This is a genomic window from Bacillus sp. 11C (genome assembly GCF_055486375.1).
On the sequence record NZ_JBUPVZ010000014.1, the window covers coordinates 57,672 to 105,469 of the forward strand.

The following is a 47,798-nucleotide window of genomic DNA, read 5'->3' on the forward strand; positions in this document are numbered from 1 at the left end:
GGACAACAAGTCGAGCAAGCAGATCATGGCGCTCTTGAACTAGACATCAAGAATTTCCATATGGAAGAACATTCCCATTACGATTTTAATCTGGTTGTCATCCCTGGCGAACAACTGGCCGTTCATTTTGGTTTTAATCAAAACGAATATGAACAATCAGAAGTGGAGCGGGTTTGCGGGCATTTTGAACAGCTCACGCATCAAGTATTGCAGCATCCGGACATCAAAATAGAAGAATTGGAACTTTTGAGTCTGCAAGAAAAAGAACACCTGCTCAACTGTTTCCAGTCTAACGACATGCATTACTCACATGAACAAACGATTCATCAGTGGTTCGAGGAACAAGCGAGCCGTACACCGGACCGTTTAGCCGTTGTATTCGAGGGAGCGCAGTTAACCTATGGGGAACTGAACCGGCGTGCCAATCAGCTTGCGCGAACCTTGAGAGCCGAAGGAGTGCAAGCGGAGCAACTCGTCGGCATTATGGTTGAACGTTCTCTTGAGATGATTGTAGGGATCTTGGCGATTTTAAAAGCAGGCGGGGCGTATTTGCCAATAGACCCTTATTCTCCTTCGGAACGCATCCATTATATTGTAAGAGATTCGGGCATTAACGTATTGCTTTTACGCGGGAAACTTCCAGATAACATCGTCTTTTCCGAGACATGTATCGATATACTGGAGGAACATGCCTATCATGAAACAGATGCCAACCTGGCGCTGACATGCCGATCCAATCAACTGGCCTATGCCATTTATACTTCCGGGACGACGGGTACGCCCAAAGGCACGTTGATTGAACATCGCCAGGTGATTCACCTTATCGAAGGGCTGCGCCGTCAGGTTTACTCTGCCTATGAAGCGGGTTTGCATGTGGCGATGCTCGCTCCATATTATTTCGATGCTTCGGTCCAGCAAATGTATGCTTCCTTGTTGTTAGGACATACCTTGTTTATCGTTCCCAAAGAGGCGGTGTCCGATGGTGCAGCATTATGCGATTACTATCGACAGCACCGCATTGACATAACCGACGGAACGCCTGCTCACTTAAAGCTGCTGATAGCTGCAGATGATAGACAAGGAGTACCGCTTCGTCATCTCTTAATCGGCGGAGAGGCGCTTTCCAAAACGACGGTAACCAAGTTCATGCACTTATTTACCGTTCATGGCGCAGCACCTGTCATCACCAATGTATATGGCCCTACCGAGACTTGCGTAGATGCGTCCCTGTTCAACATCGACGTTTCTGCCGATGATTGGACTCGCAGTCAAATTCACGCCCCTATAGGCAAGCCGCTAGGCAACAATCGCATGTACATTCTCGATTCGCTGCAACGATTACAGCCAGTGGGCGTTCAGGGCGAGTTGTACATTGCCGGGGACGGCGTAGGGCGCGGATACTTGAACTTGCCGGAATTGACGAATGAAAAATTCGTTGACGATCCGTTTGTCCCATCAAGCCGAATGTATAGAACCGGCGATCTGGCCCGCCTTCTGCCGGATGGAAATATAGAATTTATTGGGCGAATCGATCATCAGGTGAAAATTCATGGTTTTAGGATTGAACTCGGTGAAATCGAATCGGTAATGCTGAACGTACCGGAGATTCAAGAAGCCGTCGTTACTGCCTTTGAAGATGCAGAGGGTGAGCATTACTTGTGCGGGTATTATATGGCGGATGAGCCATTCCCGATTAGCGAACTTCGGGATGGTCTAACCCGACATTTACCCGGATATATGATGCCGGCTTATTTTGTACAACTGGATCAGATGCCGTTAACGCCGAACGGAAAGTTGAATCGTCAGTTATTACCGGCGCCGGACGGAAAGCGATACGTAGGCACGGAATACGTGTCACCGCAAACGTCGACAGAAATTCAGCTGGCGAAGATTTGGCAGGATGTTCTCGGATTAGAGCAGGTGGGGATTCGAGATAACTTTTTTGATGTCGGGGGGCACTCCCTGCGAGCGACGACGCTAGTTGCAAAGATTCAAAAGCAATTGCATGTTCAAATCCCTTTGCGAAACGTGTTCCAGTTCCCAACCATTGAACAGCTCGCTCAGGCGGTCACGATGATGGAGCAAACCGGGTATGCTTGTATTCCAGCGATCGAAAAGAGGCCCTATTATCCGGTATCGTCTGCACAAAAAAGATTGTACATTCTCAACCATTTGGAAGGCGGAGAGCTTAGTTACAACATGCTGGGCCTTATGTCTGTCGAAGGGGAGCTGGATCGGGATAAGTTACAGCAATCCTTTGCCGAACTAATACAGCGCCATGAATCTTTGCGTACCGGCTTTAAAATAGTGGACGGAGAACCTGTTCAGTATGTCTTGGATCACGTTGAATTTTCAGTAGAGTCCTATCAGGCCAGAGAAGATGAAGTGGATCTTTGCATTCGTCAATTTGTTCGCCCATTTCAACTGGATGAGCCTCCACTGCTTCGCGTCGGGCTGATAGAGATTCAACCGAATCGCGGAATTCTGTTATTTGATATGCATCATATCATCTCTGACGGAACCTCCATGAGCATACTGATTAAAGAATTTGTGCGAACATATGAAGGAGAAGCATTGCCGCTTCTAAGAATCCAGTACAAAGACTACGCAGTCTGGCAAACGGGAGAAGCGCGACTACAAGAAGTGCAAAAGCAAAAAAACTATTGGTTAGAGCTGTACGGCGATGATATTCCCATCCTTCATCTGCCAACCGATTTTACACGTCCTGCCACACGGGATTTCACGGGCGCCACGCTGCATTTTACGATTGATGAGCAAAGAAGTGCCGGATTAAAGCAACTGGCATCCAAAACCGAATCCACATTATATATGGTACTTCTTGCGTCCTATACCTTATTGCTGTCGAAATACAGCGGCCAAGAAGACATTATTGTGGGCAGTCCTATAGCAGGGAGACCGCATGCGGATTTGGATTCCATCATCGGTATGTTCGTCAACACACTGGCGATGCGTAATTACCCTGCCAAAGAAAAGACGTTCTCTCAGTATTTGACCGAAGTGAAGGAGAATGCATTAAAAGCTTACGAGCATCAAGATTATCCGTTTGAAGCGCTGGTCGACCAGTTGGACATCGCCAGAGATTTAAGCCGCAATCCGTTGTTTGACACGATGTTTGTGCTGCAGAATACAGAGCAAGAACAACTTGCGATAAACGATTTGACATTTAGCCCTTATCCTAGTGAACATACAATGGCTAAATTCGACTTAACCTTAACAGCCGTGGAAGAAGAGACGTGCATTCATTGCACGATGGAATACTTGACGACACTGTTCAAGCCGGAAACGATCGAGCGCATGATGCAGCATTTTGGGCACCTGATCGATGCAATCATCGAACATCCTGGGGCCAGACTGGCTTCTTTGGATATGATGACACCGCAAGAGAAACATGAAATTTGCGATCTTTTTAACAATACAAAAGGAAACGGCGAACATATCCCAACAACGATTCACCAGCGATTCGAGCAGCAGGCAGAGCATACCCCTGACCATGTTGCCGTTATGTTTGAAAATCAATCCTTAACCTATCGTCAGTTGAATGAACGCTCCAACCAACTGGCGCGTGAGCTTAGGAAACAAGGTGTAGGCCCCGATCAGGCGGTTGCCATTCTCACGGAGCGCTCGGCAAATATGATCATCGGCATCCTAGCGATATTAAAGGCCGGCGGGGCATTTCTTCCCATAGATCCGGAGCTTCCTGATGAAAGACGTTCATTTTTAATGGTAGACAGCGGCGCCGATGTCCTTGTGACTTGTGCCCGGCATACCGTTCCGTCTTCTTTTGAAGGTGTTGTGGTTCTGCTTGACGATCCGTTGGTATATCAAGGTGCGGCAAGCAATCTAAACCTTTCACATGCGGAAAATCACTTATTGTACGTCATTTACACATCAGGTACAACAGGAAAGCCTAAAGGGGTTCAGTTAGAGCATAAAACGATGTTGAATCTGCTCGATTTTGAATGGGAACATACGCAGCTACGTTTTGACAGAGTCTTGCAATTTGCCGCGATGAGTTTCGATGCTTGCTATCAAGAGATATTTTCTACGATCTTAAGCGGCGGGACGCTTTATATCATCGATAATGAGATGAAACGGGAAATTCGTCAGCTCAACGATTTTGTCAAGACAAACAGGATTCAAACGGCATTTCTCCCTACAGCGTTCCTTAAGCTCCTTGCATCGGAGAAACAATATTTCGAACCGTTTGCCGAATGCGTGGATCATATAGTTGCTGCTGGAGAACAGCTGATCATGACGAATATACTGTGCGACATGCTGGCGCGGCACCAATGTACACTGCACAATCATTACGGTCCGTCGGAAACGCATGTCGTGACCACGTATACCGTTGAACCGGACATTCATCAAGAGATGCCGCCAATCGGTAAACCGATTTCGAATACGGAAATTTTAATCTTGAATGAAGCCGGGACGCTTCAGCCTATCGGTATCGTTGGCGAGCTTTGCATTGCGGGAGTCAGCTTGGCCAGAGGCTATCACAACCGGGAAGCCTTGACACGCGAAAAATTTGTTCCGCATCCCTATGATCCAAGTCAACGGATATATAAAACAGGCGACCTTGCCCGTTACCTTCCTGACGGAAACATTGAATATGTTGGGAGAATGGACGATCAAGTCAAAATTCGCGGCTACCGGATCGAACTTGGCGAGGTTGAAGCCGCTCTTCTCAACATCGAGTCTGTACAAGAAGCCGTTGTCCTAGCCAAAGATCATGCAGAGGGGCAAAGCGATTTGTATGCCTATTTTGTAGCGGAGCAAGCACTGCCGATCAGTCAACTCAAAGAAAAGCTAGCTAAACAAATACCAGGCTACATGATTCCTTCATACATGATACAACTGAAGCAAATGCCGCTTACATCCAATGGAAAAGTAAATCGCGGCGCATTGCCGCTACCCGAAGCAGGCTTGCAAACCGGAATCGAATACGTTGCCCCCCGGACGAGACTGGAAGAACAGTTAGTTCACATCTGGAAAGAAGTATTGAAGTTAGAACAAGTAGGCGTGAAAGACAACTTTTTCGATCTGGGCGGACATTCGTTGCGGGGGATGACGCTCGTCGCCAAAATCCATAAGCAATTAAACAAAAGTATTTCGTTAAGAGAAGTTTTTCAAGCACAGACGATTGAAGAAATGGCGAAGGTCATTGCAGGCGCGGAAACCTGCGGACCTGATGATATCCCTGTTGCAGAAGTCAAAGATGTTTATCCTGTATCTTCCGTACAAAAGATGGTTTACCTGTCTACACAAATTGAAGGCGGAGAACTAAGTTACAACATGCCGGGAATTTTGACGTTGGAGGGAAGGATCGACATGGATCGTTTACAAGCCGCGTTCCATAGACTGATTCAACGTCACGAATCGCTGCGCACCGGATTTGACATGATCCGCGGAGAACCGATGCAGGTGATCAAGCCCCAGGTGGAGTTCTCTATAGAAAGGTACAAGGCAGCGGCTGAGGAGGTAGAGGAGCTGTTCCGTGCCTTCGTGCGAAGGTTCGATCTCAGCCAGGCCCCATTGCTTCGAGTCGGACTCATTGAATTGGAACAAGACAAGCATGTCTTCATATATGACATGCACCATATCATTACGGACGGCGCTTCCATGAATATTTTTGTCGAAGAACTGATTCAACTGTATGACGGCAAAGAATTAGCCCCGCTCCGGATTCAATACAAAGACTTCGCTGCATGGCAGCAGCAGGCGGGGCAGAGGGAACGAATCATGAAGCAGGAAGACTATTGGCTGGATGTATTTCAAGAGAAACTTCCGCCGCTTGAATTGCCGAGAGATTTCGCCAGACCGCCTGTTCGAAGCTTTGATGGAAAGCGATACAATTTTGTACTTGATGAACCTGTGGTCCAAGGTATAAAAGAGATGGAAGAATTGACCGGATCGACCACTTATATGATCTTGTTCGCAGCCTATACCATACTGCTGTCCAAATATAGCGGTCAAGAAGATATTGTCGTCGGTACGCCCATTGCGGGAAGGATGCATGAAGATTTACAACATATCATCGGGATGTTTGTGAATACGTTAGCCATTCGTACCGCTCCGGTTGGAGAAAAAACTTTTATGGATTATATAACGGAAATCAAAGAAACGATGCTAAAAGCTTATGAAAACCAAGAGTATCCTTTTGAAGAGTTGGTTGAGAAGCTCGGAGTGAAACGAGATTTAAGCCGCAATCCGTTGTTCGATACGATGTTCGTGCTGCAAAATACGGAAAAAACGGATATTGAGGTGGATTCTCTCGCCGTCAGACCTTATGAACAAACGAATACGGTGGCCAAATTTGATCTGCAGTTGACCTTTGTGATGAATCAACACGAGATTCAAGGCAGCTTTGACTACTGCACGAAGCTATTTAAAAAGAAAACCATCGCTACATTGGCCAAGGATTACGTTTTGATCCTGTCGGCGATGATACAAAACCCATCGATTCCTTTAAAAGATATCCAATTAAGCGAGAAAGTAAACAAAAGTAAACACTTCACAAGCGCAATCGAATTAGATTTCTAAAAACGGTTGATATCGGCTGTCCCCGGCATGATTTTCATCTGGGGACAGCCGTCAGCCGCCTTCGAAGCAGAAAGTTAAACTTACTGGAGGGATATCAATGTCAGAATTTAGACAACAGGAGTTGTTCTGGAGCAGCATGTTCGATGCGGAAGATCGCCCCATTGCATTCCCTGCGTTTCAAATGTCAGACTCAACATTAGAGCATGATGCGTCTAGTGCTCCTCATTGTATTCACAGTTCATTGAGATCTGATGTATCCCTGCGCATCATGACCATGACGAATCAATCGCCAATGGCCGTCTATCTGGTTCTTTTGATCGGAATCGAGTGCCTTCTGTACAAATATACGGGGGAAGAAGGCGTTATTGTAGGTGTGCCAACCTTTGAAGACGAAACCGATGAGGACCTTCGTTTGGATCAACTCATGTTAATTAAACAACATATCAATGCGAACAGTACGTTTAAATCCATCTTTCATGAATTGAAACATACGCTGGGCGAAGCGATCTTGAATCAGCATGTTCCCTTCGATAAGATGGTCGGGCAGCTGCGTCTGAACTACGATGCGAATCATTTGCCAATGATTCATACGATCGTATCATTAGATCAAATTCACCCCGATCGTTTCAAAGAAACAGTTGCTTCGGATGCTTTATTTCAATTTGACATGGGGGATGACTCTATTCATTTAAAGCTAATTTATAATGAACAAGCTTATGATCGTCAGTATATGATGCAAGTGATCGAACATTTAAATCGTCTTTTCTCGATCATGTTATTTCAACCCGACCTCACCCTCCGCCAGATTGATATTTTGTCCGACGCGGAAACAAATCAACTCCTCGTTGACTATAATCATACGGTAGCTGAATATTCGAGGAATAAGACGATTCATCAGTTATTTGAAGAACAGACAGAACGAACACCTGATCAAGTTGCCATCATCTATGGGGATAAGCAGTTTACGTATCGGCAGCTCAATGAACGGGCCAATCAATTGGCTCGAACGTTAAGGGCCAAGGGCGTGCGGGCGGATCGGCTCACAGCCATCATCAGCGAACATAACATCGAGCTGGTACTAGGAATACTGGCCGTATTAAAAGCCGGCGGCGCCTACGTGCCAATTGATCCGGATTATCCGGGGGATCGCATACAGTATATATTAGACGACTCCAACGCGGAGATCGTCCTGACGCAGAGCCATCTTCAGCAGCGGTTGACCCATGCAGGCACGATCGTGCTATTGGATGAGGAAAGTTCTTATCACGAAGAGCACTCTAATCTTGAGCGGAACAGCGATACGAAGGATTTAGCGTATGTGATCTATACATCGGGCTCCACAGGCAAGCCCAAAGGCGTACTCATTGAGCATCAAGGCTTAACCAATTATATTTGCTGGGCTGTCAGGGTATATGTGAAAGGGGAGAAAACCACCTTTCCACTATATTCGTCCATCGCTTTCGACTTAACGGTAACGTCTATTTTTACGCCGCTCATCAGCGGTAATACCATCATTGTCTATGGAGGAGAAAACAAGGCGACATTGGTTTCATCCATTGTACAGGATTCCAGGGTCGATATTATCAAGCTGACTCCGGCTCATTTGCAGTTATTGAAAGAAATGAACATTTCCCATGAGTGCACGGTCCGGAAAATGATTGTAGGCGGGGACAAGTTAAGCACACGCCTGGCCCGGGGCATCAGCGAGCAATTTCAAGATCAAATTGAAATTTTTAACGAGTACGGGCCGACGGAAACCGTTGTCGGATGCATGCTTTATCGTTACAATGCCGCCAAAGACAGACGCGAATCGGTGCCAATCGGTACGGCCGCGGCCAATATGAACATTTATCTGCTGGATACGGATAGGAAGCCGGTGCCGATCGGCGTTCCCGGAGAAATGTATATCAGCGGGACCGGCGTAGCCAGAGGATATTTGAACCGCTCTGAATTAACGGCAGAGAAGTTCGTCAAGCATCCCTTCGTGCCCGGAACGAAAATGTACAGAACGGGGGATTTGGCCAGGTGGCTGCCGGATGGGAACATCGAGTATCTCGGAAGAATCGATCATCAGGTGAAAATCCGAGGCTATCGCATTGAAATTGGCGAAGTCGAAGCCGCCTTTTTCCATATACCGTCGATTCAAGAAGCCATCGTTATGGCACAAGAAATCAACGGAGAAACTTCCTTGTGTGCCTATTATACCGCACACCATGCTTTAACCGCAGGCGAGCTCCGGGAACAACTATCCCGGCAGCTTCCTGCCTATATGGTACCTGCTTATTTCGTTCAGTTGAAAGCGATGCCGCTTACTTCCAATGGAAAAATAGATCGTCAGGCGCTGCCTTCTCCAAGTAGGAATCTCACAGGCATGAACTATGCAGCTCCACGCACAGAACTGGAAAAAATACTAGCCGGAATATGGGAGTCGGTATTAGGCGTAGAACGGGTCGGAGTCTCGGATCATTTCTTCGAATTAGGAGGGGATTCGATTAAGTCCATTCAAGTGACCTCAAGTTTATACCAAGCCGGGTATAAACTTGAAATCAAACACTTGTTCAAGTACCCGACGATCTCCGAACTTGTTCCCTACGTAGAGTCCGTAACCCGAATCGCAGAACAAGGAGAAATCAAAGGCCAGGCGCTGCTGACCCCGATTCAGCATTGGTTTTTTGCACAGAAATACCCCGATTTACACCATTATAATCAAGCGGTTATGCTTTATTGGAAAGAAAGATTGAATGAATCGAAGCTTCGGGAAGTCACGAAGAAGATTGTGGAGCATCACGATGCATTGCGCATGGTCTATGTTCCAACTGAACATGGATACGAAGCTCGAAATCGGGGGATCGATGAAGGAGATCTATTCAGCCTTGAAGTGATCTCATTATTGGAAGAAAACAATGTTGCCCAAGCGATAGAAACGATATCCAATGAGATTCAGCAGTCTATTCATCTAGCTGAAGGCCCGCTCATGAAACTGGGATTGTTTCAGTGTCAAGAGGGGGATCATTTGCTGATTGTGATCCATCATTTGGTCATCGATGGCGTTTCATGGAGAATATTAATCGAGGATATAGCGGCTGCTTATGAGCAGCTTCAAAACGGAGAAACGATCCAGCTTCCGAAGAAAACGGACTCCTACCTGTTATGGGCTGAACAGTTGAAACGTTATGCAAGAAGTCCGGAATTTGAAATGAAAAATCAATACTGGTTCGGGCATCAACATATTCCAGCAAATGTATTGCCAAAGGATCATGAGCAGGAGCTTGGTCTGGCCGAAGACCGGGAAACGGTCATCGTCCAATGGACGGTCGAGGAAACCGAGCGTTTATTAAAAAAATCAAACCGGGCTTATACAACTGAAATGAACGATTTATTGCTGACCGGACTTGGCATCGCTATGCATCGTTGGACTGGATATGAAGACATTCTCATCCATCTCGAAGGACACGGCAGAGAGTCTCATTTTTCAGACCTCGATATTTCTCGTACTGTGGGCTGGTTCACAAGCCAATATCCGGTTTTGCTGCAAATCAAGGCAGACCAAGATATCTCACAGCGAATTAAAACGGTGAAAGAAACTTTGCGTCAGATTCCTGAAAAAGGAATAGGTTATGGCCTGATCAAGTATTTGTCAGATCACCCGATGGCTCCGGAATTGGCCGGACATCCGGAAATTAGTTTCAATTATCTTGGTCAATTTGATCAAGATTTCCAGAATGGGAGGATCGAGGTATCTCCTTACTCCACCGGGAAAATAGCCAGCGACAAGCACCCCTTGACCTATGCACTTGATATCAACGGTATGATTTCAAACGGCCAATTGTCACTGGCAATCAGTTATTCTGGTAAACAATATCAAAGAGAAACAATCGAAACATGCGCAGATCTCTTAAAAAGCAGTTTGCAACAAGTCATCGAACATTGTGCAGATCAAGAGCAAATTCTTCTGACGCCAAGCGATATTTCGCTAAAAGAAATGACAATCGACGAATTAGATCGATTTGTCCAACAAACACAGCATCTTGGCGACATTGAAAATATATACCCTTTAACCCCTATGCAGAAGGGAATGTTGTTCCATAGCTTAATCGATTCGGCTTCCGGAGCTTACTTTGAACAAGCCGCTTTTGATCTGAAAGGTCTATTGGATATCGAGGCATTTACGATGAGTTTGTCGCAGCTGGCCGAAAGACATGACATTCTTCGAACTCATTTTTATACCGAATGGAAAGATCAGCCTTTGCAGATCGTATTCCGCTCCAAGCGGATTGAAACGATCGTTGAAGATATTCGCAGCATGAACAAGCAACAACACAACGAGTTTATTGCCGCTTTTGTACAAAAAGATAAGGCACGAGGGTTCGACCTTACCCGAGATGCTTTAATGCGCGTATCGATCCTGCGAACAGAGGAAGATCAAGCGCGATTGATATGGAGCTTTCATCATATTTTAATGGATGGCTGGTGTTTGCCTCTTATTACGAAAGAAGTGTTTGAAAACTATTATGCGATTCTTGAGCAGAGGAAACCGAAGCGGGGAGCCGTTACTCCGTACAGCCAATATATCGAATGGCTGGATGAACAAAATCATAAGAAAGCAGCAGCCTATTGGCGGGATTATTTGGACGGCTATGAAGGACAAACCGTTTTATTGAAAGAACAGCCTTCCAATCAGGCCAAAGGGTATGAAAAAGGAGAGCATGCGTTTCGTTTAGGAAAGCAGCTCACAGAGGAGATCAAACGGGCCGCAAGCCGACATCAAGTCACCGTCAATACATGGATACAAACCGCATGGGGATTGTTGCTGCAAAGATATAACGGCAGTCAGGATGTCGTTTTCGGCACGGTCGTATCCGGTCGGCCGGCAGACATTCCGGGTATTGAATCCATGGTCGGTTTATTTATCAATACCATCCCCGTACGAATTGATACTCAACCTGAAATGACAGTCGCACAAGTATTGAAAACGAATCAGGAACGGGCGCTTGCTTCTCAACCATACGAAACATATCCATTGTATGAAATTCAGACTCAAACCGAGCAAAAGCAGCAGTTGATCAGTCATATTATGGTATTTGAGAATTACCCGGTCGAGGAACAAATGGAGCATATGAAGCAGGATCACACCGCATTAGACATTATCGATTTTCATTTGGAAGAACATACCCATTACGATTTTAATTTCATTGTGATGCCGGCCGGGGAAACTGAAATTCATTTTGTGTACAATGCCAATGTTTATGATCAAGCAAGTGTCGAGCGGATGCAAGCGCATTTTATGCAAATCATCAAGCAAATGGTGAACGATCCTGAGATTGGCGTCCAAGAACTGGATATGCTTGCGGCGGATGAACGATCGCTCCTCATAGAGACATTTAACGATACTTTGGCCGAGTATCCAAAGGAAAAAACGATTCATCAATTGTTTGAGGAACAAGCGGAACGAACGCCTGAGCAGGTAGCGATTGTTTTTGAGGATAAGAAGCTGACGTATCGCCAGCTCAATGAACGGGCCAATCAATTGGCTCGAACGTTAAGAGCCAAGGGCGTGCGAGCGGATCAGCTCACAGCCATCATCAGCAAACATAACATCGAGTTGGTAGTGGGAATATTGGCCGTATTAAAAGCCGGCGGCGCTTACGTGCCAATTGATCCGGATTATTCTGAGCATCGCATACAGTATATATTAGACGACGCCAACACGGAGATTGTTTTGACACAGAGCCATCATCAGCAGCGGTTGGCCCATGCAGGCACGATCGTTCAATTAGATGAGGAACATTCTTATCACGAAGATGCCTCTAACCTTGAACCGCTCAGTCATGTGAACCATTTAGCGTATGTGATCTATACATCGGGCTCCACAGGCAAGCCCAAAGGTGTATTAATTGAGCACAAAGGCTTAACCAATTATATTTGGTGGGCTGTCAGAGTCTACGTGAAGGGGGAAAAAACCACCTTTCCACTATATTCGTCCATCGCTTTCGACTTAACGGTAACGTCTATTTTCACACCGCTCATCAGCGGCAATGCCATCATTGTCTATGGAGGAGAAGACAGGGCAACCTTGGTTTCATCTATTGTACAGGATCCCAGGGTGGATATTATCAAGCTGACCCCGGCTCATTTGCAAGTTTTAAACGAAATGAACATTCCCGATGAGTGCAGGATCCGGAAAATGATTGTAGGCGGCGACAAGTTAAGCACACGGCTGGCCCAGGGCATCAGCGAACAATTTCAAGATCAAATCGAAATCTTTAACGAATACGGGCCGACGGAAACAGTCGTCGGATGTATGATTTATTCCTACAATCCTGAGAAAGACAGACGCGAATCGGTGCCAATCGGTACGGCCGCGGACAATATGAACATTTATCTCTTGGATGCGGGTATGAAGCCGGTGCCGATCGGCGTCCCTGGAGAAATATATATCAGCGGGGCCGGCGTAGCCAGAGGATATTTGAACCGTCCTGAATTAACGGCTGAGAAATTTGTTGAACATCCTTTTGCCGCAGGCGAAAAAATGTACAAAACGGGAGATGTCGCCCGGTGGTTGCCGGATGGACATATGGAGTATTTGGGACGAATCGATCTTCAGGTGAAAATTCGAGGCTATCGCATTGAAATGGGCGAGATCGAAGCGGCTTTATTACAAGTGGAATCCGTCAAAGAAGCGGTCGTCATCGCGCTCGAAGAAGAGGGCTCCAAGCAGTTGTGTGCTTACTTGGTAGGAGGCGAATCATTAAAAACGCTGCAGCTCAAGCAGCAATTGCTGAACAAACTGCCTGCGTATATGATTCCGGCCTATTTTATACGGGTAGAGGAGATACCATTAACAGCTAATGGTAAAATCGATCGAAAAGCTTTACCTGCTCCTGATGGAAATATGCCGACCGGAACCGAATACGTGGCACCCGAAACGTTGATTGAGAAGCAGTTGTCCGAGATATGGAAGGATGTTTTAGCTCATTCTAACCTGGGGATAAAAGATAACTTCTTTGACGTTGGCGGCCATTCGCTCAAAGTATTGCAATTAATTCATCAAATTAACGCGGTCATGGGAATCAAATTGCATTATCACGCCGTTTACGATTCCCCTACCATCGAAACAATGGCAAGCGCCATTCAAGCCGCGGCCTTAGAGGGCAAGACGGACAGCGTATTCGTCAAGTTGAATCAGAATGGTTCGATCCCTGTGTTCTGTTTCCCTCCTTTAATTGGGTATGGGTTGGTTTATAATGAAATGGCGAACAGACTTGATGGCGACTGCGTCGTCTATGCCGCAGATTTTATAGAAGAGCCGTCACATGAGAAACCGATCATCGACCGGTATGTAGAAAGCATGATCAGCATTCAAGAACAAGGACCTTTCGTTTTGCTTGGTTATTCTTCAGGATCGAATTTGGCTTTTGAGGTTGCCAAAGCTTTGGAACAGCGAGGACGTGCCGTTTCCGATGTTATGATGTTGGATTCTCAAATCACCACTTCGGTGACTCATTTATCGAAAAAGGAAATCGAAGAGATCGTCTATCTGAATCTCGATATTATTCCGGGTTATTACAAAGAAATATTAACGATTCCTTCGATTAAGGATAAAATAAGAGGCTATCTTGCGTATCATAATCAACTGATCAATTCCGGCGCCGTCAACAGCAACATACATCATTTGTTGTGTGGCGATTTGACTGATAGAGGATGGACGCAATCAACTGTACAGCATTACCTTGAGTACAAATTAAAAGGAGACCATGTGACAATCTTTGAACCTCATAATATCGAAGAAAATGTGGATGCAATTCGATCTATTATCAAAAGGATTGAAGAACGGCATCATCAAGGACTTGTTCTTGATGAACAACTGTCAATGGGATCGTTTGCGGGAGACGCAAAGTTTGACAAAATGTAAATGATCAAGTGTAAAACGCCGCTGGCCTGGCAGCCAGCGGCATTTTTTATTAAAAAGGCGAGAGTAATACTCCTGTGTTTGTAAGGCTTACTCTAGAAATCGTCCAATTTATGCGTTCTTCATGACCAGTTGTCATCAAATGGTAAAAAACAACCTCCATTTTAAGGAAAAAGAAGGATGTCAAGTTATTAGAAAAAAGTGTAGCGTATGTTTATGGGTTCTTGCTTTATTATTGAGTTGCTTATTTGGGGAGTCTGCGTATGCTGCCAGTACTACAATTGCAAAACATGTAGGGAATTCAAACCCGCTTATAGACCATCATTTGGGGGCAGATCCGTTTGCGCTGACCTATAACGGAAGAGTCTACATCTATATGTCAAGTGATGACTATGAATATAATAGCAACGGAACGATTAAGGATAATTCATTTGCCAATTTGAATAGAGTATTCGTCATATCTTCAGCGGATATGGTGAACTGGACAGACCACGGAGCCATTCCGGTAGCAGGTGCCAATGGGGCCAATGGCGGCCGAGGGATTGCGAAATGGGCAGGTGCGTCCTGGGCTCCGTCAGTCGCAGTTAAAAAGATCAATGGCAAGGATAAATTCTTCCTTTATTTCGCCAACGGCGGCGGAGGTATCGGGGTTCTCACCGCAGACAGTCCGATTGGCCCATGGACCGATCCAATCGGAAAAGCGTTGGTAACGCCAAGTACACCAGGAATGTCCGGTGTTGTGTGGCTTTTTGATCCGGCAGTATTCGTAGATGACGACGGTACCGGTTACCTGTATGCAGGCGGAGGCATCCCTGGCGGTTCAAATCCAACGCAGGGGCAATGGGCCAATCCTAAAACAGCAAGAGTGATGAAATTGGGACCTGATATGACCAGTGTTGTTGGAAGTGCATCTACGATTGATGCGCCTTTTATGTTTGAAGATTCGGGAATGCATAAGTATAACGGAAAATATTATTATTCCTATTGCATCAATTTCGGGGGCACGCATCCGGCCGATAAGCCCCCAGGTGAGATCGGCTATATGACCAGCTCAAGTCCCATGGGTCCCTTTACGTATAAAGGGCACTTCCTGAAAAATCCAGGTGCATTTTTCGGAGGCGGAGGAAACAACCATCATGCTGTTTTCAATTTAAAAAACGAGTGGTATGCGGTGTACCATGCTCAAACTGTCAGTTCCGCTCTGTTCGGGGCCGGCAAAGGATACCGTTCTCCCCATATTAATAAGCTGGTGCATAATGCAGATGGATCCCTTCAAGAGGTTGCGGCAAATTATGCAGGCGTAACACAGCTTTCCAATTTGAATCCATATAACCGGGTAGAAGCTGAAACGTTTGCCTGGAATGGACGCATTTTGACCGAGAAATCCTCAGCACCCGGCGGGCCGGTAAATAATCAACATGTAACAAGCATTCATAACGGAGATTGGATTGCTGTAGGAAATACAGACTTCGGGGCGGGCGGTGCCAGGACGTTTAAAGCAAATGTAGCATCCACTATTGGCGGAAAAATAGAAGTGCGTCTTGATAGCGCAAACGGTAAGCTTGCAGGAACCCTGAATGTACCTTCCACAGGTGGAGCGCAAACCTGGAGAGAAATAGAAACTGCGGTAAGCGGCGCAACCGGTGTGCGCAAAGTTTTCTTTGTATTTACCGGAACAGGTACAGGAAACTTGTTTAATTTTGATTACTGGCAGTTTACCCAAAGATAGCACCGGCAATGGTCCCGCTTAGAGTGTACAAATGGCCAACGCCGGAGCAGCCCCTCCATTATGAATATACCGTTTGGGTGAAAAAATGGTTCGGGTAATTATAACGAGTTTAGCAAGGAAAAAGTTTGATATACCGCATGAAAGCAAAGGGCTGTTTCAAAAGATGAGAAAACCTTTTGTTTGCAATATAAAAGGAGACAGATCAGATTTTTTAATACCATAAAAGACAAGGAGAGTAAAAAATGATTTCAAGCGTGAAAAAACCAATTTGTGTATTATTGGTATGTTTCGCTATGCTGTCAGTAATGTTAACAGGGCCAGGCGCTACTGAAGTTTTGGCAGCAAGTGATGTAACAGTTAATTTATCTGCAAATAAACAAGTGATTCGCGGTTTTGGAGGCATGAACCACCCGGCTTGGATTGGAGATTTGACAGCATCTCAAAGAGAAACCGCTTTTGGCAATGGACAGAATCAGTTAGGTTTTTCAATCTTAAGAATTCATGTGGATGAAAATAGAAATAATTGGTACAGAGAACTGGAGACTGCAAAGAGTGCGATCAAACATGGAGCAATCGTTTTTGCTTCTCCCTGGAATCCTCCAAGCGATATGGTTGAGACCTTCAATCGTAATGGTGACACATCAGCTAAACGGCTAAGATACGATAAGTACGCCGCATACGCGCAGCATCTTAACGATTTTGTTACCTACATGAAGAATAATGGCGTGAATCTTTATGGGATTTCTGTTCAGAACGAGCCTGATTATGCACACGAATGGACGTGGTGGACGCCGCAAGAAATACTTCGTTTCATGAGAGAAAATGCCGGTTCCATTAATGCACGTGTCATTGCACCAGGATCTTTTCAGTACCTTAAAAATATATCGGACCCCATTTTGAACGATCCACAGGCGCTTAGGAGTATGGATATTCTCGGAACTCACCTGTACGGTACTCAGATCAGTCAGTTTCCTTATCCTCTTTTCAAACAAAAAGGAGGAGGGAAAGAGCTATGGATGACGGAAGTATACTATCCAAACAGTGACAACAATTCAGCGGATCGCTGGCCCGAGGCATTAGGCGTTTCAGAGCATATTCACCATTCAATGGTGGAGGGAGATTTTCAAGCTTATGTTTGGTGGTACATCCGCAGATCTTACGGTCCTATGAAAGAAGACGGTACGATCAGCAAACGCGGTTACAATATGGCTCATTTCTCGAAGTTTGTGCGTCCCGGCTATGTAAGGGTTGATGCAACGAAAAATCCTAATGCGAACGTTTACGTGTCAGCCTATAAAGGTGACAACAAGGTCGTTATTGTTGCCATTAACAAAAGCAACACTGGGGTCAACCAAAACTTTGTGTTGCAGAATGGATCTGCTTCTCAGGTATCTAGATGGATAACGAGCGGAAGCAGCAATCTTCAACCTGGAACGAATCTCAATGTAACGGGCAATCATTTTTGGGCCCATCTTCCAGCTCAAAGCGTGACAACATTTGTCGCAAATCGTTAAGGGTACTAAGGCAAAGGGTGCTGATCAAGTCTCATTTTCAATAGAATGTCTGAATTTAAGCGATTTTCTGATCAGAAAATCGCTTTTTTCGTGTCGTGCGTCACTTTGAAGCCATTTTAAACGCGAGAGACATCAACTTGTCAAGGTAAAGGCCGTAGGTCGAAACCTCAAAATCAAGAAAAGGTTTCATAAACTCTAGTTATGAAGCGTTTTTATGCGTTGTAAACACTAGTCAAATAAATATTTTATCATTTAATGAATCCACTTTTATGTTCTCTTTACAGAAAGTAAAAGTGGATTCATTATTATTTAGGAAAGTAAAACTGGATCCATTCTGAACGACTGATGCACAATTACTGAGACATTATGAATAATTATAGAAGGGTATTGTAGAACCTTGGCGAAATTTTATAGAAATATCTTGTTAAAAGAGGTGTGTACATGTATTCGCCCATTAACATTAAAAGAAGCAGCAAGTTCGGAAATCATTATTGGGAATCATATAGTCCTAAACTAAAAAGGAATGATCTAGAATACGATTTTTGGGTTCTTGTTGAAACAGACCCTAAAACAGTTTTGAAAAGCGCTTAAAGCGCAATGTATGTATTTCACATTCGCCACTTTTATTAATTAAGGGGGAACAAGAGAATGAAAACTTATGACGCATTTCCGGAACCCATTGGCGGCTATACTGTCGGTCGAACCCAGATGGATTTTGAGTACACGGCATCAGATCACTCTAAAAGAGAACTGACGGCGTTTGTGTACTATCCGTCCGACAGTAGCGAAGGTAAGACTACATCAACGTACATGTTTCCTGAAGTCTACGAGATGTTTAATGAGCAGCCACTTGTCACTGCGTATCTTAAAGGGAAGGATGTTTTCTCTATAGATATCAAGACCCAGTGTTACGACGACCTTGCTCTCTCCGGGAAGGAAAAGCGCTATCCGGTGTTATTCTATGTTTGCGGCGGGGGTGGTTCTCCAGAATGGGGTACAGTGATCTGTACAGACTTGGCAAGCATCGGATATGTTGTGGTAAGCATCGGCCATCAGAATAGCACGATGTATAAGCGTAAAGATGGGCGCCTGTTTAATGTATCAAAGGATTTTTCGGATGTCATTATGGCGTTTTCTGAAGATCCGGAGATGCTGGCGTTGGCTGGTAAGATGGAGATGCGGCCTGACGATGAAACTGCCATTGAGATGTGCCATAACGTGCTTACACTGCCGATACTTGCCAAGTTAACAGAGTATAGTGAATTACAGGCAGAAGATGTAAGGTATGTAGCCGATTATCTTTACAAACTGGACTCTGGAGAGCTGAATTCCATCTTTAAGGGCAGATTGTTGCTTGACATCGGCATGGGCATAGTCGGACATTCTTATGGAGGGCCTACGACGGCGATTGTTTGCCGGGACGACGACCGGTTCGCCTGTGGGATTGGCTTGGATAGCGGTGCGTTCGGCCTTCTCGAGAGCGACCTAAAGAAACCCTTTTTGCTACTGTTTTGTGAACCTAACTATAACATGAATGCGATAATTGGCGCTAACAATAGCATGGAAACCTATTATTTCTCTGTTGATCGTGTTGCGCATTTAGATTACTGCGACATCGTGTTTACCAGTGTTAATGAGGAACTCAGAGGCGAACGGGATGCTATGGAGGTGCGAAATCTTGTTACAGACTATACGAAGAACTTTTTTGATCATTACATACTGCAGAAGGCTGCAAGTGTGGAAAGTCTAGCATACGATGGCGTGGACTTGATCAAGAAGACCAGCAACAAGTTAAAATACTTAAACTGAAAAACCTTTATGACTATGACCAATTTAATTTAATAAGGACGTAGAGGTTTTTTAATATTACACTACAAAAAGGGGTCTTTCCAAAGTCAATCCTTTGTTTGTGAGTCATACAAATTAAAAATGGATCGAGATATATTATTTATAAGTTCTACCTCGGAATGAGTGCGAGAAGAAAGTAAGTGAACATGGGCTTTTAAATTATCTAGGGAAGTATCAGCTTCACTTACGACAAAAAATAGAAGGTCTAACTTCAAGAATGGATCCACATTTACCTTCTAGTACAGAAGATGAGCATGAAAAACAACTGCTGTCTGTTTTCATTTTATTAGTTTACATAATATATATTCTAGGAAGTAAATAAAATAAATCATTTTCTGTCTCGTTATAAAAGTATACTTAAGTTAGTGAGACAGAAAATGAAATTTTACGCTTCTTAAAACTCAATCATAAAATGGTGTTGTTAATTCATAATAAACGGCTTCTAAATCTTCCAGCGTCATATCGCCATATGCACATTTAATAGCTGAATCAGCAAATTCATCGTAGTCATAATCCGTAGAAAAACGTTGCTGCAGCTGTGTCTCGTAAGGTTCGATCTGTTCTTTTTGATTTTGAATATCTTTTTCCTTACCTGGATAGTCCGGGCCGTTTATCACATCATTCATATGTTTGAACAGCACCATATACTGTTTCAATATGTCATCCACAACGTAATCCTCCTTGTTTTGCTGTTTAAGATGCTAAAAACGGACATCATTGCTGATGCCCGCCAAAAGCTGAACTATTTGGGCTCTGTCCCCCAAATCAGTTTTCCGTGATTATATAATGTGATTTTTTTCGTTGTTTTAAACGTATTTGATTGAAAAAAGGAATAATCCTCGCTTTGTGCATAATTGCTCCAGTCATCATTGTGAAGACGAAGCTGAATATCCCCTGTGCTTGCTCCGGTTGACAGCGTTCCGGTTTTAAATCCTAGTTCCAGATAGGTATCTGCGCCTTTCTTAGGTTTATGCAACGTCACAAACTTGTGGGTCACATTGCCGCATCCGATCTTCGCGTAGTCACAGTCAAAGTTTTGGCCTTTGTTTTTCGCGTTATACCAGTAACGGACAGTGACATCTTTTAAATCAACCGTGGAGTTGCCGTTATTTTTGATGTGAAACTGCGGGCGGATCTGGTTTCCGTTCACACTTCCATCCCCTGCTCTGGATTGCACAGAGATGCTCTTTTCCTGTGTAGGTTGATCTTGAACCGGCGTTTCAGGGCTGTCCTTCGTCGAATCTTTGGTACCGAGAATGCTTTCTCTTACAAATGTTCCTGAAGACGATAAATCTGACAACGGCCAGCCGCCTGTTTTAGATGCTCCCGGCTTTAAAGCTGAAGACGATTCCTGCTTATCAGAAAGATTCCAGTTGACCCAGCTGATGTTCTTGCTGTCGAGATATTTCAGCCATTCCCGTGACTGGTCCAGGAATACTCCGCCATTTCCGGAAGCATCGCTTGTCCCCCATTCCGTCACAAAAATAGGCGCTCCTTTGCTGAGGGCATAGTTTGCCTTATCCCGTAAAAACTGGCCATGTGTGCCGGCATAAAAATGAAGCGCGTACATGATATTGTTATCCGCAAGCTGATCATCGGCAGCATCATTCACATCCTGGCTCCATGTACCGGTACCGACAATGATGATGTTGTCGGGATCGTTTTTCCGGATAACGGAACTTACTTCTTCCGCATACGGTTTAATATCACGCTTCCAGTTCACATCGCCGTTTGGTTCATTCGCAATTTCATAGATAACGTTTGGCGTGTTTCCGTAAAGGCTTGACATTTCCTTGAAGAATTCTTTTGCCTTCTCTTTATTTTGATTTGGGTTGCCGTCATTTAAGATATGCCAGTCGATGATGACATATATCCCAAGCTCTTTTGCCGCTTCAACCGCTTCTTTTACTTTGTTTTTCACAGACGGATTATCAATATAACCGCCGTCTGCCGTATACATCGCCGCTCGGAAAACCGTAATGCCCCAATCGTCCCTCAGCCATTTTAAGCTATCTTTATTGACAAAATCGCCAAACCATTGCAATCCGTGGGAGCTTATCCCCTTCAACTGCACTGTTTTGCCGTCTTGATTGACTAGCTGTGTACCTTTTATGCTAAGCTGGCCATTTATGGATACCGGCGTCTTTGTCCCTGCTGCAGATGCTTCTGGAGCCGCCAAGCCGCCGGTCGCTAGTAATGCAATGAATAAACATACGGTTAAGATAGAGACTGAACGTTTCATATATGATATTCTTCCTCCTTCAAATCAATATGTAAAAAATATGCCTAGTAACTCACCGCTCTCCTCCCTTTCGCTTTTTTACCACGAACTCATTGTAAAAAGCTTTCTTATATTTGTCTATCAACCTAATTTCTTGTTTTTAGCCGGCTTAAAAGCCTGTCTAATTTCTCTTTTTGTGTTGTTTCAGATACAAGCTGATACATGTGGATCAAAGATAAAAGTGTATAATCAGGACTTTACACATCATTATTTTATCAAATCAAAATATTCCGCTTCTTTTCGGCAAATAAAAAGCTGCATTCATTGAAGTGAATGCAGCCGTGTTTTTATGCTTCTTGTTTCTCATCTTCCCAAGTTTCAGTGTTTTTAAGACCCAGGATGTTTTTCGATTTAAATACAGGGTCAAGTCCTTGTTTACGCTGATTCGCGTAATCTTTATACACTTTGTAAGCTACGTTTGACAAGAGCGTTATCACAATTAAGTTAATCAGCGCCATAATCCCCATAAAGAGGTCCGCCATATCCCAAACAATCTGGAACCCTGCTACACACCCAAAGACAACCATAGCAATAACCGCGATACGGTAAATGTTCAGCCATGTTTTGCTTGTTTTAATAAATTCAATGTTTGTCTCGCCATAATAGTAGTTTCCGACAACTGAACTAAAGGCGAACAAGAACATTGCGATTGCTATGAAACTAGGCGCCCAGCCTCCAATATGGTGGCTCAGAGCAGCCTGTGTAACCTGGATGCCGTCACCTTTTGGTGTTACACTGTACAGTAAAATGATAAACGCTGTGGACGTACATACGATAAATGTATCGAAAAACACGCCTAATGTCTGAATAAAGCCTTGCTTTGCCGGATGCGAAACATGAGCAGTAGCAGCAGCGTTTGGCGCGCTACCCATTCCTGCTTCGTTAGAGAAAAGCCCGCGCTGTGCACCAATGACGATGATCGCTCCCAGTCCTCCGCCGACAACTTGTTCAATTCCTAAAGCGTTTTTAACAATGATCGCAATAACGCTTGGGAATGCAGAAATATTTGTGAATACAACATAAAGAGCAATGAGAATATAAAGCCCAGCCATGACTGGAACAATCAATTGTGTCACAGCGACAACACGTTTTAAACCGCCGAAGATAATAAAGGCCGTTAAAACAGCAAGAACAATGGCCACAACTGTTTTGTTCACATGAAAAGCGCCTTCTAACGCTCCTGCAATTGTATTGGATTGAACAGCGTTAAAAATTAAACCGAATGATACGGTAATCAAGACAGCGAATACGATGCCGAGCCATCTGACTCCAAGGCCTTTTTGAATATAGTAGGCCGGTCCGCCGCGGAAATCGTCTCCGTCCTTCACTTTATAAAGCTGTGCTAACGTGCTCTCAACAAAGCTTGAAGCCATACCTACAGCAGCTACAACCCACATCCAAAAGACAGCGCCCGGTCCGCCTGTCGCAATTGCTAAGGCAACACCCGTCAAATTCCCTGTACCGACTCGGGATGCGGCTGAAATAAAGAATGCCTGCATAGATGAAACGCCTTTATTTCCGTCAGGCTTCTCTCCCACTATTCTGAACATTTCAATAAAATAACGGAATTGGATAAAACCAAAACGAAGTGTAAAAAATAACCCAAGTCCTACTAAAATATAAAATAAATATTTCCAGATAAAAGCACTTGGAATATTGATTAAGCTGTTGAAAAAAGACTCCATATTGACCTCCCGTATTCATCAATTCATAGTAATTTCAAATTTGATGTTAGATTTTTTAACATGCTAAGTCTTATTATATCACAATATGTCGAATTAGGAAGTTTTTTCGTGAAGATTATTGTCCTAGATTGATACTCACTCCTTCGCTCCCTCTCTCTATTATTTTCCTATGATTAAAAAATTACTTCTTATAAGCTTTCATTAAATATCGTATTCTCTTTTGAAAATTAAGAATTTCTCTGATAAATAAAGACATAAATCCTAAACAACAAACATATCATTTAAAATATGTTTTTATTCACGTCTCAGACCGGGTATACATACACTAATAAATGAAGTTGCTCTTTCAAAAATAAGCAAAAAGATATATACTTAACAAAGTAAACTTTATTTTTAAATTTAATAAATCAGGTTTACTTTTGGAATGGGTTAGGGTATTATTATAAAAATATTCAGTAATATTAAAGGAGGGGGAGATCATTTGAAAAAAGTAACGATACTGAAAGCGTCCATCTTATTCTTGGCGATTGCCAGTTTTCATTTGTTCTCAATTCCCCACGCCTTTGATATCGGCCATCATTATAAAGCCGTAGCCGACCAGCAGGAATTGCATGAGATGAAAGCCGGCCAAAATGCTGATGATGAGAAGAAATCCATCACAGGAGCATTTGCGCTGACTGCTTTATGGGCAATGGCTGTTCGGCTTCTGACCGCTGAAAGCAAAGATACGGGATACTCCCGCAGGCGCCAGCGGAAAAAAAGCTTTATACTGGCCAAATTTTATCAATCGTCTTATTTTGGCAAACTTCATGTTCAACATCACCCGATTATATAACGAAAATATGAGGAGGCTGTTAAACATGTTGTTTATCTTAAGAATGGTGATTTTAGGCTTATTCTCTTTCACAGCGCTGAATTTATTTGTATGGCAAGGAATCGAATTTGTTCATGCCTTTACAGATCTTTTCACCAGCCATGAAAGCTAATTGAAAAACAAACGAAACCCGCTCGCACAATGTGAGCGGGTTTTATATTATTCCTCTGTTTGAAGGCGCCAAACAGCTGTGACCTTGCCTGATTCCTCTTCATCAATAAAGAAAGAGCCATTGCTGTATCTGTCGTTTGTCCGCAAGTCTTTTGCCTGCAGTTCTTTTCTGTCGCCTTTTTCTGTTTCCGCCATAAGTTGTTGATCAAGACGACAAGCGAACACCGATACGACACGGTGAGGATTTTTCTTCAGTTCCCTTAGCATCACGACACCGCGTTTTGCACGGGACGTTTTTTCAAACTCGGCGAGACTCATGCGTTTTACCGCTCCCCGCTGTGTGAACAATACAATTGAATCAGATTCTTGAAGGATCTCTCCGGAGACCACAAAGTCATCTTCTTTTAAGTTAATCCCTTTGACACCTGCCGCACGCGCACCAACTACATTTACTTCGTCTTCTCCAAACCATAGGCCGTATCCAAGGTGAGTGGCCATAAAGATCTGGCTTTCCCCATTTGTCACATGTACATCGATCAGTTCATCTTCACCCTTCAAATTTAATGCCACGAGCGCTTTAGAATAACGCTGTGCTTTATAATGGGTGAGCTCTGTCTTTTTCACCATTCCGTTTTTCGTAAAGAATAATAGATACGCTGCTGGATCAAATTCTTTTATCGGTATGGCCTTTACAATCGTTTCATCACCATCAATGCTAATCACATTTGAAAAATGCTGGCCCATGTCCTTCCATCTGATATCAGGAAGCTGGTGAACCGGGCAATAGATATAGCTTCCTTTGTTCGTAAAGAGCAGCAGCACATCTGTCGTATTCATTTCAAACTGATGCAGTATCCTGTCCGTATCTTTCATCCCGAAATCCTGACCGTTGGAAGCGGCATATGAGCGCTGGCTCGTCCGTTTTAAGTAACCATCCTTCGTAACGGTCACATATACATCTTCAGAGGCAACCATGACTTCAAGGTTAATTTTAATTTCCTCAATTTTTTCTTCAATCACAGAGCGTCTTGTGTCTGCATATTTCTTTTTCAGTGCTTTTAAGCTGTTTGTGATCACTTTTAACAGCTTTTTATCATTGCTCAGAATGGATTCGAGCTCTTCAATTTTTTCATCTAGCTCTTCAGCCTCTTCCTTCAGCGCTGTGATATCTGTATTGGTTAAACGGTATAGCTGCAATGACACGATCGCTTCAGCCTGAGGCTCTGTAAATTCATATTTCGCTATCAAATTGTTTTTAGCGTCACGTTTGTCGCTTGAAGAACGGATTGTTGCAATGACTTCATCCAAAATGGACAAAGCTTTCATGAGACCTTCTACGATGTGATGCCTGTCTTTTGCTTTTTGAAGCTCGTAAACGGAACGGTTTGTGACGACTTCTTTTTGGTGGCCGATATATGCATCTAAAATAGCCGGCAGACTCATCAGCATCGGACGGCGGTTATGAATGGCCACCATATTAAAGTTATATGTGATCTGCAAATCGGTATTTTTATATAAGAAATTCAAAATGCCTTTGGCATCCGCTTCTTTTTTCAGTTCAATAACCACTCTCAGCCCTGTTCGGTCCGTTTCATCGCGAACCTCTGAGATGCCCTCAACCTTTTTATCAATGCGGAACTCGTCCATTTTTTTCACAAGGTTGGCTTTGTTTACTTCATATGGAATTTCAGTAATGACGATTTGTTCACGTCCGCCTCTGATTCCTTCTATTTCAGCTTTTCCGCGGATAATGATTTTTCCTTTTCCGGTTTCGTAAGCTTTTCTTATGCCGTCAACACCTTGAATAACACCGCCTGTCGGAAAGTCAGGCCCTTTTATAACTTCCATGAGTTGATCAACAGAACAAGATGGCATTTGGATGCGTTTAATAACAGCATCAATGACTTCTCCGAGATGATGAGGGGGAATGTCAGTCGCATATCCCGCTGATATCCCGGTAGATCCGTTGACCAATAGGTTAGGGAACATCGCCGGGAGTACGACAGGCTCCTTGCTTGTATCATCGAAGTTCGGCACAAATTCAACCGTATTTTTGTCAATATCCCGAAGAAGCTCAGATGCGATCGGAGATAATCGCGCCTCTGTATAACGCATGGCTGCCGGTGGATCTCCATCGATGCTTCCGTTGTTCCCATGCATTTCGATCAACACATTTCGCACTTTCCAATCCTGGCTCATCCGCACCATTGCTTCGTAAACCGAACTGTCACCGTGCGGATGATAGTTACCGATAACGTTACCGACTGTTTTGGCCGCTTTTCTGAAGTTTTTATCAAACGTATTTCCATCTGTATGCATCGCATACAGAATTCTGCGCTGTACCGGCTTTAAGCCGTCTCTTGCATCAGGAAGCGCTCTGTCTTGAATAATATATTTACTATAGCGCCCAAAACGGTCCCCGATCACCTCTTCTAATGGTAAATCATGAAATAATTCTGGCTGTGACAATCATTAAACCTCCTCAGCGACCGATAAGTTTTCATTTTCTAAAATATTGCTTTCTTCATCTAAGCCGAAAGCGACGTTTTTCTCAATCCACTTTCTGCGCGGCTCCACTTTGTCTCCCATTAACGTCGTGACACGTCTCTCTACGCGTGCCGCATCGTCGATTTTGACCCTTACAAGCGTACGGGACTCCGGATTCATCGTCGTCTCCCACAGCTGGTCTGCGTTCATCTCTCCAAGTCCCTTATATCGCTGAATGGTATAGCCTTTGCCGACTTTTTTCAGGACATCATCCATCTCTTCATCAGACCATGCATATTCAATAATTTCCTTTTTCCCGCTTCCTTTGCTGACCTTATATAAAGGAGGCAGTGCAATGAACACCTTGCCATGCTCAATGAGCGGCTTCATATAGCGATAGAAAAAGGTGAGAAGCAGCACTTGAATATGAGCGCCGTCAGTATCGGCATCGGTCATAATGATGATTTTGTCGTAGTTGATATCATCGACTGAGAAATCCGCTCCGACTCCGCCCCCGATCGCATGAATGATTGTATTGATCTCTTCATTTTTAAAGATATCAGCAAGTTTCGCTTTTTCCGTATTAATGACTTTACCGCGTAAAGGCAGAACCGCTTGGAATCTGCGGTCTCTTCCCTGCTTGGCTGATCCGCCTGCAGAATCGCCCTCAACGAGATACAATTCGTTTTTTGCCGGGTTTCTTGAACCGGCAGGCGTCAGCTTTCCGCTTAATGTCGCTTCAGATTTTTTGCGTTTTTTGCCGCTTCTTGCTTCTTCACGGGCTTTGCGTGCCGCTTCGCGTGCCTGACTCGCTTTGATTGCTTTTTTCACAAGGAGCGTTGCGGTATCCCGGTTTTCCTCTAAAAAGTAAGCAAGCTGCTCTGAAACAATCGCATCAACTGCTGATCTCGCTTCGCTTGTACCGAGCTTTCCTTTTGTTTGTCCTTCAAACTGAAGAAGCTCTTCGGGAATGCGAACAGAGATAATGGCTGAAAGCCCTTCCCTTATATCAGTGCCTTCAAGGTTCTTATCCTTTTCTTTCAGCAAAGCCACTTTTCTCGCATATTCATTAAAAGCGCGTGTCATCGCTGTTTTTGCACCTGACTCATGAGTACCGCCGTCTTTTGTTCTGACGTTATTAACAAATGACAGAATGTTTTCAGAATAGCCGTCATTAAACTGGAACGCAAAGTCCACTTCTATTGAATGATGCTCGCCCTCAAACGAGACCACTTCAGACAAGACGTCTTTTTCCTCATTTAAGTAAGCGACAAACGCTTCTATGCCGTTCTCGTAATAAAAGACCTCCTGCTGGTCATTCCGCTCATCAATCAGCTCAATTTTTAATCCTTTTAACAAAAACGCAGATTCTCTTAATCGTTCAGAAAGCGTTTCAAAATTATAAGTTGTTGCACTGAACATCGTTGGATCTGGCTTAAAGTGCGTAAGCGTTCCTGTCTTTTTTGTTTTGCCGATCTTCTCGAGGGATGTAACCGGGTTTCCCCCATTTTCAAACCGCTGCTGATAAATGAAACCGTCCCGCTCAATGGTAACCGTCAGCCATTCAGATAAAGCATTTACGACTGATGCACCAACTCCGTGCAGCCCTCCGCTTGTCTTATAACCGCCTTGGCCGAACTTTCCTCCGGCATGAAGCACCGTTAAAATCACTTCAGGGGTTGGTTTGCCGAGCTTATGCATTCCGGTCGGCATGCCGCGGCCTCTATCCTGTACAGAAATACTGTTGTCTTTATGTATTTTGACGATAATGTGATCTCCATGGCCGGCAAGCACCTCGTCGACAGAGTTATCTACAATTTCATAAACCAAGTGGTGCAAGCCCCGCGCGTCAGTAGAACCAATATACATACCCGGCCTTTTCCTGACGGCCTCAAGGCCTTCGAGCACCTGAATGGCATCTTCGTTGTAATCAAATTGCTGTTTTCTAGCCAAACGTACAAACCCCTTTCAAAAACTAACATTGTCTTTCTCTTTTTTCAGTGATGCGCATTTGTAAAAAGTATTTTTTATAAACCTCGCCTTAAGCCGGTACTGCCTTGGACTCCCCATTATAACCAATATGTTTGTGATCGCAACATATAGCTAACGAATCAGTTCACAAAACATCGGGCAAAGTGCTGTTTTTACGAAATGGGAACGTATGTTTGTTTATTATATATAAAGCAGCAGACCTTCGCAAATCGAACGGCCGAAACCCAGCTGGACAAGGTGTTCAAAAAAAGCTGTTCAAGCTTTATTGTATCTGTTTCACCGTAATACGCAAACAATATCTTAAAATTAAAAAGCAAAAATCCTTGAATTCACAAGGATTTTTGCGGTTCTGCATCTATTTTGTTACTGCGTGCGCCACTTTTATACACAGATCCATGATAACCGTTCTGTCTTTTTCCTTTAGCATCTTGTAAGCTTCTTCGTTGATCAGCCCTTGCTGTGCCCAAAATACCGGAGCATCTGTCTCCAAAAACTCTTCCGCAACGCCTGGCAGCTGTTCTGAGCGCCGGAATACATTGACAATGTCAACTGGTCCGTCAATCTCTTTTAAAGATGAAACGGCTTTGACACCCAGAGCTTCATCAATTGTAGGATTGACGGGAATGATATCATAGCCCGCATCCTGCATCGCTTTTGAAACCATATGTGACGTTCTATCCGGCCGGTCCGAAAGCCCCACTACCGCTATTCGCTTGCTTCTATCTAGAATCTCTTTCAATTCCGCTTTGGAAGGGTTTTGCATTCTGTACCACTCCTTTTTCATCTATTTTACACGATCAAAATGAAAGAAATCAAAATATGGTGCACATTTGTGTGGATTTGTAAGCAAACTTTACAAAAAACTTGTCATCAGATCATGACATCTCATGTTAAAATAGAAAGAAGGGACTTTGAAAAAGGAGAAATGTAGATGTTTATTGCTTTATTGATTATTTTGGCCTACCTGATAGGCAGCATTCCATCTGGCTTAATTGTGGGCAAGCTTGCCAAGGGAATTGATATTCGGGAACACGGAAGCGGCAACCTAGGCGCAACCAACGCGTTCCGTACGCTGGGCGTAAAAGCTGGTTCCGTCGTCATAGCCGGAGATATTTTGAAAGGGACGCTGGCAACTGCATTGCCTTACCTCATGCATGTTGATATTCATCCGCTTCTTATAGGAGTCTTTGCAGTTTTAGGCCATGTGTTTCCTATATTCGCCAAATTTAAAGGCGGTAAAGCCGTGGCAACGTCTGGAGGCGTTTTGCTATTTTACGCACCGCTGTTATTTATCACGATGATCGCGGTATTTTTCATCTTTTTATACTTGACTAAATTTGTTTCCCTGTCATCAATGTTAACAGGGATCTATACTGTTATATATAGTCTCTTTGTCCATGATAGGTATTTATTGATTGTTGTTACCCTGCTCACTATTTTTGTGATATACAGACACAGGGCCAACATTAAACGAATTATCAATAAAACAGAACCTAAAGTGAAATGGTTATAAACGTAAAAACCTTCTCTTTTGACACAGAATAGCCTAATACGTTTATAATAGAGAAAATTCAAATGAAGTACAAAGGGGTGTTCTGTTATGAATATGATAATTAACGAAGACGCACTGAACTGGTATAAAGAAGAGCTGGATTTAGAAAGCGGAGATCAGGTTCGCTTTTTCGTCCGCTACGGCGGCTGCAGCAACGTTCAAAAGGGATTTTCCCTCGGTGTTGCGAAAGATGCCCCGCAAGAGGCTGGAGCCACTGCAGAAGCCGGCGGCATTACCTTCTTTATTGAAGAAAGTGATCTATGGTACTTCGATAACCACGACCTTCTAGTCAGCTATTCAGAGGATGCTGACGAACCTGTTTTTGAATATCAATAAAAAAGGAACGCACGTTATGTGCGTTCCTTTTTTACAAATGAAATCTTTTAAGATGATCGGTCAGGTTCTCTTGTTCCAAAATATATTTTTGTGTCTCACCCAGGAGATCAAAGTGAGGAAATTCACTTTTCTTATGTATCCATTCTTTTTTTAAACCGTACGCCGCCCCCCATTGAATCAGCTTATCAATATCTGCACAGCCGGCTTTTGTCACGGTCTTTGCTTCTGGAAACCGGTCATCCAGCCAGTAATGGGTTAAAAATGCCATGTCTCCTCTTTTCACTGCTTGTTTCCACCGGTTGAGTTCTTCCCGTTTCACTCCAAACGCCATATCTCGTTCACTTCCCTATTTTTTGGCCTTTTCATATGCTGCGTGCCAATCAGGGAAAGCTTTACGGAACTGAATAGGCTTAAAGCTTTCTTTATCCACACAAATATGAGATGAGGTGGCTTCGATGGAAAGCTCACCGGCCGGATTATAAATATGATAACCATAGACGGTTTTAAAGCCGTTGTAGTCCTCTATCCATGTATGCACAACCGCGGTTTCTCCATAATGAAGCGGCTTTTTATAGGATATATTGATATCAACGACTGGTGAGAGGACGCCTCTCTTTTCCATATCACTGTATAAAAAGCCTAAATCCTTTATGAGAGCCGTTCTGCCGACCTCCATCCACACAAGATAATTCGCGTGATAGACAATCCCCATTTGATCTGTCTCTGCATAACGCACTTCTATTTCTTTTTTTGATACCTGCAAAATTATTCTGCTCCCTTAACGTCAATTTAGCCCCATTTTACCATAATCAAATCAGAAAGAAAAAAACCAGGTTTCCCTGGTTTTTAAGAGCGGTATCCGTTTTGTCTCGCTTCGGATTCGTCTTGAATTTCATTGCGAAACGCTTCGATACTCTGTTCGCGTCTAGCATTTTTTTCTTTGATGTGCTGCTTATCTTCTCCTGAAGCAAACTCCATAGATGCTTCTGCTTCTTCCATGTTTTCAATTGTATTTTGAACCATATCCTGCAGCTTTTCTACGTTATCAGAACGATCATCAGGATTAGGGTGCTGGTATTGATTATGGTTATTTGTCATTTGGATGGACCTCCTAGAAATATACTCAATTTTGCGTTACTCACCTTTTGTCTGCATGATGATCGGCTGCTGTCCGGACTTATCCTGCATTTTTTCCCCTTTATTGGCTCTATATTTTACAGGCTTCGTACCCAAGTGGCTTGGAGCAAATTGAGGCTGACCGTTTTTCTTGTTGTTTCCCATGTCTATCCCTCCTCAATAGATAGGATTCTCAAAAGGAGGGGTAAACATGAATACAAATTTAAGGTTATTTTTGCTTAAATCGCTGTTCAAGCTTTTCCTCAAGCTGATTTAAATACTCTGTATTGGTCATCAGCTCTTTTTTATTTTCCATGACGAGCTCATGAAAAGAACGTTTTCTCATCTTCTTCACTCTTCTCACCTCCGCATATTCATTTATTTTTTCCAATTCTGAAAATTTGTAAGCATTCAGAACATAAAAAAACTGAATCTAATCAAGATCCAGTTTTTGTTCCATTTCTTTTTTTGTCATGGTGCCGATATGTATTTCTTGAATAACGCCTTTTTCATCTAAGATATACGTCGTTGGATATGACATCACGTTATAGTCAGCATTAATCCCTTTTTTATCAATCAGGATAGGAAACGTTAATTCATACGTATCAGCAAACGCCTGAACCTGTTTCACACTTTTCTCAGCTGAAGTGAAATTAACAGCAACAACCGCAAGTTCGTCTGCGTATTCTTTTTGCAGCTGTTCCATCGCTGGCATTTCCTGCCGGCACGGTTTACACCAAGTTGCCCAAAAATTGAGGAGGACTTTTTTGCCTTTTGTGTCTTGTAAGGAACTTTTCTCTCCCGATAGCGTTTTCAAAGTGAATTCTGGAGCTTGCTGTCCCTCTTCTATTCCCACTTCTTTTTTGCTGTATGTTTGATACAAATTCCATCCCATATAGCTGGCAAGCATAATAAGCAGGATCCCTGCGAGCCATTTTTTCATCATATGCCACCTCCGCAGCACACTTTGTCATAAAAAGAAGAGAAAGCGAAATGCCTTCTCTTCCTATTGATTCATCAGGACTGCTTCATTTTATCGCGAAGCACCATTTGCAGGATGCCGCCATGGCGATAGTAATCAATTTCAACTTCACTATCAAAGCGGACAAGTGCTTCAAATGTTTTTACATTTCCGTCTTCATCAATTGCTCTTACTGTAACGATATCACGAGGGCGTACGCTTTCATCAACATCTACCTCGATCACTTCTTTACCGGTTAAGCCGAGTGTTTCTGCGTTTTCACCTTGTTTAAATTGAAGCGGCAGCACACCCATAAATACAAGGTTGCTTCTGTGAATTCTCTCAAAGCTCTCAGCAATGACCGTTCTGATGCCGAGAAGGTTTGTTCCTTTTGCAGCCCAGTCACGTGAAGATCCCATACCGTAGTCTTTTCCAGCTAATACAACAAGGCCGGTTTTATCTTCTTTATATTTCATGCACGCATCATAGATTGATGTTACTTCACCAGTCGGCCAGTACGTTGTAAATCCGCCTTCTGTACCCGGCGCGATTTGGTTTTTGATGCGGATGTTGGCAAATGTTCCTCTCATCATGACTTCATGGTTTCCGCGGCGGGAGCCGTAGGAGTTAAAGTCACGAGGAGAAACCCCTTTCTCTTGCAAGTACTTTCCGGCAGGCGTGTCTTTTCCGATTGCCCCTGCAGGAGAAATATGGTCGGTTGTGACTGAATCGCCAAACTTACCGACAACACGAAGACCTTTTAATGGTTCAACCTTGCCTGGTTCAACAGACATTTCTTCGAAGAATGGCGGATTCTGAATGTAGGTTGACTCATTATCCCATTTATATAACGCTTCATCTGTCGTTTCAATTTCGTTCCAGCGCTTGTTGTCGTCAAATACCGTTTCATACTCTTTGCGGAAGAGCTCAGGCGTAACAGTTTGCTTAACAAGTGAATTAATTTCATCCATTGACGGCCAAATATCGTTAAAGTAAACGTTTTGACCATCTTTTCCTACACCGATCGGATCGGTTTTCAGGTTAATGTTCACCGTTCCAGCCAGCGCGTATGCCACAACAAGCGGCGGTGAAGCAAGATAGTTGCCTTTAACAAGCGGGTGAATACGTCCTTCAAAGTTACGGTTTCCGGAAAGGACAGATGTAATCAGCAGATCATTTTTCGCAACCGCTTCTTCGATTTCTGGTGAAAGCGGTCCTGAGTTTCCGATACATGTTGTACATCCGTACCCAACGAGGTTAAAACCAAGCTCTTTCATGTATGGAAGAAGGCCTGAATTCACAAGATATCCTGTAACGACTTTAGAACCCGGTGCAAGTGACGTTTTCACGTAATTAGGCACCTCAAGTCCTAATTCAACCGCTTTTTTCGCTACGAGTCCGGCACCGATCAGAACGTACGGGTTCGATGTATTCGTACAGCTTGTAATCGCAGCAATGGCTATCGCACCCGTTTTCATCACTGTTTCTTCGCCATTAAGGAGTTTAAAATGAATTTCTTTATCTTCTTCTTCATCATTTAAACCGAATCCTTGGTTACCCGCAGGGCTGACTAAATGTTTTTTGAACGTTTCCTGCATAGCAGAAAGCGGGATTAAATCCTGAGGGCGTTTTGGGCCTGATAAGTTTGCTTCAATTTGAGTCAAGTCAATTTCAACCACATCAGTAAATTGAGGGTCTTCAACATCAGGAGTGTAGAACAAGCCATTGCTTCTGCAGTATGCTTCGACAACATCAATATGTTCAGGATCACGGCCTGTCAGACGCATGTAGTTGAGCGCTTCTTCATCTACTGGGAAGAATCCGCATGTAGCGCCGTACTCCGGAGCCATGTTCGCAATTGTTGCACGGTCCGCAAGCGGCAATTCAGCAATACCCGGTCCGAAGAATTCAACAAACTTGCCCACAACGCCTTTTTCACGCAGTACCTGAGTCACTTTTAACGCCAAGTCAGTAGCGGTTGTTCCGTTCGGAAGCTTGCCGACAAGTTTCGCGCCGATCACCTCAGGAACAGGGAAATAAGAAGGCTGTCCAAGCATTCCTGCTTCAGCTTCAATTCCGCCGACACCCCATCCGAGAACACCGATTCCGTTAATCATTGTTGTATGTGAATCTGTTCCGACAAGCGTATCAGGATACGTGACAAGCTCGCCGTCTTCTTCAATGGCATGGACGACACTTGCCAGGAACTCAAGGTTTACCTGGTGCACGATACCTGTTGCAGGCGGCACTGCCTGATAGTTATTAAACGCTTTCTTTGCCCAGCTCAAAAATTTATAGCGCTCTGCATTTCTTTCGAATTCCAAGTCCATATTAATAGCTAACGCATCTTCTGTGCCTGCTTTATCAACCTGAACAGAGTGGTCGATAACGAGATCAACAGGAATTTCAGGATTAATTTTATCAGGATCTCCGCCGACAGCTGCCATAGCTTTACGCAGTGAAGCTAGGTCTACTACTGCCGGAACCCCTGTGAAGTCTTGTAAAATAACACGAGATGGTTTGAACGGAACATCGATTTCCTTTAATTCGGCAGTTCCCCATTTTGCCAAATTTTCCACATGCTCTTGTTTGATCACGAATCCGTCAACTTGACGCAATACTGATTCTAAAAGAACTTTGATGGAATAAGGAAGCTTCGAAACCTTCCCGACCCCTGCATCTTCCAATGCTTTTAAAGAGTAGTAATGATAGGTTTTCCCATTTGTAGTAAACGTTTTTCTCGCTTGGAAAACGTCTTTTGCTGCAGTTTTTTGCTCGTTTGCCATTCTCCAAAATCCCCCTTCAGATCAGATCATTCTCAGATGAACGTAAATCCCATCACAATTTTCTCACAATTTCATATTAAAACAAAATCATACATAAGTAAATATCAATGTTTTTATTAAATACAATAAGTTCGGCTTATCAGACAAACGTACCGGTAATTATTGCTGTTTATGATCTCTCATAGAACGAAACAAAAGAAGCCATATTATGATGGAGGTGATAATGATGGTCAAACGAAAAGCGAATCACGTGATTAACGGCATGAATGACGCAAAAAGCCAAGGCAAAGGCGCAGGCTATATCGAAAACGACCAGCTTGTACTGACTGAAGCGGAACGCCAAAATAATAAAAAAAGAAAAACCAATCAATAACATCGAACTCTTTTAAGGAGGTTCTCATTTTATGACCAATAAAAATACTAGTAAAGATATGCATAAAAACGCCCCTAAAGGACACAATCCGGGCCAGCCGGAGCCTCTCAGCGGAAGCAAAAAAGTGAAAAACCGGAACCACACAAGACAAAAGCACAATTCAAGCCATGATATGTAAGAAAAGCAGACCTCAGTGTCTGTTTTTTTATGCGTTCACCCATTTCTGATCCGCCGCATATGATGTCAAGCAAGGTTGATATGTGGAGGAATGCTTCCATGACCCATTCTAAACGTAATGACGCTAATGATTTCGATGGTATGGATGAATGGCTTCGGCAATTCTTTGAAGATCCCTTCGCCTGGTACGATGAAACATTGCCTATTGATTTATATGAAACAAGTCAGCAGTATATTATTGAAGCGGATCTGACTTTTTTACAGCCGACACAAGTAACGGTTACCCTGTCTGGATGCGAGTTCATCTTAACGGTCAAATCGTCAGGACAGACTTTTGAAAAACAAATGATGCTTCCTTTTTATTTAAATGACAAAATCATTAAAACCGAATGCGAAAACCAACTACTCACAGTTGCCGTCAATAAAGAAACAGAAAATGATTCTTCTTTTTCTCTTCAATTTCCTCTTAGCTAAAATGAAAAGTCACTTTCATCCCCTATTATGAAAGTGACTTTTTTCCGTCCATTTATCGTCAAATGCCCTCTAGTGACTCTCCCATGGCCAAATAGCAGATTCACTATACAATAGATTATGATCTACTATCTCTTTTGACTAGACGTCTATCACTTTTTTTCTATTCTTTTTTTACTGTGTTCTTCTAATCTCTCTTCGTATACAATATGGTTAGAATAAGGGGGAATGATTGATGCTGGAAGGCTGGTTTTTGTGGTTTATTCTGTTTTGGGTGATCACGATGATTGTCTTATTATCAATCGGCGGTTTTTTTATGTTTCGAAAGTTTTTAAAGCGTTTACCAAAAGAAGACGGCAGGTCAGAGCTGGATTGGCAGGATTACTATATCGAAAAGAGCAGGCATTTGTGGAGCAATGAAAACAAACAATTCCTTAATGAATTGGTATCTCCGGTTCCGGAGCTGTTCAGAGATGCAGCAAAAGCCAAAATCGCGGGTAAAATCGGTGAGCTTGCATTAAAAGAAAAGGTATCAAAGATTGATCAGCAACTTATGATCAGAGGCTATATTCTCGCAACTCCTAAAAGAGACCATACCTTCTTAAAAAGACATCTCAGAGACAAAAAAATCGATCTCGAACCATATCAAACCCTTCTTAAATAAAAAACCTTTCCTGACAGGAGGAAAGGTTTTTTAATTCATTTGAATATTAGCAGACTGCAGCTCATTATGAAGTTTTCGGTATGACAAGTACATGGCGATTCTCCACGGCACAATCATACCGAACGCCAGAATCCAAAACATTCCGCTCAGTGCGCCGTAATCAATTGATGTACTCAAGATCGATTTCATCACGATTCTGATCACCAAAAGGCCGACTAATATAAATACAAATGCTTTAGAGCGTTTCATGTAAATTTCATTATTTTTAATTTCGAATTTAGACGTTTTGATTAGAAAAATAGAGAAAATCACGCCTAAAGTGAATGCTTCTAAAAACTCTGCACCAGTTACCCAAAATACCGGAAATAAAAACATTAACGCTCCCGTACTCATAAAAATCGGCGGAAGGATGATTTTTTTCGGTGAAACGGGCTTATCAGAAGATTTTATTCTGACCACCATCACAGCTACAGCCATTAACACAGCAATAATCGATGAAACTATAATCATCATATTTATCATTCCTTTGTTTCTAGGAGTGTTGATACTATATACTATACTCCAAAACAATAAAAAAAACCAATGACTTTAATGTCCCATAACGCGGCTGACAGCTTCTAGCACTTTTGTTTCCTCGAACGGTTTGACAATAAAGTCCTTTGCCCCCAATTCAATCGCTTCTGTTACAATTCTTTGGTGCCGCATTGCGGTACACATAATGACCTTCGCTTTAGGATCGAAGGTTAAGATATCACGAAGCGCCTTAATGCCGTTTTTCACTGGCATTGTAATATCCATTGTCACGATGTCCGGCCGCAGTGTTTTATACAGGTCCGCTGCTTGCTCGCCGTCCGCCGCTTCGCCTGCGATGATGCAATTTGCCTCTTCCAAGATCTCTCTGAGTTTCACTCTCATGAACTTGGCGTCGTCTACAACTAAAACTCTTGTCATATTCCCCTCCAAAATCGATTTCCACAGATAATAGTCTTATTGTACCAAAAACAAAAGGATTAGTAGTAGTACGAAAGTAATTTGCCGTTAAAAACCAGTAAATCCTCCAAAAAGATCCGACAGTAAAATAATAATCAGGCTCATCCAATTAAAGAATAACAGCACACCAATCACAATCATCAAGACGCCGCCTGCTTTCATGATCAAAAGCTGGTTCTTTCTTATCCACTTTAGCTTTGTGATAAAAAAAGACAATAAAAGAAACGGAACAGCAAAACCGAGTACATATAACATCATGTACGGCACCGCTGAGCCTGGATTTGTGCTTGCGAGTGTGATAACAGCTGCTAATATCGGACCGGTACATGGCGTCCACCCCGCCGCAAATGCCATTCCGATTAAGACGGAACCTAAAAACCCGCTTGGTTTATGCTTAAAATGGATTCTCCGCTCTTTCATCATAGCCTCAGGCCGGAACACGCCAAGTGTAATAAAACCAAACAAAATAATAAGCAACGCGCCAATTTGCCGAATCGCATCGTGATAATCCCTAAAGAGGCTGCCAATAAAAGATGTTCCATAACCTAAAGCGATAAAAATGACTGAAAAGCCAAGCAAAAAACACAAAGTATGAAACAAACTTCTTTTCTGCAGCAGCAGCTTTTCTGTTTTCACATCATCCATGCTGACCCCTGTAATATATGACAAGAAAGCTGGGTAAAGCGGCAGGCAGCAAGGCGAAATAAAGGATAGAAATCCCGCTCCGAAGGTCAAAAAATAATTCACATCTCCCATGTCATCATCCCTTCATAATTTGGCAATCCTTCAAGTTATGACAAAATCATTTCATTTTTTTAACACTTTCACTTGGAGGATTTCTATTTTCAGAAAAAACTTATATAATTTAATTTGACATTGAGTTATTGTACTCCTTCTCATTTGAAAATTAGTATAAATATGGATATAATATAAACAAACATTCACTTTGAAGATCTAATGTATGAAAGGATACATCCCTGTGATTAGAGAGCATCTATTAAATGAAATCGAAAAAAAAAGAGCAGAGCTGCTGCAAATTGTCATGGCGAACGGAATGACATCTCATATTACGATAGAGCTCAGTCAGGAGCTTGACCATCTTCTCATACAATATCAAAAGCAGCGCCTTCGAGCAGTAGCGGGTGACGAATGATTGCAAAATAAAAAACCCTTATAAGGGTTTTTTATTTTATAACCATGTTTCTCTATATCATAATCTTTACGTATTATTTCGTTTGATTATTCATGGCTTTCATCATTTGATTGATTTTCTTTTGAGAAGGTTTCATTCCCATTTGCATCATCATCATGCGTAACATTTGTTCATTAATAGGCGGATTCTTTTTAAGATAGCTCATCATATATTTACGAGCAATAAAAAACCCGAGTGCAACACCTATGAGCAATGCAACAACGCCCACTAGGATGCCAACCCATAAAGTCATTTTATTTCCTCCTTCATGTTGTCTAGTTTAAAGTGTACTAAACCAAAAGCTATTATACAACATTTACATCTCTTTTTCTTCGGTTTTAGACAAAATTTCTTTCTTTCACCGGATTTAGCCAGCCGTAACGCTTCGAATTGAAATCCATAGCCAGAAAGCAAGGGCTTACCTTTCTCAGCACTTCAAAGAAAATCGTTTCTGCCTCGTAATTCCCCGAAGCCACAATTTCTATCATGTTCTCTTTCATCATAAACGTCGCGTGGCCTTTTGCTTTCGGCAAAGCTAATCTATAAATATAATCCAGCTGCCTGTAATCGGTGTTGTGTAAATTCATTTTTAACCGCTGATGCATATGTAAAATCGGGATTGGCTGTGTAATATATTGAATCTGTTTCTCTGTCATTTCATACCGCTGCTTTGTCAGGCTTGTCCAATGATAGTCTTGAAACAGCTCAAACATAACCGATTCCCGCCCGAAATAGTGATTGGCAAATTCCTCTTTTATCAGGTACGTATAGTAGTGACGTTCCATCTTTTCATCCCCTTTTTCAGCAGCATTTCATTTGCACTCTATTATACAAAAGAAGAAAAGAAAGAATTGTCTATTACTGTTAAACAGCCAATACTATTTTTGTCGGATAAACAAGAAAAAGAGGATGATTTGACTCATCCTCTTTGAAAGACTTACTTATTGAGTAATGCTTTGACTCGGTTCACTACGTTTGGAACTGAGAAGCCGTATTCATTGATGACGGTTTCACCAGGAGCGGATGCACCGAATCGGTCTATGCCGAGCACATCTCCTTCAAGCCCCGTGTATTTTCCCCAGCCAAATGATGAGCCCATTTCAATCGCAAGACGTTTTTTCACTTCTGCAGGAAGGACGGCGTTCTTGTATTCATTTGATTGTTTGTCAAAACGGTCCATTGAAGGCATGCTGACAACAGACACATCGATATTATCTTTTGCCAATTCAGCCTGCGCTTCAATCGCAAGACCCACCTCGGAGCCTGAAGCGATGAGAAGAGCGTCAGGTGTTTCGTTTTTAGATTTAGAAACGACATATGCACCTTTTTCTACTCCTGCCAATGCTTCTTCAGCTGTTTGGTCGATCGTAGGAAGGTTTTGGCGTGTCAATACAAGCGCTGTTGGCTGTTCATTGCTTTGTACTGCAAGCTTCCATGCTGCCGCTGTCTCATTGCCGTCTGCAGGACGCATCAAGGAAAGATTAGGCATCGCACGTAGTGAAGCAAGCTGTTCAACAGGCTCGTGCGTCGGACCGTCTTCACCTACCGCAATACTGTCATGTGTGAAGACATATGTGACAGGAAGACCCATTAATGCTGCAAGGCGTATTGCCGGACGCAGGTAGTCAGAGAAGACAAAGAAAGTCCCGCCGAATACACGAAGTCCGCCATGAAGCGCCATACCATTTAAGGCTGCGCCCATCGCAAATTCACGAACACCGAACCAGAAGTTTTTGCCTGAGTAATCAGCCGCTGTAAAATCACCGGCATTTTTAATTGTCGTTTTGTTTGATCCCGCCAGGTCAGCAGATCCTCCCACAAAGAAAGGAATTTTTTTCGCAAGGCCGTTGAGAACTTCACCGGAAGATGCACGGGATGCCAGGCTGCTTCCTTTTTCATAAACAGGAACCTCTTGATCCCAGTCCTTTGGAAGCTCTCCTTTGATTCCCAGCTCAAGCTGTTCCGCGAGTTCAGGATAAACTTCTTTATATTTAGCGAATTGGGCATTCCATTCCTGTTCCTTTTTCTCGCCTGATTCTTTAACCGCTTTAGCGAAATGCTCATAAACTTCTGAAGGAACGTAAAAATCTTCTTCATATGTCCACGCGTAAGCTTCTTTTGTTAATTTGCTTTCCTCTTTACCAAGCGGCGCACCGTGAACACCCGATGTGCCGGCACGGTTAGGCGAACCAAATCCAATTGTTGTTTTCACTTCAATTAATGTAGGTTTCTTTTCATTTTGGCGTGCTTTTTCGATAGCCGCTGTTAATTCTTCGATGTTGTTTCCATCTTCAACATAAAGAACTTCCCAATTCATTGCTTCAAAACGCTGTTTTGCGTTTTCAGAGAACGAACGGTCGAGATCTCCATCGAGAGAGATGTCATTAGAATCGTATAATACGATCAGACGGCCAAGCTGAAGATGGCCTGCTAGTGAAGCGGCTTCAGAAGAGATGCCTTCCATTAAATCACCATCACCGCAAATACTGTATGTATAATGATCAACTACGTTAAATGAATCGCGGTTGTAAGTTTCCGCTAAATGGCGTTCAGCGATAGCCATTCCGACAGCCATGGCAATTCCTTGGCCAAGCGGTCCTGTTGTCGCATCAACACCGGCAGTATGTCCGAATTCCGGATGTCCAGGTGTTTTGCTGCCCCACTGGCGGAATCCCTTAAGATCTTCGATGCTAAGATCAAACCCGCTTAAATGAAGCATGCTGTATAAAAGTGCTGATCCGTGTCCAGCAGATAAAACAAAACGGTCACGGTTAAACCAGCCAGGGTTTGCCGGACTTACGTTCATAAATTTTGTCCACAGCGTGTATGCCATTGGAGCTGCCCCCATTGGCATCCCTGGGTGACCAGAATTTGCTTTTTCAATAGCGTCTATTGACAGTGTGCGAATGGTAGCAACTGATTTCTTTTCAATTGTATCCATAAAAATCCCCTTCCTTATGTGTTGTACCCTTACATCATAAATGTCTGACGACTTTTTCTCAACTGTTTCAGCTTAAATTTGAGAGAAACTTGTTGAAATTTGTCCCATGAAAGTGTTGCTATAGTATATGCAAAAGAGGAATACGTTATTGCCGTATTCCTCTTCTATTAGTGAAGTTTATTATTTCTTTTTTCTTTTTTTAGTTTTTCTGGTGTAACATCATTGCCTTCCGGATCAATGATTTTCACACTTTTTAATGTGTTTTTCATAGAAGAGCGAAAACCTTTTAAATACTCTTGACGGAGCTTTTGCTGTTCTGCTTTTTCTTCTTCTGTCATAACGCCAGCTTTGGCTTTGGCAGCAAGTTCATTAATTCTGGCAATTTTTTCGTTTGAAATCATGTTAAACTCCTTTATGGCATTTTGTCTATATAGTACTAGATCAAAAAGAGTTTTACAACTGATTCAATCGGCTGTCTCGTCATTCTCTATGTATTCCTGAAACCGCCGGTGGACGGTCGCTTTAGATACATCATACCCAAACCCTCTCAGCGTAGCCGCAATTTCTGCGAACGTCAGTTTATTCGCTCTTAGGCGGACGATCTCTGAGATGGGCACGTCTATTCTTTCTTTTCCGCTGTTTTCATGTTGGTTTTTCAGGTTTTTTTGCGGTTTGAAACCGTTTTTTACTGCACGTTTCATTCCCCGCTTGATTTTCAAGTTGTGAATTTTCCGCTGGTACTCTTCAACAATGCTGACGATCTCCAGCACCATCGAGTCAGCCTCCGATAACTCCAGTTCACCTCTGTGAGCCGTTGTATAGACTTTCACACCTTCTCTATAGATGCAATGAAGCAGTGCGATTTTTGCATTTCCACGTCCGAGCCTAGTTTCATCCTGAACCAAAATGACATCAATTCCAGAATTCTTGATCTCATCAAGCAGCCCAAATACACCATCCCGATCCATTTCATATCCGCTAGCTTTCTCAGAAATCACTTTGACGACTTCCATGCCGTTCTCGGCCGCAATGGCCGTAAGCTCCTCCTCCTGCCGCTTTAATGACGTCTCCTGCTGTTCTTTATTTGTGCTTACGCGGGCATAAATGAGTGCTTTCATTTTTTCTATCTTTCCTCTCTATCTTACAGTTGCCAATTCATATGCATCCTGATGCTTCTTTTTCAATGGAATCACCAATTCATCTCCCGGCTGGATATCAGACGTCTGAAGATGATTTTTATCAGCCACCCATTCAATAAATTCACTTTTGTTTATTTTCTTTTTATCTGCTACCTGGCCGGCTATAGACCAAAGTGTATCGCCTTGCTGGACTTCTATTTTAACATACTGATTAAGCTCCTGGCCGCTGCTTGTATATGACAGCAAAAGGATTACCGCGCTCAAAATCACTGTGAACAGACCGACAAAAATAATAGATTCTTTACCCATGATCATAACCTCCAACAGGAATGTTTGTTCGCTTTTTTATAATTTCAGTATATACGAACAAACGTTTCTGTCAATTGTTTTTTCGAACCTATGTTTGTACTGTAAGGAAAATCATGCTATAATCTTCTTAAAATCGACGTTTTGAGGTGCGAAAAATGACGAAGCTATCAAAAAGGCAACTTGATATCCTCCGTTTTATTAAAGCAGAGGTTAAATCAAAAGGATATCCGCCTTCCGTAAGAGAGATCGGAGAGGCTGTCGGGCTTGCGTCCAGTTCAACTGTCCACGGCCACTTGGCCCGCTTGGAAACAAAAGGGCTGATCAGACGAGATCCGACAAAACCAAGAGCGATAGAAATTCTTGATGAAGAAGTAGACATTCCGCAAAGCCAGGTCGTTAATGTACCGGTCATCGGGAAAGTCACGGCGGGATCTCCTATTACAGCAATAGAAAATATTGAAGAATATTTTCCGCTTCCTGACCGTATGGTTCCCCCGGACGAGCATGTGTTTATGCTTGAAATTATGGGAGACAGTATGATTGACGCTGGTATTTTCGATAAGGATTATGTCATCGTTAAACAGCAAAACATAGCAAACAACGGGGAAATTGTCGTTGCGATGACAGAAGATGATGAAGCTACGGTAAAACGTTTCTATAAAGAGGATACTCACATTCGCTTACAGCCTGAAAACCCAACGATGGAACCTATCATCTTACAGAATGTCAGCATTCTAGGGAAAGTAATTGGCGTGTTCAGAACCGTCCATTAATCTATTGAACTATCAGATGATGAAATAACCCCCTCTTCCTTTATGGAGAGGGGGTTTATTGTATCAAAAAAAGCAGGCTCGCCCTGAATTTTAGGTACGAGCCTGAATAGGAGGAAAAGAACATCATGTTTACACCATAATTATCCATCAAACAATTGTTGAAGTCAAGAAATTTTTTTTCCTTCAGGAAACTTTTATCGAAATGTTGTCTGTTTAAAACATTAGACGTGACCTGCTTAAAAATGTTTCATTTCTAGGTCGTGGAATGATACGGGTTTAGATTTATGCAGAGAGCGCGGCAATTAATTTATGTAAAAATTTAGTACATAGTTTAGTTAGTTCTATTTTATGTAAAAAACAGCTCACCTTTATCATCGTGAGCTTCAATCAAAATGAAAATATTGAATACCATAACTCCCTTTTACTCGAACACTTGTGCAGTTTTCCGAATGTTCTTCTGCAAAGATACGGTATCGATGAAATGGATCAATTGAAACCTTATCCTGAGCACTAAAATCAAACCAACTGCCTCTGAATTGTTTCGTGCTCAGCGTGGAATATTGCCCCGTAAGCCCCATCCGTTGAAGTTTAAGCTCAACTGAACAACTATTGGCTCCCAAGATCGTAAACTGATAGCCTAAAAAATATTCGATTGCCGGAACATCACTGATATTTTCCAGAACAAACGACTTTGTGCTGTCATTTAAAATAAAGTCTGTTTTGTGATCAAACCCTAATGCTGACGCATGGGTACTGCCAATGCCAAAAAAACACGTCAAAACTGCCGTTAAAGCCAGTATCTTCATTTTCAACCAAACCCCCTCGTTTACCATACTTTAACCTTTATTCATATTTATGTATATGTTCTTTGTGATATCTCGAGGCCGTTTCAATCATAAAATTTCATATGCGTTTTTTCCTGTTTATAATAACGAAGCCTGTCTTGAAGGGTTCCGGTATGAAATTCAAATTTATGGCCGTCTGGGTCGGTAAAATAAATAGACTTTCGATCGCGTTCATTTCGTTCTCTTCCAGGCAGTATATGGACATGAAGCCTTTTCAATTTTGCTGATATTTCCTCAAACTCACGATCTTCAATAGTAAAAGCAATATGAGTATATGATGCCTTAATGTCATTTCTCGGAATGTCAGGCTCTTCATTAAGTGCAAGCCAGATGCCATTCAAATCAAAATATGCTGTTGTTCTTCCTTTTACCAGCAGCTTGGCATCAAACACTTTGTGATAAAAATCGATTGATGTGTCCAAATGGGAAACAGAAAATAACAAATGATTGATTCCTTTTATCTCCACAATAAATTCCCCCTCTAAAGCTGATCAACCATATGTACGTTTTTGCACCAAGAAGGTTTCATGCAACAAGAAAAAAATACCAGTGTAAACAAAATCGAATTGTTTAAAATAATGACTGTAACAAAGATAACGATTAAGAAAAGGATTTTCCTTAAAAATAACAACTTAGGTGATCAAATGAAACATCTCATTGCACTTTCTTCAAAGATTGCTTTCACTCTCGCCCTTTTATATGTAATATTGGACAGGGTCTACTACGCATCCTTTCTAAGTGTGATGTTTATTGCACTTTTCTTAGGTTTTGTCTCATACCTTTCCGGTGACATGCTCGTCCTTCCGAGAACAAACAATATTATAGCTTCATTGGCTGACTTTGGACTTTCATTCGTTATGATTTGGGTCTTTGCTTTAACCCAAACAAGAAATGATTTCTCACCGTTTGCAGCCGCTCTTCTTTCCGCTGTCTGTCTTACTGTTTTTGAATACTTTTTTCATCGGTATTTGCTGAAGAATGTGCTGGATGAAACCTTCCGAAATGAACTGACCACCAGGGATAACACCCTTCAATATCAAACAGAAGCCGCAGACGAATTGCTTCCTGACGTTACTATTGAGAAGCATGAGGAATAGGAGGCCGGCTTATGGCCTCCTATTTTTCAGTAGTTACTTTTCAGAAAACGGGACATCACTTCGGTAAAATCATAAAACCTCTCATTTTGAGTAACAGATCTGCTTTTTAAAGAAAATACGCCAAACAAAGATTTTCTAAAACCTGTGCTCATTTCTATCTGGATACTCAAACCTGTTTTTGATTTATTTGCAATGTTATTCGGACTAACGCCTGCATGCGGATGGTCTGTACTGAGCAAGACAGCAGGAAAACCGGCATTTTGCAGTTCTTCAACTAAATCTGCCGCTCTTATGCGATCTGTACCGCCGACTTCGATCTGCTGATCTTCTTCTGCATACCCGTGCAATGAAATGACATATTCATGACTTCCCGTCATCCTCAAGGCCCGGGGCTCATCAAAATGCGTACTCGTAATATGCAGCACAGAGTTTCCTGACGATTTTAAGCCTTCAAATAAATACATCGAAGACTCTTTGTTTAGCTCTCTCGCTACTTCACTTGTCCCGCCTTCAATACCTCCTCCGTGAATGGCTAAAATAAGGACAGGACTGCCGGTTTCTTTCGTAACAATACGGTAATCTGAAGGCTTTTCATTGTTTTTTAATTCCTCAAAATTCTGATAGACATCTTCCGCGTAAATTGAAGAAATCGGAATGAACATCACAAAAACAATCAATAATTTTACAATTTTAAGAGTTGATGGGAAACGTTTGGCTATGTTACAATCAACATGCTTCAAGGAATGGAGCAAACGGCGGAGCAGGGATACTTTGGCCGGTTTCATCTACTCCGCCTCTAAGTCCAAATCAACAGGATGTCGGTTTCTTTGAGGCTTTAGCACGAATTCTCTCGTCCTCCTTGTTAAATTTTTGTTAAATTCACAATATTATATACCATTAGCCCGGGCGCTGTTCTTCTCATTTTTGAATTTATGAAAAGGTATTGGCACCACCGCCTTCATCCCAATTCCCATATCTAACATAAAAAAAAACGCACCTGCTCTTTGATATGATCCCCTCATAGTAGACAGAAAAAAGAAAGCATACTAATCTGTCTACTATGGAGGGGATTTTTTATGGGG

At 42.8% G+C, this 47,798-nt stretch carries 41 protein-coding genes (1 of these 41 only partly in view); 16 read left to right on the top strand and 25 right to left on the bottom strand.

Annotated features, from left to right (window positions below; genetic code table 11):
- The 5 genes from ACY3LV_RS17150 to ACY3LV_RS17170 all read left to right on the top strand — a co-directional run.
- Positions 1-6,564 carry the final stretch of a non-ribosomal peptide synthase/polyketide synthase gene (locus tag ACY3LV_RS17150; protein WP_464864215.1) on the top strand. Its footprint begins 9,537 nt before the window's first position, so the window shows 6,564 of its 16,101 coding nt (coding positions 9,538-16,101); its start codon lies beyond the left edge, outside the window; its stop codon occupies positions 6,562-6,564.
- 97 nt (positions 6,565-6,661) lie between these two features.
- Entirely contained in the window at positions 6,662-14,476 is a 7,815-nt protein-coding gene (locus ACY3LV_RS17155; RefSeq protein WP_464864216.1) for an amino acid adenylation domain-containing protein, read from the top strand.
- A gap of 187 nt (positions 14,477-14,663) precedes the next feature.
- Complete coding sequence (xynD, locus tag ACY3LV_RS17160; protein WP_464864230.1) at positions 14,664-16,202, top strand: alpha-L-arabinofuranosidase; 1,539 nt, start codon at positions 14,664-14,666, stop codon at positions 16,200-16,202.
- Between the two features lie 242 nt (positions 16,203-16,444).
- Positions 16,445-17,716: a glucuronoarabinoxylan endo-1,4-beta-xylanase XynC gene (gene xynC / locus ACY3LV_RS17165; RefSeq protein WP_464864217.1), complete on the top strand. Its 1,272-nt coding sequence runs from the start codon at positions 16,445-16,447 to the stop codon at positions 17,714-17,716.
- Between the two features lie 648 nt (positions 17,717-18,364).
- The gene (locus tag ACY3LV_RS17170) at positions 18,365-19,525 is read left to right on the top strand and encodes an alpha/beta hydrolase (RefSeq protein WP_464864218.1); all 1,161 of its coding nucleotides are present in this window, start codon (positions 18,365-18,367) and stop codon (positions 19,523-19,525) included.
- A gap of 440 nt (positions 19,526-19,965) precedes the next feature.
- Here the strand turns inward: ACY3LV_RS17170 and ACY3LV_RS17175 are convergent, their stop codons facing one another.
- The 3 genes from ACY3LV_RS17175 to ACY3LV_RS17185 all read right to left on the bottom strand — a co-directional run bounded on the left by ACY3LV_RS17175 (position 19,966) and on the right by ACY3LV_RS17185 (position 23,530).
- Entirely contained in the window at positions 19,966-20,232 is a 267-nt protein-coding gene (locus tag ACY3LV_RS17175) for a YnfE family protein (RefSeq protein ID WP_087991409.1), read from the bottom strand.
- Between the two features lie 74 nt (positions 20,233-20,306).
- Positions 20,307-21,806 carry a cellulase family glycosylhydrolase gene (locus tag ACY3LV_RS17180; protein WP_464864219.1) on the bottom strand — a complete coding sequence of 500 codons (1,500 nt, stop codon included), beginning with the start codon at positions 21,804-21,806 and terminating at the stop codon, positions 20,307-20,309.
- 326 nt (positions 21,807-22,132) lie between these two features.
- On the bottom strand, positions 22,133-23,530 hold the full coding sequence (locus ACY3LV_RS17185) for an alanine/glycine:cation symporter family protein (protein WP_464864220.1): 1,398 nt from the start codon (positions 23,528-23,530) through the stop codon (positions 22,133-22,135).
- A 481-nt stretch (positions 23,531-24,011) separates the two neighbouring features.
- Here ACY3LV_RS17185 and ACY3LV_RS17190 point away from each other — a divergent pair, with 481 nt between their 5' ends.
- Positions 24,012-24,365, top strand: a complete 354-nt coding sequence (locus tag ACY3LV_RS17190; RefSeq protein ID WP_148961704.1) for a hypothetical protein — start codon at positions 24,012-24,014, stop codon at positions 24,363-24,365.
- A 25-nt stretch (positions 24,366-24,390) separates the two neighbouring features.
- Positions 24,391-24,516 carry a hypothetical protein gene (locus tag ACY3LV_RS17195; protein WP_014113948.1) on the top strand — a complete coding sequence of 42 codons (126 nt, stop codon included), beginning with the start codon at positions 24,391-24,393 and terminating at the stop codon, positions 24,514-24,516.
- A gap of 47 nt (positions 24,517-24,563) precedes the next feature.
- Here ACY3LV_RS17195 and parC read toward each other — a convergent pair whose 3' ends face one another.
- From parC to ACY3LV_RS17210, 3 genes are all read right to left on the bottom strand, one after another.
- Positions 24,564-26,984: a DNA topoisomerase IV subunit A gene (gene parC / locus ACY3LV_RS17200; protein WP_333560361.1), complete on the bottom strand. Its 2,421-nt coding sequence runs from the start codon at positions 26,982-26,984 to the stop codon at positions 24,564-24,566.
- A gap of 3 nt (positions 26,985-26,987) precedes the next feature.
- Positions 26,988-28,955 (bottom strand): DNA topoisomerase IV subunit B, encoded by a 1,968-nt coding sequence (parE, locus tag ACY3LV_RS17205; RefSeq protein ID WP_464864221.1) that lies wholly within the window; start codon positions 28,953-28,955, stop codon positions 26,988-26,990.
- A gap of 394 nt (positions 28,956-29,349) precedes the next feature.
- A complete protein-coding gene (locus tag ACY3LV_RS17210; protein ID WP_464864222.1) occupies positions 29,350-29,757 on the bottom strand; it encodes a CoA-binding protein in 408 nt (135 codons plus the stop codon).
- Positions 29,758-29,925: 168 nt separating this feature from the next.
- Between ACY3LV_RS17210 and plsY the strand changes: the two genes are divergently transcribed.
- The gene (gene plsY / locus ACY3LV_RS17215; RefSeq protein ID WP_253269127.1) at positions 29,926-30,507 is read left to right on the top strand and encodes a glycerol-3-phosphate 1-O-acyltransferase PlsY; all 582 of its coding nucleotides are present in this window, start codon (positions 29,926-29,928) and stop codon (positions 30,505-30,507) included.
- Positions 30,508-30,594: 87 nt separating this feature from the next.
- The gene (locus tag ACY3LV_RS17220; RefSeq protein ID WP_464864223.1) at positions 30,595-30,882 is read left to right on the top strand and encodes a HesB/YadR/YfhF family protein; all 288 of its coding nucleotides are present in this window, start codon (positions 30,595-30,597) and stop codon (positions 30,880-30,882) included.
- A gap of 31 nt (positions 30,883-30,913) precedes the next feature.
- Here the strand turns inward: ACY3LV_RS17220 and ACY3LV_RS17225 are convergent, their stop codons facing one another.
- The 7 genes from ACY3LV_RS17225 to acnA all read right to left on the bottom strand — a co-directional run bounded on the left by ACY3LV_RS17225 (position 30,914) and on the right by acnA (position 35,745).
- Entirely contained in the window at positions 30,914-31,213 is a 300-nt protein-coding gene (locus ACY3LV_RS17225) for a hypothetical protein (RefSeq protein WP_148961708.1), read from the bottom strand.
- A 15-nt stretch (positions 31,214-31,228) separates the two neighbouring features.
- Positions 31,229-31,645: a YbgC/FadM family acyl-CoA thioesterase gene (locus tag ACY3LV_RS17230; protein WP_087991419.1), complete on the bottom strand. Its 417-nt coding sequence runs from the start codon at positions 31,643-31,645 to the stop codon at positions 31,229-31,231.
- A gap of 83 nt (positions 31,646-31,728) precedes the next feature.
- Positions 31,729-31,980, bottom strand: a complete 252-nt coding sequence (gene tlp, locus ACY3LV_RS17235; RefSeq protein WP_148961709.1) for a small acid-soluble spore protein Tlp — start codon at positions 31,978-31,980, stop codon at positions 31,729-31,731.
- 36 nt (positions 31,981-32,016) lie between these two features.
- Positions 32,017-32,163: an acid-soluble spore protein N gene (locus tag ACY3LV_RS17240; protein WP_010328560.1), complete on the bottom strand. Its 147-nt coding sequence runs from the start codon at positions 32,161-32,163 to the stop codon at positions 32,017-32,019.
- Positions 32,164-32,227: 64 nt separating this feature from the next.
- Positions 32,228-32,353, bottom strand: a complete 126-nt coding sequence (locus ACY3LV_RS17245) for an FbpB family small basic protein (protein ID WP_003244964.1) — start codon at positions 32,351-32,353, stop codon at positions 32,228-32,230.
- A gap of 78 nt (positions 32,354-32,431) precedes the next feature.
- The gene (locus ACY3LV_RS17250; RefSeq protein WP_148961710.1) at positions 32,432-32,944 is read right to left on the bottom strand and encodes a redoxin domain-containing protein; all 513 of its coding nucleotides are present in this window, start codon (positions 32,942-32,944) and stop codon (positions 32,432-32,434) included.
- A 71-nt stretch (positions 32,945-33,015) separates the two neighbouring features.
- Positions 33,016-35,745, bottom strand: a complete 2,730-nt coding sequence (gene acnA, locus ACY3LV_RS17255) for an aconitate hydratase AcnA (RefSeq protein WP_333560363.1) — start codon at positions 35,743-35,745, stop codon at positions 33,016-33,018.
- Positions 35,746-35,971: 226 nt separating this feature from the next.
- Here acnA and sspO point away from each other — a divergent pair, with 226 nt between their 5' ends.
- The 4 genes from sspO (at position 35,972) to ACY3LV_RS17275 (ending at position 37,430) form a co-directional block, all read left to right on the top strand.
- The gene (sspO, locus tag ACY3LV_RS17260) at positions 35,972-36,118 is read left to right on the top strand and encodes an acid-soluble spore protein SspO (protein WP_003244839.1); all 147 of its coding nucleotides are present in this window, start codon (positions 35,972-35,974) and stop codon (positions 36,116-36,118) included.
- Between the two features lie 31 nt (positions 36,119-36,149).
- Positions 36,150-36,296, top strand: a complete 147-nt coding sequence (locus tag ACY3LV_RS17265) for a small acid-soluble spore protein P (RefSeq protein ID WP_003221237.1) — start codon at positions 36,150-36,152, stop codon at positions 36,294-36,296.
- A gap of 80 nt (positions 36,297-36,376) precedes the next feature.
- Positions 36,377-36,769 (top strand): outer spore coat protein CotM, encoded by a 393-nt coding sequence (cotM, locus tag ACY3LV_RS17270; protein ID WP_148961933.1) that lies wholly within the window; start codon positions 36,377-36,379, stop codon positions 36,767-36,769.
- Between the two features lie 232 nt (positions 36,770-37,001).
- Positions 37,002-37,430 (top strand): DUF2621 domain-containing protein, encoded by a 429-nt coding sequence (locus tag ACY3LV_RS17275; protein ID WP_087991423.1) that lies wholly within the window; start codon positions 37,002-37,004, stop codon positions 37,428-37,430.
- 30 nt (positions 37,431-37,460) lie between these two features.
- On the opposite strand, the gene ACY3LV_RS17280 is transcribed toward ACY3LV_RS17275, so the two are convergent.
- The 3 genes from ACY3LV_RS17280 to ccdA form a co-directional block, all read right to left on the bottom strand.
- Complete coding sequence (locus ACY3LV_RS17280) at positions 37,461-37,952, bottom strand: CcdC family protein (protein WP_148961712.1); 492 nt, start codon at positions 37,950-37,952, stop codon at positions 37,461-37,463.
- A 66-nt stretch (positions 37,953-38,018) separates the two neighbouring features.
- Positions 38,019-38,381, bottom strand: a complete 363-nt coding sequence (locus ACY3LV_RS17285; protein ID WP_464864224.1) for a response regulator — start codon at positions 38,379-38,381, stop codon at positions 38,019-38,021.
- 87 nt (positions 38,382-38,468) lie between these two features.
- Complete coding sequence (gene ccdA / locus ACY3LV_RS17290; protein WP_148961714.1) at positions 38,469-39,176, bottom strand: cytochrome c-type biogenesis protein CcdA; 708 nt, start codon at positions 39,174-39,176, stop codon at positions 38,469-38,471.
- Between the two features lie 223 nt (positions 39,177-39,399).
- On the opposite strand from ccdA, the gene ynzD reads away from it, so the two are divergent.
- Positions 39,400-39,573: an aspartyl-phosphate phosphatase YnzD gene (gene ynzD, locus ACY3LV_RS17295; protein ID WP_024121579.1), complete on the top strand. Its 174-nt coding sequence runs from the start codon at positions 39,400-39,402 to the stop codon at positions 39,571-39,573.
- Between the two features lie 73 nt (positions 39,574-39,646).
- Here ynzD and ACY3LV_RS17300 read toward each other — a convergent pair whose 3' ends face one another.
- From ACY3LV_RS17300 to yneA, 6 genes are all read right to left on the bottom strand, one after another.
- Complete coding sequence (locus tag ACY3LV_RS17300) at positions 39,647-39,865, bottom strand: YneF family protein (protein WP_003221221.1); 219 nt, start codon at positions 39,863-39,865, stop codon at positions 39,647-39,649.
- Between the two features lie 85 nt (positions 39,866-39,950).
- Positions 39,951-40,397, bottom strand: a complete 447-nt coding sequence (gene sirA, locus ACY3LV_RS17305) for a sporulation inhibitor of replication protein SirA (protein ID WP_333517459.1) — start codon at positions 40,395-40,397, stop codon at positions 39,951-39,953.
- A 152-nt stretch (positions 40,398-40,549) separates the two neighbouring features.
- Entirely contained in the window at positions 40,550-42,553 is a 2,004-nt protein-coding gene (gene tkt / locus ACY3LV_RS17310; RefSeq protein ID WP_333560366.1) for a transketolase, read from the bottom strand.
- A 167-nt stretch (positions 42,554-42,720) separates the two neighbouring features.
- On the bottom strand, positions 42,721-42,954 hold the full coding sequence (locus tag ACY3LV_RS17315; RefSeq protein WP_087991429.1) for a DUF896 domain-containing protein: 234 nt from the start codon (positions 42,952-42,954) through the stop codon (positions 42,721-42,723).
- Between the two features lie 63 nt (positions 42,955-43,017).
- Entirely contained in the window at positions 43,018-43,671 is a 654-nt protein-coding gene (locus tag ACY3LV_RS17320) for a YneB family resolvase-like protein (protein ID WP_464864225.1), read from the bottom strand.
- A gap of 18 nt (positions 43,672-43,689) precedes the next feature.
- Positions 43,690-44,007, bottom strand: coding sequence for a cell division suppressor protein YneA (gene yneA, locus ACY3LV_RS17325; protein WP_087991431.1), 318 nt, complete (start codon positions 44,005-44,007; stop codon positions 43,690-43,692).
- A 149-nt stretch (positions 44,008-44,156) separates the two neighbouring features.
- Between yneA and lexA the strand changes: the two genes are divergently transcribed.
- Positions 44,157-44,774, top strand: coding sequence for a transcriptional repressor LexA (gene lexA, locus ACY3LV_RS17330; protein ID WP_087991432.1), 618 nt, complete (start codon positions 44,157-44,159; stop codon positions 44,772-44,774).
- A gap of 383 nt (positions 44,775-45,157) precedes the next feature.
- On the opposite strand, the gene ACY3LV_RS17335 is transcribed toward lexA, so the two are convergent.
- Positions 45,158-45,580 (bottom strand): hypothetical protein, encoded by a 423-nt coding sequence (locus ACY3LV_RS17335; RefSeq protein ID WP_464864226.1) that lies wholly within the window; start codon positions 45,578-45,580, stop codon positions 45,158-45,160.
- 83 nt (positions 45,581-45,663) lie between these two features.
- Positions 45,664-46,086, bottom strand: coding sequence for a FosM family fosfomycin resistance protein (gene fosM, locus ACY3LV_RS17340; RefSeq protein ID WP_464864227.1), 423 nt, complete (start codon positions 46,084-46,086; stop codon positions 45,664-45,666).
- 177 nt (positions 46,087-46,263) lie between these two features.
- Here fosM and ACY3LV_RS17345 point away from each other — a divergent pair, with 177 nt between their 5' ends.
- Positions 46,264-46,716: a YndM family protein gene (locus tag ACY3LV_RS17345; RefSeq protein WP_148961720.1), complete on the top strand. Its 453-nt coding sequence runs from the start codon at positions 46,264-46,266 to the stop codon at positions 46,714-46,716.
- Between the two features lie 26 nt (positions 46,717-46,742).
- Here the strand turns inward: ACY3LV_RS17345 and ACY3LV_RS17350 are convergent, their stop codons facing one another.
- A complete protein-coding gene (locus ACY3LV_RS17350) occupies positions 46,743-47,501 on the bottom strand; it encodes a poly-gamma-glutamate hydrolase family protein (RefSeq protein WP_148961721.1) in 759 nt (252 codons plus the stop codon).
- Positions 47,502-47,798 lie beyond the last annotated feature (297 nt).

Excerpts from the sequence above, each read along its gene's own strand:
- ACY3LV_RS17155 (WP_464864216.1), top strand. The coding sequence starts at position 6,662 with ATGTCAGAATTTAGACAACAGGAGTTGTTCTGGAGCAGCATGTTCGAT.
- xynC (WP_464864217.1), top strand. The coding sequence starts at position 16,445 with ATGATTTCAAGCGTGAAAAAACCAATTTGTGTATTATTGGTATGTTTC.
- ACY3LV_RS17170 (WP_464864218.1), top strand. The coding sequence starts at position 18,365 with ATGAAAACTTATGACGCATTTCCGGAACCCATTGGCGGCTATACTGTC.
- ACY3LV_RS17180 (WP_464864219.1), bottom strand. The coding sequence starts at position 21,806 with ATGAAACGTTCAGTCTCTATCTTAACCGTATGTTTATTCATTGCATTA.
- ACY3LV_RS17185 (WP_464864220.1), bottom strand. The coding sequence starts at position 23,530 with ATGGAGTCTTTTTTCAACAGCTTAATCAATATTCCAAGTGCTTTTATC.
- ACY3LV_RS17195 (WP_014113948.1), top strand. The coding sequence starts at position 24,391 with ATGTTGTTTATCTTAAGAATGGTGATTTTAGGCTTATTCTCTTTCACA.
- ACY3LV_RS17210 (WP_464864222.1), bottom strand. The coding sequence starts at position 29,757 with ATGCAAAACCCTTCCAAAGCGGAATTGAAAGAGATTCTAGATAGAAGC.
- plsY (WP_253269127.1), top strand. The coding sequence starts at position 29,926 with ATGTTTATTGCTTTATTGATTATTTTGGCCTACCTGATAGGCAGCATT.
- ACY3LV_RS17220 (WP_464864223.1), top strand. The coding sequence starts at position 30,595 with ATGAATATGATAATTAACGAAGACGCACTGAACTGGTATAAAGAAGAG.
- ACY3LV_RS17225 (WP_148961708.1), bottom strand. The coding sequence starts at position 31,213 with ATGGCGTTTGGAGTGAAACGGGAAGAACTCAACCGGTGGAAACAAGCA.
- tlp (WP_148961709.1), bottom strand. The coding sequence starts at position 31,980 with ATGACAAATAACCATAATCAATACCAGCACCCTAATCCTGATGATCGT.
- ACY3LV_RS17240 (WP_010328560.1), bottom strand. The coding sequence starts at position 32,163 with ATGGGAAACAACAAGAAAAACGGTCAGCCTCAATTTGCTCCAAGCCAC.
- ACY3LV_RS17250 (WP_148961710.1), bottom strand. The coding sequence starts at position 32,944 with ATGATGAAAAAATGGCTCGCAGGGATCCTGCTTATTATGCTTGCCAGC.
- acnA (WP_333560363.1), bottom strand. The coding sequence starts at position 35,745 with ATGGCAAACGAGCAAAAAACTGCAGCAAAAGACGTTTTCCAAGCGAGA.
- sspO (WP_003244839.1), top strand. The coding sequence starts at position 35,972 with ATGGTCAAACGAAAAGCGAATCACGTGATTAACGGCATGAATGACGCA.
- ACY3LV_RS17265 (WP_003221237.1), top strand. The coding sequence starts at position 36,150 with ATGACCAATAAAAATACTAGTAAAGATATGCATAAAAACGCCCCTAAA.
- cotM (WP_148961933.1), top strand. The coding sequence starts at position 36,377 with ATGTGGAGGAATGCTTCCATGACCCATTCTAAACGTAATGACGCTAAT.
- ACY3LV_RS17275 (WP_087991423.1), top strand. The coding sequence starts at position 37,002 with ATGCTGGAAGGCTGGTTTTTGTGGTTTATTCTGTTTTGGGTGATCACG.
- ACY3LV_RS17280 (WP_148961712.1), bottom strand. The coding sequence starts at position 37,952 with ATGATAAATATGATGATTATAGTTTCATCGATTATTGCTGTGTTAATG.
- ACY3LV_RS17285 (WP_464864224.1), bottom strand. The coding sequence starts at position 38,381 with ATGACAAGAGTTTTAGTTGTAGACGACGCCAAGTTCATGAGAGTGAAA.
- ccdA (WP_148961714.1), bottom strand. The coding sequence starts at position 39,176 with ATGGGAGATGTGAATTATTTTTTGACCTTCGGAGCGGGATTTCTATCC.
- ACY3LV_RS17300 (WP_003221221.1), bottom strand. The coding sequence starts at position 39,865 with ATGACTTTATGGGTTGGCATCCTAGTGGGCGTTGTTGCATTGCTCATA.
- sirA (WP_333517459.1), bottom strand. The coding sequence starts at position 40,397 with ATGGAACGTCACTACTATACGTACCTGATAAAAGAGGAATTTGCCAAT.
- tkt (WP_333560366.1), bottom strand. The coding sequence starts at position 42,553 with ATGGATACAATTGAAAAGAAATCAGTTGCTACCATTCGCACACTGTCA.
- ACY3LV_RS17315 (WP_087991429.1), bottom strand. The coding sequence starts at position 42,954 with ATGATTTCAAACGAAAAAATTGCCAGAATTAATGAACTTGCTGCCAAA.
- ACY3LV_RS17320 (WP_464864225.1), bottom strand. The coding sequence starts at position 43,671 with ATGAAAGCACTCATTTATGCCCGCGTAAGCACAAATAAAGAACAGCAG.
- yneA (WP_087991431.1), bottom strand. The coding sequence starts at position 44,007 with ATGATCATGGGTAAAGAATCTATTATTTTTGTCGGTCTGTTCACAGTG.
- lexA (WP_087991432.1), top strand. The coding sequence starts at position 44,157 with ATGACGAAGCTATCAAAAAGGCAACTTGATATCCTCCGTTTTATTAAA.
- ACY3LV_RS17335 (WP_464864226.1), bottom strand. The coding sequence starts at position 45,580 with ATGAAGATACTGGCTTTAACGGCAGTTTTGACGTGTTTTTTTGGCATT.
- ACY3LV_RS17345 (WP_148961720.1), top strand. The coding sequence starts at position 46,264 with ATGAAACATCTCATTGCACTTTCTTCAAAGATTGCTTTCACTCTCGCC.
- ACY3LV_RS17350 (WP_148961721.1), bottom strand. The coding sequence starts at position 47,501 with ATGAAACCGGCCAAAGTATCCCTGCTCCGCCGTTTGCTCCATTCCTTG.